The sequence below is a fragment of the Labrys sedimenti genome, assembly GCF_034424805.1.
GTDB lineage: Bacteria > Pseudomonadota > Alphaproteobacteria > Rhizobiales > Labraceae > Labrys > Labrys sedimenti.
Genome location: NZ_JAXOUF010000010.1, coordinates 57,672 through 114,588, shown reverse-complemented (window position 1 = coordinate 114,588; position 56,917 = coordinate 57,672). Strand labels below are relative to the sequence as shown.

At 64.7% G+C, this 56,917-nt stretch carries 49 protein-coding genes and 1 riboswitch (2 of these 50 only partly in view); of the genes, 29 read left to right on the top strand and 20 right to left on the bottom strand.

Annotated elements, in window-relative coordinates:
• Positions 1-582, top strand: partial view of an SDR family NAD(P)-dependent oxidoreductase gene (locus tag U1R88_RS24180; protein WP_322433551.1) — the 3' portion only. It extends 207 nt beyond the left edge of the window; only the last 582 of its 789 coding nucleotides appear in the window; its start codon lies beyond the left edge, outside the window; it ends in the stop codon at positions 580-582.
• A 135-nt stretch (positions 583-717) separates the two neighbouring features.
• A complete protein-coding gene (locus tag U1R88_RS24175) occupies positions 718-1,671 on the top strand; it encodes an acetyl-CoA carboxylase carboxyltransferase subunit alpha (protein ID WP_322433550.1) in 954 nt (317 codons plus the stop codon).
• A gap of 123 nt (positions 1,672-1,794) precedes the next feature.
• On the opposite strand, the gene U1R88_RS24170 is transcribed toward U1R88_RS24175, so the two are convergent.
• The 4 genes from U1R88_RS24170 to U1R88_RS24155 form a co-directional block, all read right to left on the bottom strand.
• The gene (locus U1R88_RS24170) at positions 1,795-3,087 is read right to left on the bottom strand and encodes an ABC transporter permease (protein WP_322433549.1); all 1,293 of its coding nucleotides are present in this window, start codon (positions 3,085-3,087) and stop codon (positions 1,795-1,797) included.
• On the bottom strand, positions 3,084-3,773 hold the full coding sequence (locus U1R88_RS24165) for an ABC transporter ATP-binding protein (RefSeq protein WP_322433644.1): 690 nt from the start codon (positions 3,771-3,773) through the stop codon (positions 3,084-3,086). The genes U1R88_RS24170 and U1R88_RS24165 overlap by 4 nt, the downstream gene beginning before the upstream one ends.
• Positions 3,774-3,777: 4 nt before the next feature.
• Complete coding sequence (locus U1R88_RS24160; RefSeq protein WP_322433548.1) at positions 3,778-4,227, bottom strand: hypothetical protein; 450 nt, start codon at positions 4,225-4,227, stop codon at positions 3,778-3,780.
• A 161-nt stretch (positions 4,228-4,388) separates the two neighbouring features.
• Entirely contained in the window at positions 4,389-6,161 is a 1,773-nt protein-coding gene (locus tag U1R88_RS24155; RefSeq protein ID WP_322433547.1) for an alkaline phosphatase, read from the bottom strand.
• Between the two features lie 504 nt (positions 6,162-6,665).
• Between U1R88_RS24155 and U1R88_RS24150 the strand changes: the two genes are divergently transcribed.
• Together U1R88_RS24150 and U1R88_RS24145 are read left to right on the top strand one after the other, a co-directional pair.
• The gene (locus U1R88_RS24150) at positions 6,666-8,210 is read left to right on the top strand and encodes a L,D-transpeptidase family protein (RefSeq protein ID WP_322433546.1); all 1,545 of its coding nucleotides are present in this window, start codon (positions 6,666-6,668) and stop codon (positions 8,208-8,210) included.
• 190 nt (positions 8,211-8,400) lie between these two features.
• Positions 8,401-9,171: a methyltransferase domain-containing protein gene (locus U1R88_RS24145; protein WP_322433545.1), complete on the top strand. Its 771-nt coding sequence runs from the start codon at positions 8,401-8,403 to the stop codon at positions 9,169-9,171.
• 141 nt (positions 9,172-9,312) lie between these two features.
• On the opposite strand, the gene metW is transcribed toward U1R88_RS24145, so the two are convergent.
• The gene (gene metW / locus U1R88_RS24140; protein ID WP_322433643.1) at positions 9,313-9,948 is read right to left on the bottom strand and encodes a methionine biosynthesis protein MetW; all 636 of its coding nucleotides are present in this window, start codon (positions 9,946-9,948) and stop codon (positions 9,313-9,315) included.
• A gap of 29 nt (positions 9,949-9,977) precedes the next feature.
• A complete protein-coding gene (gene metX, locus U1R88_RS24135) occupies positions 9,978-11,165 on the bottom strand; it encodes a homoserine O-acetyltransferase MetX (RefSeq protein WP_322433544.1) in 1,188 nt (395 codons plus the stop codon).
• Between the two features lie 230 nt (positions 11,166-11,395).
• Here metX and U1R88_RS24130 point away from each other — a divergent pair, with 230 nt between their 5' ends.
• Both U1R88_RS24130 and U1R88_RS24125 read left to right on the top strand, forming a co-directional pair.
• Positions 11,396-12,370: an SPFH domain-containing protein gene (locus tag U1R88_RS24130; RefSeq protein WP_068284168.1), complete on the top strand. Its 975-nt coding sequence runs from the start codon at positions 11,396-11,398 to the stop codon at positions 12,368-12,370.
• Between the two features lie 13 nt (positions 12,371-12,383).
• Positions 12,384-12,839 carry an NfeD family protein gene (locus U1R88_RS24125; protein WP_322433543.1) on the top strand — a complete coding sequence of 152 codons (456 nt, stop codon included), beginning with the start codon at positions 12,384-12,386 and terminating at the stop codon, positions 12,837-12,839.
• Positions 12,840-12,925: 86 nt separating this feature from the next.
• Here U1R88_RS24125 and gluQRS read toward each other — a convergent pair whose 3' ends face one another.
• On the bottom strand, positions 12,926-13,828 hold the full coding sequence (gluQRS, locus tag U1R88_RS24120) for a tRNA glutamyl-Q(34) synthetase GluQRS (protein WP_322433542.1): 903 nt from the start codon (positions 13,826-13,828) through the stop codon (positions 12,926-12,928).
• On the opposite strand from gluQRS, the gene U1R88_RS24115 reads away from it, so the two are divergent.
• The 4 genes from U1R88_RS24115 (at position 13,827) to U1R88_RS24100 (ending at position 16,907) form a co-directional block, all read left to right on the top strand.
• Positions 13,827-14,471, top strand: a complete 645-nt coding sequence (locus tag U1R88_RS24115) for a DNA-3-methyladenine glycosylase family protein (protein WP_322433541.1) — start codon at positions 13,827-13,829, stop codon at positions 14,469-14,471. The genes gluQRS and U1R88_RS24115 overlap by 2 nt on opposite strands.
• Positions 14,472-14,538: 67 nt before the next feature.
• Positions 14,539-15,210, top strand: a complete 672-nt coding sequence (locus U1R88_RS24110; protein WP_322433540.1) for an alpha/beta hydrolase — start codon at positions 14,539-14,541, stop codon at positions 15,208-15,210.
• Positions 15,211-15,224: 14 nt separating this feature from the next.
• A complete protein-coding gene (locus U1R88_RS24105) occupies positions 15,225-16,388 on the top strand; it encodes an extracellular solute-binding protein (RefSeq protein ID WP_322433539.1) in 1,164 nt (387 codons plus the stop codon).
• A gap of 54 nt (positions 16,389-16,442) precedes the next feature.
• The gene (locus U1R88_RS24100; RefSeq protein WP_322433538.1) at positions 16,443-16,907 is read left to right on the top strand and encodes a GNAT family N-acetyltransferase; all 465 of its coding nucleotides are present in this window, start codon (positions 16,443-16,445) and stop codon (positions 16,905-16,907) included.
• Positions 16,908-16,950: 43 nt separating this feature from the next.
• Here the strand turns inward: U1R88_RS24100 and U1R88_RS24095 are convergent, their stop codons facing one another.
• From U1R88_RS24095 to U1R88_RS24080, 4 genes are all read right to left on the bottom strand, one after another.
• Positions 16,951-17,256, bottom strand: coding sequence for a 4a-hydroxytetrahydrobiopterin dehydratase (locus U1R88_RS24095; RefSeq protein ID WP_068284152.1), 306 nt, complete (start codon positions 17,254-17,256; stop codon positions 16,951-16,953).
• A 68-nt stretch (positions 17,257-17,324) separates the two neighbouring features.
• The gene (gene thpR, locus U1R88_RS24090) at positions 17,325-17,882 is read right to left on the bottom strand and encodes an RNA 2',3'-cyclic phosphodiesterase (RefSeq protein ID WP_322433537.1); all 558 of its coding nucleotides are present in this window, start codon (positions 17,880-17,882) and stop codon (positions 17,325-17,327) included.
• Positions 17,883-18,033: 151 nt separating this feature from the next.
• Positions 18,034-19,080: an aldo/keto reductase gene (locus tag U1R88_RS24085; RefSeq protein ID WP_322433536.1), complete on the bottom strand. Its 1,047-nt coding sequence runs from the start codon at positions 19,078-19,080 to the stop codon at positions 18,034-18,036.
• Positions 19,081-19,161: 81 nt separating this feature from the next.
• A complete protein-coding gene (locus U1R88_RS24080; protein WP_322433535.1) occupies positions 19,162-19,935 on the bottom strand; it encodes an AraC family transcriptional regulator in 774 nt (257 codons plus the stop codon).
• A gap of 89 nt (positions 19,936-20,024) precedes the next feature.
• Here U1R88_RS24080 and U1R88_RS24075 point away from each other — a divergent pair, with 89 nt between their 5' ends.
• A complete protein-coding gene (locus tag U1R88_RS24075) occupies positions 20,025-20,957 on the top strand; it encodes a DMT family transporter (protein WP_322433534.1) in 933 nt (310 codons plus the stop codon).
• Between the two features lie 38 nt (positions 20,958-20,995).
• On the opposite strand, the gene U1R88_RS24070 is transcribed toward U1R88_RS24075, so the two are convergent.
• A complete protein-coding gene (locus U1R88_RS24070) occupies positions 20,996-22,297 on the bottom strand; it encodes a nicotinate phosphoribosyltransferase (protein ID WP_322433533.1) in 1,302 nt (433 codons plus the stop codon).
• A 278-nt stretch (positions 22,298-22,575) separates the two neighbouring features.
• Between U1R88_RS24070 and U1R88_RS24065 the strand changes: the two genes are divergently transcribed.
• From U1R88_RS24065 to U1R88_RS24035, 7 genes are all read left to right on the top strand, one after another.
• A complete protein-coding gene (locus U1R88_RS24065; protein WP_322433532.1) occupies positions 22,576-23,916 on the top strand; it encodes an aspartate aminotransferase family protein in 1,341 nt (446 codons plus the stop codon).
• Positions 23,917-23,919: 3 nt separating this feature from the next.
• Positions 23,920-24,831: a 3,5-dioxohexanoate:acetyl-CoA acetone transferase gene (gene kce, locus U1R88_RS24060; protein WP_322433531.1), complete on the top strand. Its 912-nt coding sequence runs from the start codon at positions 23,920-23,922 to the stop codon at positions 24,829-24,831.
• Positions 24,831-25,304, top strand: coding sequence for a GNAT family N-acetyltransferase (locus U1R88_RS24055; protein WP_068284131.1), 474 nt, complete (start codon positions 24,831-24,833; stop codon positions 25,302-25,304). The genes kce and U1R88_RS24055 overlap by 1 nt, the downstream gene beginning before the upstream one ends.
• A 2-nt stretch (positions 25,305-25,306) precedes the next feature.
• On the top strand, positions 25,307-25,783 hold the full coding sequence (locus U1R88_RS24050) for a GNAT family N-acetyltransferase (protein WP_322433530.1): 477 nt from the start codon (positions 25,307-25,309) through the stop codon (positions 25,781-25,783).
• A gap of 183 nt (positions 25,784-25,966) precedes the next feature.
• Positions 25,967-28,840, top strand: coding sequence for a DUF3772 domain-containing protein (locus U1R88_RS24045; protein WP_322433529.1), 2,874 nt, complete (start codon positions 25,967-25,969; stop codon positions 28,838-28,840).
• A 14-nt stretch (positions 28,841-28,854) separates the two neighbouring features.
• The gene (locus tag U1R88_RS24040) at positions 28,855-29,460 is read left to right on the top strand and encodes a CAP domain-containing protein (RefSeq protein WP_068284126.1); all 606 of its coding nucleotides are present in this window, start codon (positions 28,855-28,857) and stop codon (positions 29,458-29,460) included.
• A gap of 7 nt (positions 29,461-29,467) precedes the next feature.
• Entirely contained in the window at positions 29,468-31,087 is a 1,620-nt protein-coding gene (locus U1R88_RS24035; protein WP_322433528.1) for an AMP-binding protein, read from the top strand.
• Between the two features lie 152 nt (positions 31,088-31,239).
• Here the strand turns inward: U1R88_RS24035 and U1R88_RS24030 are convergent, their stop codons facing one another.
• Together U1R88_RS24030 and U1R88_RS24025 are read right to left on the bottom strand one after the other, a co-directional pair.
• Positions 31,240-32,016, bottom strand: coding sequence for a Bax inhibitor-1/YccA family protein (locus U1R88_RS24030; protein ID WP_068284120.1), 777 nt, complete (start codon positions 32,014-32,016; stop codon positions 31,240-31,242).
• A gap of 176 nt (positions 32,017-32,192) precedes the next feature.
• The gene (locus U1R88_RS24025) at positions 32,193-34,730 is read right to left on the bottom strand and encodes an ABC transporter permease (protein ID WP_322433527.1); all 2,538 of its coding nucleotides are present in this window, start codon (positions 34,728-34,730) and stop codon (positions 32,193-32,195) included.
• A 121-nt stretch (positions 34,731-34,851) separates the two neighbouring features.
• Between U1R88_RS24025 and U1R88_RS24020 the strand changes: the two genes are divergently transcribed.
• Together U1R88_RS24020 and U1R88_RS24015 are read left to right on the top strand one after the other, a co-directional pair.
• Positions 34,852-35,145 carry an ArsR/SmtB family transcription factor gene (locus tag U1R88_RS24020; RefSeq protein ID WP_068284116.1) on the top strand — a complete coding sequence of 98 codons (294 nt, stop codon included), beginning with the start codon at positions 34,852-34,854 and terminating at the stop codon, positions 35,143-35,145.
• Positions 35,146-35,290: 145 nt separating this feature from the next.
• On the top strand, positions 35,291-36,040 hold the full coding sequence (locus tag U1R88_RS24015) for an SDR family NAD(P)-dependent oxidoreductase (RefSeq protein WP_322433526.1): 750 nt from the start codon (positions 35,291-35,293) through the stop codon (positions 36,038-36,040).
• 47 nt (positions 36,041-36,087) lie between these two features.
• On the opposite strand, the gene U1R88_RS24010 is transcribed toward U1R88_RS24015, so the two are convergent.
• From U1R88_RS24010 to U1R88_RS23985, 6 genes are all read right to left on the bottom strand, one after another.
• A complete protein-coding gene (locus tag U1R88_RS24010; protein WP_322433525.1) occupies positions 36,088-37,263 on the bottom strand; it encodes a rhomboid family intramembrane serine protease in 1,176 nt (391 codons plus the stop codon).
• A complete protein-coding gene (gene cobT, locus U1R88_RS24005; RefSeq protein WP_322433524.1) occupies positions 37,260-39,149 on the bottom strand; it encodes a cobaltochelatase subunit CobT in 1,890 nt (629 codons plus the stop codon). Before cobT ends, U1R88_RS24010 begins: the two co-directional genes overlap by 4 nt.
• A 124-nt stretch (positions 39,150-39,273) precedes the next feature.
• Entirely contained in the window at positions 39,274-40,260 is a 987-nt protein-coding gene (cobS, locus tag U1R88_RS24000) for a cobaltochelatase subunit CobS (RefSeq protein WP_068284099.1), read from the bottom strand.
• A 325-nt stretch (positions 40,261-40,585) separates the two neighbouring features.
• The gene (locus U1R88_RS23995) at positions 40,586-41,182 is read right to left on the bottom strand and encodes a J domain-containing protein (protein WP_322433523.1); all 597 of its coding nucleotides are present in this window, start codon (positions 41,180-41,182) and stop codon (positions 40,586-40,588) included.
• A 445-nt stretch (positions 41,183-41,627) separates the two neighbouring features.
• Positions 41,628-42,392 carry a CbtA family protein gene (locus U1R88_RS23990; RefSeq protein WP_322433522.1) on the bottom strand — a complete coding sequence of 255 codons (765 nt, stop codon included), beginning with the start codon at positions 42,390-42,392 and terminating at the stop codon, positions 41,628-41,630.
• Positions 42,393-42,410: 18 nt separating this feature from the next.
• Positions 42,411-42,623, bottom strand: a complete 213-nt coding sequence (locus U1R88_RS23985) for a CbtB domain-containing protein (protein ID WP_068284091.1) — start codon at positions 42,621-42,623, stop codon at positions 42,411-42,413.
• Between the two features lie 33 nt (positions 42,624-42,656).
• Positions 42,657-42,787: riboswitch (cobalamin riboswitch) on the bottom strand.
• A gap of 50 nt (positions 42,788-42,837) precedes the next feature.
• On the opposite strand from U1R88_RS23985, the gene U1R88_RS23980 reads away from it, so the two are divergent.
• The 9 genes from U1R88_RS23980 to U1R88_RS23940 all read left to right on the top strand — a co-directional run.
• Positions 42,838-43,392, top strand: a complete 555-nt coding sequence (locus U1R88_RS23980) for a histidine phosphatase family protein (protein ID WP_322433521.1) — start codon at positions 42,838-42,840, stop codon at positions 43,390-43,392.
• A gap of 117 nt (positions 43,393-43,509) precedes the next feature.
• Entirely contained in the window at positions 43,510-44,826 is a 1,317-nt protein-coding gene (locus U1R88_RS23975) for a UDP-glucose dehydrogenase family protein (RefSeq protein ID WP_322433520.1), read from the top strand.
• 434 nt (positions 44,827-45,260) lie between these two features.
• Positions 45,261-46,427, top strand: coding sequence for an efflux RND transporter periplasmic adaptor subunit (locus tag U1R88_RS23970; protein ID WP_322433519.1), 1,167 nt, complete (start codon positions 45,261-45,263; stop codon positions 46,425-46,427).
• 15 nt (positions 46,428-46,442) lie between these two features.
• Positions 46,443-49,667, top strand: coding sequence for an efflux RND transporter permease subunit (locus U1R88_RS23965; protein WP_322433518.1), 3,225 nt, complete (start codon positions 46,443-46,445; stop codon positions 49,665-49,667).
• Between the two features lie 408 nt (positions 49,668-50,075).
• The gene (locus U1R88_RS23960; RefSeq protein WP_322433517.1) at positions 50,076-52,043 is read left to right on the top strand and encodes a BTAD domain-containing putative transcriptional regulator; all 1,968 of its coding nucleotides are present in this window, start codon (positions 50,076-50,078) and stop codon (positions 52,041-52,043) included.
• Between the two features lie 636 nt (positions 52,044-52,679).
• Entirely contained in the window at positions 52,680-54,518 is a 1,839-nt protein-coding gene (locus U1R88_RS23955) for an AfsR/SARP family transcriptional regulator (protein ID WP_322433516.1), read from the top strand.
• A 72-nt stretch (positions 54,519-54,590) separates the two neighbouring features.
• Positions 54,591-55,043 (top strand): hypothetical protein, encoded by a 453-nt coding sequence (locus U1R88_RS23950; RefSeq protein ID WP_068284078.1) that lies wholly within the window; start codon positions 54,591-54,593, stop codon positions 55,041-55,043.
• Between the two features lie 152 nt (positions 55,044-55,195).
• Positions 55,196-55,822: an FMN-binding negative transcriptional regulator gene (locus U1R88_RS23945; protein WP_322433515.1), complete on the top strand. Its 627-nt coding sequence runs from the start codon at positions 55,196-55,198 to the stop codon at positions 55,820-55,822.
• A gap of 30 nt (positions 55,823-55,852) precedes the next feature.
• Positions 55,853-56,917, top strand: partial view of a YcaO-like family protein gene (locus U1R88_RS23940; protein WP_322433514.1) — the 5' portion only. 114 nt of this gene lie beyond the right edge of the window; 1,065 of the gene's 1,179 nt are visible here — the first part of the coding sequence; its start codon is at positions 55,853-55,855; the stop codon falls past the right edge of the window.

Genomic DNA, 56,917 nt, shown 5'->3' with positions numbered 1-56,917 from the left:
GCCGTCAAGGCCGTGTTGCGTGACCAGGACCTCAGCGTGCGGCATCTGGTCAACAATGCCGGCTTCGGCCTGGCGGGCGACATGGCGGATCTGCCGGTATCCGGCCAGGTCGGCATGGTCGATCTCAATTGCCGCGCCTTGCTGGCGCTGACGCTCGCCTTCCTGCCCGAGATCCGCGAGAACGAGGGCGGCGTGCTCAATGTCGCCTCGGTTGCCGGCTTCACGCCCGGGCCTGGCCTTGCCGTCTATTATGCCAGCAAGGCCTTCGTGCTGTCGCTGACACGGGCGCTGGCTTTCGAGGAACGGGAGAGCGGCATCCGTGTCTGCGCTCTCTGCCCCGGTCCTGTGCCGACCCGCTTCGGCGCCCGGGCGGGGGTCGGCAAGTCGGGTGTCATCGCCATCACGCGCCCGCTTTCGGCAAAGGATGTTGCCCATATCGGACTCGCCGGCTATTTCGGACGTCGTACCGTGGTGGTGCCGGGCATGATCCCGAGGTTGATGGTTGCCATCCTGTCGGTCCTGCCGACGCGGATGGTGCTGCCGATCCTCGCTCGCGCCCAGCGGCAGAGGCGGCAGAAATAGTGCCTTTCGCCCGGGGAGCGCTTCGTCATGAAGCGGTGAACGGTCTGTGCGAAGGGGAGATATGCGAAACCCTTCCTTGACTTCCCTGGCGTGAGACGCCAGTTTCCGGCTCCTTTCGTCGTCATTTGGACACCCATGCGCAGCTATCTCGATTTTGAAAAACCAGTGGCCGAGCTCGAGGCCAAAGTCGAGGAACTGCGCGCGATGGGGGAGTCGGGTGACGCAGTGGCGATCGGGGACGAGATCCAGCGGCTGGAGGCCAAGGCGAACCAGGCGCTGCGCGACCTCTATGCCCAGCTCACGCCCTGGCAGAAGACCCTGGTGGCCCGCCACCCCGAGCGCCCGCATGCCAATGACTATATCGCGGCCCTGATCGAGGATTTCACGCCGCTTGCAGGCGACCGCAAGTTCGGCGACGACGAAGCCATCATCGGCGGTTTCGGACGCTTCCGTGGCGAGGCCGTCTGCATCCTCGGCCATGAAAAGGGCTCCGACACCGAAAGCCGCATCCGTCATAATTTCGGCATGGCACGGCCCGAAGGCTATCGCAAGGCCGTACGCCTGATGGAAATGGCCGATCGATTCGAATTGCCGGTGATTTCCTTCGTCGACACGGCCGGTGCCTATCCGGGCATCGATGCGGAAGAGCGCGGCCAGGCCGAGGCGATCGCCCGCTCGACCGATGCCTGCCTGGGGCTGGGCTCGCCCAGCGTCGCCGTGGTCATCGGCGAAGGCGGTTCGGGCGGTGCCATCGCGGTAGCGGCGGCGAGCCGGGTTCTGATGCTGGAGCACTCCATCTATTCGGTGATCTCGCCGGAAGGCGCGGCTTCCATCCTCTGGCGGGAAGCCAGCAAGGCACAGGATGCCGCCAACAACATGAAGATCACGGCACAGGATCTCCTGAAGTTCGGCGTGATCGATGCCATCATTCCCGAGCCGACCGGCGGTGCCCATCGCCTGCCCGAGAAGGCGATCGAGACCACGGGCGATTTCATCCAGAATTCGCTGCGCGATCTGTTCAACCAGTCCCGCGAAGCCCTGATCCGGGCGCGCCAGGACAAATATCTGATGATCGGCCGGAGCCTGTAGGGCGCGGGCGGCCATTCACGCGTCATTGCGAGCGTAGCGAAGCAATCCAGGGCCACGAATATCGGCTGTCGCTCCTGGATTGCTTCGCTACGCTCGCAATGACGTTGCCAAGGCGTTTCCGCCTCACCCCCTTAGCGCCGCTGCCGGCGATTGCCGGTAGGCCAGTAAGGCGGGGACCAGGCCGAGCAGGGCGGCAAAGCCGGCCAGCAGGGCAGCCAGGCCGAGATCGGCCCGCGTGAAGGCCACCGGCAGAACCATGCCGCTCCAGCTCGTCACCCAGCCCGATATGGTCAGGGCTCCGAGATAGCCGAGCGCGAAGCCGGCTCCGATGCCGAGCGCCAGCAGGACGAAGAGTTCGGACCAGACGATGCTAAGAACGGTCAGGCGCGGTGTGCCGAGCGCCCGGAGCGCGCCGATCTGGCGCCGGCGCTGGCCGACATGGATCACCGTCACGAAGATCAGGGCTGCCGCCACCAGGAACTGGGCGCCGGCCGCCACTGCCACCAGCACGGTGCGGGCGTCGCCGAGCGTGGCGTAGAGCCGCGTCAGCACCTCGGCCGGGAAGACGGCGAGTGCGCCCTCGCCGCGATAGGCCTGGCGCAACTTGTAGGCGTCGGCGATCGTGCGGGGCTTGACGAGCAGGGCCGGGACACCGGCGGCGGTGTTGGCAAAGCTCTCGTCGAGCGGAGCCGCCGCATCGATCGCGCCTTCATGCTCATGCTCCTCATGCCCGGCTTCGCCATGCTCGGCGCCATCGGGCTTGGGGCCCTCATGCTCGGCATGGGCATCGTGATCCGCCGTTTCCTCGGCATGGCCAAGCCCGTGCAGATGCCAGACGGCCTGGATCGGCACCAGGACTGCCTTGTCCCAGGCGGTATGGCTCGGCTTCAGGCGCCCCACCACGGTGTAGGCGAGTTCGGTATGGGCATGGCCCCCTTCCTCGGCCATGCCGTGCGAGGGCTTGATGCGGGTGCCGATGGGGATTCCGGAGGCAGCGCCGACCACCGCCTCGCCTTCGGCGGCGAAGGCTCTACCTTCGGCAAGGCCGTCGGACAGAGCGTTCACCAGGGCTGTCGTAGTGCCGACGATCGGCTTGCCCTGATAGGAATCGCCGAAGCCGATCGGGGCGACCCAGGCGACGTGCGGATCGGCGGCGAGTTTGCGCAGCGTCTCCGCCGGCATCAGCGGCAAGGGTGAAGGCTGCAGGAAGACGGAGGAGAGCACCAGCTGGGTCTCGCTGCCGGCGGCGCCGATGACGAGGTCGAATTTGTCGGCCGCACGGGCGCTGCCGAGGCGCATCGCCCGCTCCTGCAGCACCACGCCGACGCCGAGCGCAGTGGCCAGCGCCACCAGCAGCACCACGGCCAGCGCGCCAGGCCAGACGCGGCGCAGATCGGCGAGGATGAAGCGGATCATGCGGCCTGCGCCCTTATTTGCTCGTCCGATGCGATGCGGCCGGCGGCGAGCGTCAGCCGCCTTGCCAGCCGGCTGGTGAGTGCAGTGTCGTGTGAGACGACGATGAGCGTAGAGCCTTCCGCGCCGGCGAGCTCGATGAGGAGGTCGCCCACGACGGCGCCGCTCGCGGCGTCGAGGCTCGCGGTCGGCTCGTCCGCCACCAGCACGGCCGGCCGGCGCAGCAGCGCCCTGGCGAGGGCGACGCGCTGCATCTCGCCGCGGGACATGCCGTCGATCGCCTGATCCGGCCTGGACAGGCCGACCCGTTCAAGCAGGGAGCGGCCGCGTTCGATCGTACTCTTGCCGGCCCGCCCCGACAGGCGCAGCGGCAACAGCACGTTCTCCAGGGCCGACAGGCCTGGGAACAGATGGAAATCCTGCATGACCAGGCCGATATTGTGCCCGCGCCAGCGGTCCCTGGCACCCTCCGGCAGCCTGGCGATGTCGGTGTCGCCCCAGCATACCCGGCCTTGCCCGACGCGCTCGAGACCGGTGACGACGTTGACGAAGGTGCTTTTGCCGGAACCTGATGGGCCGGTCACGGCAAGCTGGCTACCCGCCGTGAGGGCGAGCCTTTCGATACGCAGCACCGGGGCGGCGAGGCCGGGAAAGGAGACGGCAATGTCTTCGAGGTCGAGCGCCAGCACCGGATCAGACCACCCAGTAGCGCGCATCGCGCAGGCGCAACCGGCTGAGAAAACCGGTCTCCGGATCTGTCCAGGACCCCATCTCCAGGCGTCCCGACACTTCTATCCGGGTGCCAGGCTGCACGAAGGTCTGCTTCTCGTCGAGATAGATCACCACGATATTGTCAGGCCAGTCCGAGTCGGAGGAGCAGAAGGGGCAGATCGACATCGGGATTTCGGTGAGTACGAAGAAGGTGGCTTCCGCCTTGAGGGGCGGGGCCATGAAGCCGCTCATCACCACGTCCTTGCCGTCGAGTTCCTTGACCTTGGCGGAGAATTCCAGGCCGAGCACGCTGATCTTGCCGTAAAGCTCGGGAAAGCCGAGCGCTGCCGGGGCAGCGAGGGCCGGCGGCGCCAGGAGAAGAGGCGAAAGCCCGAGCAAAGTGAGGATCTGGCGGCGGGGCAGGGTTGTCATGGCATATGTCTCACACCGGCGGGGGACAGCTCTGCTCCTGGGATCGCAGGCGTCTCGCCTGCTCTTGGAACCGGTGACCTCACGGGAAAGAGCAGGCCAGACGCCTGCGATCACAGGAAAGATGTCTTCCGGGCGGCGTGCCGCCCGGAGAAGGTCGTTACTTACTGCATCTGGGCCTTCTGGGCGCCGGAGGCGCCGAGCGCGAAGGCGTCAGCGAGGACGCGATAGACGTCGCTCTCTTCCAGATAGCCCTTGAAGCCTTCGGCGCCCGGGCCGGTGGCTTGCAGCACGATGTCGTCGACGGCGTGGGCGGTGCTGTCGTTGTTGCGCGGGATGTTGCCCTGGACGAAGACGGCGCCGGGCACGTCCTTGTAGGCGGGATTGGCGACATATTCCTTCTTCTCGTTCTGGATGGCCGGCTCATAGGGGCCGTCCAGCTTCGGGCTGAAGGTCTCGTAGTGATCGGGATAGTTCCCGTAGACGACGGCCAGGCGCTTGCTCGGGTCGATCTTGTCGGGATAGCCGTCGCCGTCCTTGTCCTCGTAATTGGTGAAGCCGGCATCGGCATAGATGCCGACCTTTTCGCGCATGTCGGTGCCGGGCTTGCTGTCGTCGACGGTGCCGATCACCGACATGGAGTGGGTGTGGTCGCCGGTGACGACGATCAGCGTGTCGGGATGGGTCTTGGCGAATTCGCGCGCCGCGCCGACGGCTTTGTCGAACTCGATGGTTTCATAGAGCGAGCGCTCGCCATCCTGCGCATGCGACATCTTGTCGATCGAGGCGGCTTCCACCATCAGGAAGAAGCCTTCCGGGTTCTTGGAAAGCTGGTCGAGGGCCGACTGGGTCATGTCGACCAGGCCGGGCTGGTTGGGGAACTTGCCCACCGTGCCCTTCTTGAGCAGGTTGCGGTCGAGCGCCACGTCCATGTTGCCGGTATGGAACAGGCCGAGAATCTTGCCGGTATTGGTGCCGGAAGCCGCGGCGAGGCTGTCCTTGTCGGTGGCCAGCGTGTAGCCGGCATCCTTGAAGAGCTGGATATAGTCCTTGTCGTCCTTGCGCTTAGAGCCGGTGGTCGATTTCGGCAGGAAATAGGCCGAGCCGCCGCCCAGGATGATTTCGGGCTTCACGTCGTAGAACATGCCGACGATCTCGGCCTTGTCGGCGCGCTTGCGGGTATGGGAAACCACGGCGGCCGGGGTCGCGTCCTCGATCTCGGCGGTGGAGACCACGCCGATCGACTTCTTCGACGTGCGACGCAACGCCTCGGCGATGGTCTCGACACGCGGATCGTCCAGGCTGGCGGGCGTGCGGTCGGCATAGACGCCGAGAGCGTTCACCGCCGTCTTGTGGCCGGTCATGTAGGCCGACATCGTGTTGGCACTGTCGGTGGCGATGGCGTCCGTCGACGAGGTTCCGATGAAGGCCATGTGGTCGAGGTCGTCCATGTTGAGGCGGCCATTGGCCTTGCCCTCGGTCATGCCCTTGGACATGATGCGCGCGCCGGTGCGGTTGGCGACCGTCAGGCCGTCGCCGAGCAGGAAGATGATGTTCTTGGCCTTGGGCACGGCAGCGGTGCCGAAGACGTCCCAGGTCACGCTACGGCTCTGCCCGTTGGCCGAGACCTCGACCTTGTAGCTGCCGGGCACGCTGAGGGTGAGACCGCGCAGCAGCACCGCCGAGCCGAGATCCTTGTCGTCCTTGCCCTTTTCGGAGGCGACGAACTCGACGTCCTTGCCGAACACACCCTTGTAGTCCTGCCCGTTGACGGTGACGCGCACATCTTCCGGCTTCACCGTGCCGGCGAACTCGGCCTTGAAGTCGAAGGGCGAGCCGGCCAGGATGGTCGCACGGTCGAGCGGATAGATGCCTGCGGCCTGGCTGGGACCGATCAGCATGGTGGTGACCGCAAGAGCGGCGAGGAGCGTGCGCATGGCAATCCTTTCGCGATGCGAGCAGACTTTGCACTCAGGCGTCTTGCGGTTTGGCGAAGGTGCCGCATTGGCAAAGACGCGTGGAAACAAAGAGCTGGAAGAGAGCGCGTTCCCCCTGAACGCGCTTTGCGTTAGGGATAGCCAGGGCGTGCGACAGGTCCATGACAGTCAGAAGGCTCAGGATCAGGCCGCTTCACACGCAGTATTAGAGGGTGGATCATTGGGACTCGGGGCGACGAAGACTCCATGTCGCATCCCACTGTCCTGCTCGATCCGGGATTTGTCGTCGCCGATGCTTGTCGAGCCGCGAGGAAGTCTATAGGGTCCCCGGCCAGTTTCCGGTGGAAGGCCTCTATCGGCAGGGCGTGGAATCAGGCATTGTGCCGTTAAGAGTCCGTTCACGCTGTTGCGTAACCACGATCGGCCCATGACTTGCGGCGAGTGGTCGTTGACTGTAAATGTCCCTTAGTCTGTATTACTGACTTTGCACGGGTTCACTGGTTCATGACCGCTCACTTCAAGTTGATGCGCAAGATTGCAATGGCCGTGCCGGTTCTTTTGCTGGCGGCTGCCTGTTCCAATCAGAATGGCGCAAGTGTTCGTTCGACTAGCCCGGTGCCGCAGGCCCTGATTGCCGAAATGCAGGCCAAGGGCATGGCGCGTTCCGCACCCATCCTGGTGCGCATCTACAAGAAAGAGTCCGAGCTCGAGCTCTGGAAGCAGACCTCGAGCGGACGTTATGCCCTGCTCAAGAGCTATCCGGTCTGCCGCTGGTCGGGGCAGCTCGGCCCGAAGAAGAGCGAGGGCGACCGTCAGGTGCCCGAAGGCTTCTATGCCGTGAGCATGAGCAGCCTCAATCCGAATTCGCAATACTACCTGTCGTTCGACATCGGCTATCCCAACAGCTTCGATCGCCAGCTCGGCCGGGCCGGCGGCAACATCATGGTGCACGGTTCCTGCTCGTCGCGCGGCTGCTTTGCCATGACCGACAAGCAGGTGGCCGAGATCTATGCCGTGGCGCGCGAGGCGCTGCAGGGCGGCCAGGCTTCGTTCCAGGTGCAGTCGCTGCCCTTCCGCATGACGCCCGAGAACATGGCCCGGAACCGCCGTAACCCCAATATCGGCTTCTGGCAGAACCTCAAGGAAGGCACCGATAATTTCGAGGTCACCAAGCAGACGGTCAAGGTCGATGTCTGCAAGGGCCGTTATGTCTTCAACGGCAATGGCGGTACCGATTGCGGCATCGCTCCCGCCAGCCAGAACGTGGCGGCCGCCGTCTACGAGAAGCGGCGCGGCGACGATGCCAAGGTGACTGCGCTGGTTGCCTCCGGCACCAAGGCCGTCAACTACATCTACCAGGATGGTGGTTCCAACCCGGTGTTCACCGCGCGTGCTGTCGACCAATCGGCGGTGCCCGGCAAGGACCGGCCCTTCAGCTATTCGCGCGTCGACGTGACCGAGGTCGCTCTCAACGACGCGGGCGCTCCGGCAACGGAAGCGGATGCGAATGCCGCTCATCGCGTGACCTATGCCGCGGCCGAAAGCCTGCTCTATTCGGAAGCTGCCGTGGCGCGCAAGCCGATCAAGGGCACTGCGGACCCGAAGGCTGTCGCCAAGCGCCAGGAAGCCGTCTATGCCCGGCTGATGGGCAGCAAGTTCCCGGCTCCAATGCCGCAGAAGCCGGTGGCGGTGGCCGCGGCGCCGGTCTCCTCCAGTGCCCCGGCAAGCCAGCTGGTGGCCTCGGCGGCACCGGACGGTCAGCCCTTCTATGCGCGCTGGCTGGGCTTCGCGCCGACCGAACAGCCGGCTTCCCCGGTGACGGCGATCAAGGTCGACCCGATCCAGACCGGCACGGTGCCTGACACCAAGCCCAAGCAGGGCAAGGCAAAGACGCTGACGCCGGGCAAGCCGATGATGTCCGCGACTGCGTTGCCGGCCGCCCAGATGGCCGAGCTGCCGCCCGCGATCGCCAACCCGCCGACCGAGCAGCCTTTCTACAAGCGTTGGCTGGGTCTTGGCGGTGAGCAGGGCGCCACGGCGACCAACTGACCCGATCTTTCTTGATCGATTGATCCGTGAGCCCTTTCCCGGCATGGGAGAGGGCTCATTCATTGGGGGTGACGAGAGCCGAGGGCTAATCGTCATGCCCATATCCAGGCTTCGGCCTCACCTCGGGTGACAGGCAGTCTCCAACCGTTGCAAAATCAATCTCGCCGCCACCGTTTGGACCCTTGATGCCATGTCGCTCGATGTCGTCGATCTCCGCGACTTCTACTCGACCAATCTGGGCATCGTGGCCGGCCGCCTGATTGCCACCAAGATCCGAGCCCGCTGGAACGATCTTCGCGGCCAGCGCGTTGCCGGCATCGGCTTTGCCGCACCCTATCTCACCATGTTTCGCGACGAGGCCGAGCGCGTCGTCTCCTTCAATCCGGCGACGCAGGGCGTGCTGGAATGGCCTGAAAACGGCCCGCTCGCCGCCGCCCTGGTCGAGGAGACCGAATTGCCGCTGGCGGATGGCTGCCTCGACCGGGTGCTGGCCATCCATCTGCTCGAGGAGGCCGATTCCGCCCTCGATACACTGCGCGAGATCTGGCGGGTGCTGGCGCCCGGCGGCACGGTGATGCTGGTGGCCCCCAACCGGCGCGGGGTCTGGGCACGCTCCGATGCCACGCCCTTCGGCAATGGCCGGCCCTTCTCGCGCCCGCAATTGACCCGCCTGCTGCGCGACGCGCTGTTCTCGCCGGTGAACTGGACGGAAGCGCTCTATCTGCCGCCGATGTTCCATGGCTGGGCGCTGCGTTCAGCGCCCGCCTATGAGCGTTTTGCCGCCCGCTTCGCCTCTCCCTTTGCCGGCGTGCACATCGTGGAGGCCTCCAAGCAGGTGTTCCGCCCGATTACCGTGCGCGCCAAGCGGGCCGTGTCGCCGAAATTCACGCCGGTGCTGCTGCCGAGCCCGGCGGCCGGGCGGGTCGCCGGCGGTCGTGAGCTTGCCACTTTTCGAAAATGAATCAGAAATACTGTCATCCCCGGCGAGCGTAGCGAGGGAAGGGGGCCAGGAGTTAAGGGGCTCGATTTATGGCCCCTGGATCCCCTTCCCTCGGCCTTCGGCCTCGCCGGGGATGACAGGGGAGCGTCCTCAGACAGCATCTCAGCGCCGCCGTAGCAGGAATACCGCCTGTTCCCCGAACAGGTTCCAGAACCACCATGGTGCCCTGACTTGAACCGGCTGGCCGGAGAGCGTCAGCGCCTCGGCCCGTTCGATCACCGCATCGAGGGCGCGTGCCATCTCGACGAAGTCCCGGATCGAGCAGAAATGGATGTTGGGCGTATCGTACCACGCATAGGGCAGGTTGTCGGTCACCGGCATGCGGCCGCGGAACATGATCTGGCTGCGGATGCGCCAATGTCCGAAATTCGGGAAGGAGACGATGGCGCGCCTGCCGATGCGCAGCATGTCCTCCACCACCTGGCGCGGATTGCGGGTTGCCTGCAGGGTCTGCGACAGGATCACATAGTCGAAGCTGTCGTCGGGATAGTCGGAGAGGTCGGAATCGGCATCGCCCTGGATCACGGCGAGACCGCGCCCGACGGCGGCGTTGACGCCGAGCTGGCTGATCTCGATGCCGCGGCCATCGACGCCGCGCGTCGCCTCAAGCAGGGACAGCAATTCGCCGTCGCCGCAGCCGACATCGAGCACGCGGGCACCGGGGATCACCATGTCGCGGATCTGCAGGAAATCGAGGCGGCTGCCCGGCGCGGCCGTGGCGCTGCGCTGGGCCGTCATCGTCCTGGTGTCGCGCGGGCGGAACCCGTTCATGCCACGCCTCGCTCGCGGGCGGCGGCGCCGACGAAGCCGCGCACCATGTCGAACAGCTCGGGAATGTCGAGCAGGAAGGCATCGTGGCCCTTGTCGGTCTCGATCTCGACGAAGGAGACGCGCGCGCCGGCGGCGTTGAGCGCATGCATGATCTGGCGCGAGGCGCTGGTGGGGAAGAGCCAGTCTGAGGTGAAGGATGCCACGCAAAAGCGGGTATGCGTGCCCTTGAAGGCTGAGGCGAGGGAGCCGCCATGCTCGGCGGCGAGGTCGAAATAATCCATCGCGCGGGTGACATAGAGATAGGAATTGGCGTCGAAACGCTCGACGAAGCTCAGTCCCTGGTAGCGCAGATAGCTTTCGATCTGGAAATCGGCGTCGAAGGTGAAGGTGCGCGCCGCGCGGTCCTGCAGGTTGCGGCCGAATTTGCGCTGCAGCGCGTCCTCGGAGAGATAGGTGATGTGGGCCGCCATGCGGGCGACACCGAGGCCCTTGGCCGGGCGGGTGCCTGCCTCGAGATAATGGCCGCCGCGCCAATCGGGATCGGCCATGATCGCCTGCCGGCCGACCTCGTTGAAGGCGATGTTCTGGGCAGTGTGGCGGGCGGCGCTGGCGATGCACAGCGCCGAGAAGACGCGGTCGGGATAGGCGACTGCCCATTGCAGCACCAGCATGCCGCCCATCGAGCCGCCAAGCACGGCGAACAGGCTCTCGATGCCGAGATGGTCGAGTAGCATGGCCTGTGCCCGCACCATGTCGGCGATGGTCACCACCGGAAAGTCGAGGCCATAGGGCTGGCCGGTTGCCGGATTGGTCGAGGCCGGACCGGAAGAGCCCATGCAACTGCCGATCACATTGGGGCAGATCACGAAGAAACGCTCGGTGTCGATCGGCTTGCCCGGCCCGACCAGGGTGTCCCACCAGCCGGCACGCCCGGTCACCGGGTGGATACTGGCGACATGCTGGTCGCCGGTGAGCGCGTGGCAGACCAGCACGGCGTTGGATCTGGCTGAATTGAGCGTGCCCGCCGTGGTATAGGCGATGCGCAGCGGCGCGAAATCGATGCCGCTGTCGAGGCGAAGCGGCCGTTCCGGGCCGAAATCGACGAGCAGGCTGTCATCGGGCTGGTCTGCCTGCTTGCGGGCCAGTTCCGGGAAGCTCGCCCGTAGCTGCTCACCTTCCGACATGCGTCTGCATTTCCCCCGTCGCCCAAGGTCGCTCGACAAGTTCGTTCGATTTGCCGAACGTTTCGTTCGATACATCCTAATATCACGCGCCGAAGCAAGTGCAATGGCATTGCGGATGGCGGCGCTCGTGCGTTTTCGCATCTTCCGGTTGCACGAGTTCGCGAGAGCGCTTTGCAGCACTCGTGGTCATCGTTAGACATGGTGAGATCTGGTCCGACCTGGAAAACGCCATGCCCGATATTCCGCTCACCGCAACGACAGCCGTCATCGTCTTGGCCATTGTCCTGCTGTTCTTCCTGATGAAGATGGTGAAGACCGTACCGCAAGGATATAACTACACGGTCGAGCGTTTTCGCCGTTACGCCTATACCATCCAGCCCGGCCTCAACATCGTGCCACCGATTTTCCATCGCATCGGTGTGCGCATGAACATGATGGAGCAGGTGCTGGATGTCCCGACCCAGGAAATCATCACCCGCGACAACGCTTCGGTGGCGGTGGACGGCGTCGCCTTCTTCCAGGTGATCGATGCCGCCAGGGCTGCCTACGAGGTCGCCAATCTCAACAGCGCCATCCTCAACCTGCTGATGACCAATATTCGCACGGTGATGGGCTCGATGGATCTCGACCAGCTGCTTTCCCATCGCGACGAGATCAACAATCGCCTCCTGACTGTGGTCGACGCGGCGGCGACCAGCTGGGGCATCAAGGTCACCCGCATCGAGATCAAGGATATCGTGCCGCCGGCCGACCTGATCGCCTCGATGGGACGCCAGATGAAGGCCGAGCGGGAGAAGCGGGCGGTCATCCTCGAGGCCGAGGGCCAGCAGCGCGCGGAGATCCTGCGGGCCGATGGCCGCAAGCAGGCCCAGGTGCTGGAGGCCGAGGGGCGCAAGGAAGCCGCCTTCCGTGATGCCGAGGCGCGAGAGCGCGCGGCCCAGGCCGAAGCCGCGGCGACGCAGGTGGTCTCCGAGGCCCTGTCACACGGCAATGTCGCCGCGCTCAACTACTTCATCGCCGACAAATATGTGAAGGCCATGCAGGCGATGGCGACGGCACCGAACCAGAAAGTGATGGTACTGCCGATGGAGGCGACGGCCTTGATCGGTTCGCTCGCGGGCATCGGCGAGATCGCCAAGGCCACTTTCGGGGACGCAGCCTTGCCGGCCAAGCGCTCTGGCGTGCCGCGTACCGGCCAGGATTGAGACGGAGCCGTCCATGACCGAACTTGCGTCCATCAATGTCTGGGGATGGTTCGTGCTGGCTGCCGTGCTGATCGGCCTGGAGGTGTTCCTGCCCGGAGCCTTCATGATCTGGCTCGGTCTCGCCGCCGCGGCTGTTGGTGTGATCAGCCTCTTCCTGCCATTGAGCTGGCCGCTGGCCCTGCTGCTGTTCGCAGCTCTCGGCGTGGTCTTCGCCTGGATCGGCCGGCATTTCGCCCGCCGGGCCGATGCATCCGACAAGGAACAGCCTTTCCTCAATCGCCGGGCCGATGCACTCGTCGGCCAGAGTTTCACCCTGGCCGAGCCGATCATCAACGGCGAGGGGCGGATCCGGGTCGGCGACACGGTGTGGCAGGTCCGGGGAGCTGACGCAGGCACCGGTGCACGCATCAGGGTGGTGCGCGTCGAGGGCGGATGGCTGGCCGTGGAAGAAGTGGCGAGGCAGGCGTGAGGACGGAATCGGGGTAGATTTTGGTGCGGTATAATCCGCGCTCAAATCAGCGCCCGTCGATCACGCGCTCCGCCTACCCCGCGCCCTCAGCCCATCACCGCCATCCCCTTGATGTCCGCCGGCGTCACTCCATCCGCCCTGAGAGCCCGCAGGCTGGTGGAACGGGCGGACTTCGACAGTTTCTCGCCGTCGGGGCCGAGAAGCAGGCCATGATGACGGTAGATCGGCTCGGGCTGGCCGAGCAGGGCCTGCAGCAGGCGGTGCAGGCCGGTGGCCTGGTAGAGATCCCGGCCGCGCACGACATGCGTGATGCCCTGCAGGGCATCATCGACCACCACGGCCAGGTGATAGCTCGCCGGAAATTCCTTGCGTGCCAGCACGACGTCGCCCCAGCGTTCCGGAGCGGCAGGAATCGCCTCGGAGCCCGCGCCTCGGGGCGCTGCCTGCTCCCGCCAGACCAGGACAGGCGCCAGCGCCGCAGCCTTTGCCAAGGCCGCCGACATGTCGAGCCGGAGGGCGAAGGGTTCGGCCGGATCTCTCCTCGCTGGATCGTCCGTGGCGGCGAGCGCGGCGCGCGGATAAAGCGGCGTCCCGTCAGGATCGCGTGGGTGGCTGGGCAGACGGACGGCCGCGGCAATCTCCGCCCGCGAGGCGTAGGAACGGTAGAGCAGCCCCATGGCGGCGAGACGATCGAGCGCCTGGCGATAATCGGAGAAGTGTTCGGACTGGCGCCTCGGCGATGGTTCGAAGGGCAGGTCCAGCCAGGCGAGATCCTCCAGCAGGGCGGCGACGAATTCCGGGCGGCAGCGCGTAGTGTCGATGTCCTCGATGCGCAGCAGCAGACGCCCGCCGGTCGCTTCGGCCCAGCGCTCGTTCTCGAAGGCCGAAAGCGCATGGCCGAGATGGAGGTGGCCGGTCGGGCTGGGGGCGAAGCGCAGGACGGGACGGATCGATTGATTTGTCACGCTCGTGGTGTAACACACGGGCATGACCGTGATCATCCGCTCGCGCACCGAAATCCTCGCCGGAGTCGAGGCCTTGCGTGCGCTCGATCCCAGGCTGGCTGCCATCCATGACCTGTGCGGTGAGCCGCCCTTGCGCCGCAGCGAGGGCGGTCTGGAGGGACTCGCCTGGATCATCGTGTCCCAGCAGGTCTCCGTCGCCAGCGCCCGGGCGATCTGGGCACGCACCAAGGCGGTGTTCGATCCCTTCACGCCCGAGAGGCTGGTCGGCGCTCCCGAGGCGGATTTTCGTGCCGGTGGCCTGTCCATGCCGAAGATCCGTACCCTCAGGGCTGTCGGCCAGGCAATGCTGGAGGGGCTCGATCTCGATGCCCTGGCGGCGCTCAGCGCCGATGCGGCCCGCCTCGAACTCACCAGGGTCAAGGGCATCGGTCCCTGGACGGCCGACATCTATCTGATGTTCTGCCTCGGCCATGGCGATGCCTTCGCCTCGGGCGATCTTGCCTTGCAGGAAGCGGCGCGCATGCTGCTCGAGCTCGAAAAACGCCCGGATGCGGCAGAGCTTGCCGGCATCGCCGAAGCCTGGCGCCCCTGGCGCAGTGTTGCCGCTCGCCTGCTCTTTGCCTATTACGCCAGGATGAAGAACCGGGCGGGCGTTGCCTTGGAGTAGACGGCGCGACGTATTTTCGTCACGCAAGGGTGTTCAGTGGATCCAAGAGTTACGTGAGGAGAGCAGAATGACGACACTCGACGGGCCCCGCCTGCCTGCCAAATCCGGAAAAGCCCGCCAGCTCGTCGTGTTCCTGCATGGCTACGGCGCCGACGGCAATGATCTGATCGATATCGGCCGGGCCTGGCAGGAACTCCTGCCCGATACCGCCTTCGTATCGCCCCACGCGCCCGAGCCCTGCGCGGGAAGCCCCTTCGGGCGCCAATGGTTCCCCTTGACCTTCCAGATCCCCAATGAGCGCTGGCATGGCGTGGAGAAGGCACGCCCGGTGCTCGATGCCTTCCTGGACGAGGAGCTGAAGCGCGAAGGACTGGAGGAGGCCGCTCTCGCCCTGGTCGGCTTCAGCCAGGGCACCATGATGGCCCTGCATGTCGGACTTCGCCGCCCCAAGGCGATGGGGGCGATCGTCGGCTATTCCGGTGTTCTCGTCTGTCCGGACGGGCAACTGCCCACGGTGATGACGCCGGAAATCACGGCGAGGCCGCCCGTCCTGCTGATGCATGGCGACCAGGACCAGGTCATTCCTCCCTTCGCGCTCCAGTTCTCGCAGGAAGGGCTCAAATCCCTCTCCGTCCCGGTCGAGGCCCATATGAGCCGCGGGCTCGGCCATGGCATCGACAATCAGGGCCTGCGGCTTGGCGGCACCTTCCTGGCGCAGGCACTGGCACGGGCGGAGTAGAGGGAAGGACCGGCTTGACGACATTGCCGCAACCGGAGCGTTTTGCCTTTCCCCGCAAGGGGTGGAGGGACATTTCGAGGCCCGATCGACGCACCTTCCTGCGCGGGGTGGCGGCGCTCGGCCTAGGCACGCTGGCTTCGCCGGCCATAGTCAGCCGAGCTCTCTCCTCCTCCGGGGAACTGAATTATCTGGGCTGGTCGGGTTATGATTTCAGCGCCCTGTTCCGCACCTTCACCGAAAAGACCGGCATCACCGTCAATTTCGTCGAGCAGCCCGACCAGGAGGCGATGCTGGCGCAGGCGCGCATCGCCGCCCAGGGTGTGGGCGCCGACATCGTGGAGCCTTCGATCGACCGCCTGCCGGAATGGCTGCAGGCGGACCTGCTGCAGCCCTGGGACGATGGCAATGTCGGCCTCGATCTCTATGAAAAAGCCTTCCTGACCGGCTCGGCCATGCATAAGGGCCGGCGCTACCTCCTGCCGGTGGTCTGGGGGGCGGAGGCGCTGGCCTATGCGCGCCAGGCGGCACCGCAGGCCCATGGCACCGCCTCCCTTGCCGTGCTCTTCGATGACAGATACCGCGGCAAGGTTGCGATCAGACCATCGACGGGCCTGGCGGCGATGGGCCGGGTGCTGGAAGCCGAGGGCAAACTGCCGAAGCCTTGGCTCGACGGCTACAGGGACGAAGCCACCATGCGCCAGCTCTGGGACCTGGCATTGGCGGAGGCGACCAGGCGCAAGGCGATGATCGGCCAGTTCTGGAGCAGCGAGAACGATGCGCTCACGGCCTTCCGCGGCAAGGGGTGCACGCTGGGGCTGACCTGGGACACCACGGCGCAGGTGCTGGCTGGCGACAATATCGGCTTCGTGGCACCCAAGGAGGGCGCCTTCGGCTGGCTGCAGGGCTATGGCCTGCTCAAGAATGCCCGCAATGCCGAACAGGCGCATGAATGGGCTCGCTTCATCGTGACGCCGGAGGCGTCGGCCGCCTATGCCACGGCTTTCTCCGCCAATCCGGTGGCGCGGGGGGCCTTCGACCGGCTCGATCCCAAGCTGCGGGATTTCCTTGGGGCGGCCTATCCCGACGATGCCCTGTCGAAGATCTGGTGGTGGCCGGCCCAGCCGCCCTGGTTCGTCGCATTGCGCAGCGAATACGCTCAGAAATGGCAGGCGGCGTAAGAGGTGGCCGAGCTGCTGCTTGGAATGGCGCAAGCAGCATCATAATGTAAGGCTATGCCACTCGATTGTGATATCCGTCACGCCGGCCCGGATGACGCGCCGGCGATCAGTGAAGTCATACTGGCCGCTCTTCGTGAAACCAACGCGCGCGATTATACGCCCGAAATCATTGCTCGCGTCGGAGAGAACTTCACGCCCCCGCGGGTGGTAGAACTGATCCGGACTCGCAAAGTCCTCGTTGCTCTTGCCGGCCAGCGTGTCATCGGCACTGCGAGCCTGGAGGGAGAGTGGGTTCGCACAGTGTTTGTCGCCCCCGATGCTCAGGGCAACGGCGTCGGGCGACGCCTCATGACCGAGATCGAAGATCTGGCGCGGCACGCAGGTCTTGCGATATTGCGGGTCCCCTCAACCGTGACGGCTGAGCGGTTCTACAGCAAGCTGGGATTTACCGCCGTGCGAGACAGTTATCACGATGATGAACGCACGATCATCATGGAACGGCACTTGGTCTCGCTGTGAATTCAGACTCAAGCTGGCGATCCGTCGTTGGGCGTCGCCGGTATTACACCCCCACCGTTGCGGCGATCTTGTCCATGCTCCTGGCGAGCTTGAGGTCGAGCTCTGTCAGCCCGTCGACGTCATGGGTGGAGAGGGTGACGTCGACGGTCTTGTAGACATTCGACCATTCGGGGTGATGGTTGAGCTTTTCGGCGGTGAGGGCGGCCCGTGCCATGAAGCCGAAGGCTTCGCTGAAATTGCGGAAGACGAAAACGCGGCGGATCGCATCCCGGCCCGGCGTCGGTGCCCAGTTCGAGAGTTCGGCCAAGGCGGATCGGCGTTCGTCCTCGTTCAGTTTCGCCTGGGGCATGCCAGCCTCCTTCGATGCGTTTGAGCTGTGGCGGTGAGGACGCCGCTGCGCAGGCGGCAAGGACGACGTCAGCGCAGCGCGGCTTCTTCGCGGTGCTGCAATTCATAGGCCTCTTCGACGATATAGGGGCCGCCGCCGACCGAATCGCGCGAGGAGTAGAGCACGAAGCGCTCGGCGGTGAAGCTGAGACGGCCTCCGCCCCTTAGGGCAAGCCAGTCGGCGGTGAGGCGTGCCGTGGCTTCGCTGCGTAGCCGCGCCAGGGTGATGTGCGGCGTATACTGCCGGTTCTCGATCGGCACGCCGAGGCGGCGGAGCAGGCGTTCCTGCACGGCCTGCAATTCCATCAGGGCCGGGTTGGGCAGCACCCTGGCATAGACCGATTTCGGCCTGCTGCCGCCGAAGGCATCCAGCCCGTCGACGACGATGTCGACAATGGGGCGGCGAATGCCGTCGAGGGCTTCGGCGACATCGCGCGCCAGTCCGTCATCGATGTCGCCGATGAAGGACAGGGTGATGTGATAGTTCTCGACGTCGATCCAGCGGGCGCCGGGCAGGCCACCGCGGAGCGTCGACAACTTCATGCCGATGAGGGGAGGAACTTCCAGAGCGGTAAACAGACGCGGCATGGCACGAACGCCGTATAGTTATCGTCGGAGATTCAATCCTAGAGAGTTTTACCGCCGAGGGGAAAGCGCAAACCGTCGCGCACCCTCGGCATCCTGTTTTTTTCTGCGGAAAACGAACCAAGCCAGCGCTGGCGGCTGGCCCGCCGCATCTTCACGGTGCCGGGTTCATGTGCAGCTGGTGAATGGCGTCGATACGCGCCTCGAGTTCAGCCGGAATGGCGATGTCGATCGAGCCGATGGCGGTTTTGAGCTGTGCCATGGTGGTCGCCCCGATGATGGTGGCGGTGGTGAAGGGCCTGGTGTTGACGAAGGCCAGCGCCATCTGGGCCGGATCGAGGCCATGCTCGCGGGCGAGGTCGAGATAGGCGTTGAAAGCGGTGTCGGAGCCGGGCTTCTCATAGCGCTGCAGCCGGTTGAACAGGGCCTTGCGCGAACCGGCCGGCAGGGCGCCGTCGCGGTATTTTCCGGTCAGGTAGCCCTGGGCCAAAGCGGAATAGGCGAGCAGCCCGAGCTGCTCGCGCATAGCGACCTCGGCCAGCGCAGTTTCGAAGGTGCGATTGACCAGCGAATAGGCGTTCTGGATCGAGTGCATGCGCGCCAGGCCGCGCGTCTCGCTTTCGGTGAGAAAGCGCATCGCACCCCAGGCGCTTTCGTTGGAAAGGCCGATCCAGCGAACCTTGCCGGCCTTCACGAAGCCGTCGAGCACGTCGAGCTGTTCGGCGATCGACGTGGTCTCATCGCTGGGGCTGGTGCGAAAGGCCGTGGGGTTGGAGCCCCAGGGCATCGAGCGCTCGGGCCAGTGGAGCTGGTAGAGGTCGATATGGTCGGTCTGGAGGCGCTTGAGGCTCTTGTCGAGCGCCTCGGTCATCTGGGCGCGGTTGAGCCGTGTCGGCTCCTGGGCGTCGCGCAGCCAGACCGAGGTGCCAGCGCCGGCGACCTTGCTGGCAAGGATCACCTTGTCGCGGCTGCCGCGTGCCTTGAACCAGTTACCGATGATGCGTTCGGTCGAGCCGGCAGTCTCCGCCCGTGGGGGAACCGCATACATTTCGGCGGTGTCGAAGAAATTGACGCCCTGCTCGAGGGCATAATCCATCTGGGCGAAGCCATCGGCCTCGCTGTTCTGCTCGCCCCAGGTCATGGTGCCCAGGCAAATCACGGAAACGTCCTGGCCGGTGCGGCCGAGCTTATGAAATTTCATGAAAGGAATCCGGAAAAGGGAGGACGCCTGTTTGAAGCAAGGAAGGCGGCGTTGGCAAGCCCCGCGGCTCTCGGGAATGCCTCACCGATAGAACTCGCTGGGGGGCATGCCGAAATGCCGCCGGAACATCGCCGTGAAGGCGCTCTGGCTGGCATAGCCGCTGTCATAGGCGACATCGATGATGCGGGCACCGGCAGCCAGGCGCTCCAGGGCGAAGAGCAGCCGGGCCTGCTGGCGCCATTGGCCGAAGGTGAGCCCCGTCTGGCTGGCGAACAGCCGGTGCACCGTCTTGGCGGTGATACCGAGGCGCGCCGCCCAGTCCTGCGCCGTTTCCTCGTTTTCGGGATGGGCGATCAGATGTCGGCAGACGGTGCGCAGGCGGACATCCCTCGGCATCGGCAGATGAAGCGGCAGGACATCGAGAAGTCTGAGCTCGTCGAGCAGCAGCTGCACCAGCCTCTCATCACGGCCGCTGGCGGGATGATCGAGCGGAATGGCGACTGCCGCAACGATCAGCTCGCGCAGCAGGGGCGAGACGGCGATCACGCAATTGTCGCTGGGCAGGGCTGCGGAGACCGTGGGATCGATGAAAACGGTGCGGATCTTGACCTCGCCGCACATGTGCACTTCGTGCTCCAGGCCGCCAACCAGCCAGACGGCCCGGTTGGGCGGCACCACCCAGCTGCCGGCCTGCGAGCGCACGATCATCACGCCCTGGATGGCATAAAGCAGCTGCGCGCGCGGATGGGCATGCCAGCCGGTGTCGGAGCCGTCGGGATAGTCGATCTCCATCGCCACGACGGCACGTTCGGTGTCGTGGAAAGCGAGGTGGCGGGTGGTGTGGTCGTCCAGCATGTCCCAATCACGATAGTCGATGTTAGATTAGCGTGAGACGGACGCGGTGAAAAGAGGCAGTTTCCGCCCCTCCATTCCACGGGTGCGCCATGTCTTCCAAACCCCCTTCCTCCAAACCCTTCGCCTTGCTCTATCCCTTCTTTGCCATCGTCCTGTGGGCCGGCAACGTCATCGTCTCGAGGCTGTCGGCCCATGCGATCGGGCCGCAGGCCATCACCTTCTATCGCCTCGTCCTGGCGATCGGCCTGATGACCCTCTTCGTCGGCCTGCCGGCCTGGCGCAACCGTGCCGTCCTGTGGCGTCATCTCGGCGAGTTCGCCGTGCTCGGCTTCCTGGCCATGTGCCTGTTCCAGAGCCTGTCCTACCTCGCCGCCGGGTCGACCACGGCGACCAACATGGCGGTGTTCACCGCATTGTCGCCTTTGCTGACGGTGGCCCTGAGCGCGGTGATGCTGGGCGAGCGGCCGACGATCGGCATGGTCGGCGGCGGCATCCTCTCGATCGTCGGCATCGTCTATCTCGTCAGCGCCGGCGATCTCGGCAGCCTTGCCCGGGATGGCGTGCATCCCGGCGACGCCCTGATGCTGCTGGCGGGCTTCGTCTATGCCCTCTATTCGGTGCTGCTCAAGCGCTGGAACCTGCCGGTCTCGGGCTGGCAGTCGACCTACATGCAGGCTCTGTGCTCTCTGGCGGTGATGTTCCCGGCCTTGCTGGCGACGCCGGCGCCACTGCGGGCGCTGAACACGGAAACCCTGCCGCTGATCGCCTATGCCGGCTGTGCCGCCTCGGTGGTGCTGCCGGTGCTGTGGATCCGTGGCGTCGAGCAGCTCGGCCCCAGCCGCTGCGCCATCTTCCTCAACCTCCTGCCGGTGTTCACGGCACTCGCCGCCATCGTCATGCTGGGCGAGCCGATCCGCTCCTACCACGTCATCGGAGGTGGGCTGGTGCTGGCCGGCGTGATTGCGGCGCAGATGCTGAAACGGCCGTTGGGGCGGCCGGTGGCGGTCGAACTGTCGGAGTGACGCAGACCCTAAGGGTCATGTTCCGTGCAGGCCGTGGGTTATACGCTCACCGCCTGCACCCCCCGCCCTTCCTCACCGAATACCTTGAGATAGCGATCGATCGCCTCCTTGCCGCCGGTAGCCTTGGCGAGGTTGTCCGAAAGCTTCACCGCCGGCTTGCCGTTGACCGAGGTGATCTTGCACACCAGCGAGATCGGATCGAGCAGCGGGATGGGGTGCGAGCCGCAGCCGCGGAAGTCGTTGGTGAGATTGGTGCCCCAGCCATAGGAGGGGCGCATGCGGCCGTTGAAGTTCCTGTGGGCGGTCTCGATGGAATCGATGTCGAGGCCGTCGGAGAAGATGATCAGCTTCTTGGCCGGGTCACGGCCCCGCGCCCTGTACCAGGCGATGATCTCCTCGCCGGCCTGCTGGATCGGTTTGGAATCGGGGCGCATGCCGGTCCAGTCGGCCACCCAGTCCGGGGCACGTTCCAGGAAGGCGGCAGTGCCGAAGGTGTCGGGCAACACGATCAGGAGATTGCCGTCATAGAAATCGCGCCACATCTCCAGCACCTTGTAGGGCGATTCGCGCAGGCAACCGTCCTCCTCGCACAACGCCGCATAGACCATGGGCAGCTCATGGGCGTTGGTGCCGATCGATTCCAGGTCGTTGTTCATGGCGAGCAGCACGTTGGAGGTGCCGACGAAGGCGTTGCCCAACCCCTCCTTCATCGCCTCCACGCACCAGCTCTGCCACAGGAAGGAATGGCGCCGCCTGGTGCCGAAATCGGAGATCTTCAGGTTTTCCAGCTTCTTCAGCCGCTCGATCTTGTCCCACAGCTTGGCTTTGGCGCGGGCATAGAGGATGTCGAGTTCGAAGCGGCCCATGGAACGGGTGGCGGCCCTGGATTTCAGCTCGTTGATGATGGCGAGCGCCGGAACCTCCCACATGGTGGCCTGGCTCCAGGGCGCGTCGAATTCGAGCACATAATCGCCGTTCTCGATGCGCAGATCGTAGTCCGGCAGGCTGAAATCGGCGAGCCAGTCGAGGAATTCGGGCCGGAAGATCTGCTGCTTGCCGTAGAAGGTGTTGCCGCGCAGCCAGATCAGCTCGCGCTTGCCGAAGCGCAGCGTGCGGGCGTGGTCGAGCTGGTCGCGCAATTCCTTCTCGTCGATCACATCGGCCAGGTTGATCGACTTGGTGCGGTTGATCACGGTGAAGGTGGTGCGCACATTCTCATGCCGGGCATGGATGGGCTGCAGCATCAGGAGCTTGTAGAAGTCCGTGTCCAGGAGGCTGCGGACGATCGGATCGAGCTTCCAGGTCCGATCATACACCCTCTTGGCAATATCGATATTCATGAAAAGTGCCCCAAGCCGCCTTTGCCGGCGAAAGAGCGGACCATGCGTGGAATATGGCGCAAGATCAAGTAGCGCCGAAGCGCCGTCCTGTCGGGGGATGGACAATGTTAGCGATCGATCGCTGACTGACTGGCCGGCGTGCGGCTTTGCCACGCTTGACGCTTGCCGATCCCCCCTTCCATATGTCCGGCAAAGTGTCGTGCCGAAAGCCCGTCGTGGTGTTTCAGCGCGAGCCAAGGCGTCGTGAGAGGCGCTCGATCTTGGGAATGGAGACGGAGATGGCGGGCGACGTCGCGGAATCGACTTCGGTGGCGGGGGCGGGCTTGCCGAAGATCGCCTGGGGCAAGGGCCTCGTGCTTACCGATGTCGACGGCAAGCACTATCTCGATGGCTCGGGCGGGCCGGCGGTCTATTGCCTCGGCCATGGCAATGAAGAGGTCAACCAGGCCATCAAGGACCAGCTCGACCGCATCGCCCATGGCTATCGCTACAATTTCACCTCCGATCCCCTGGAGGAATTGACCGAGCGCGTCGGCCGGCTCTGCGGCGGCACGCTCAAGCAGATGGTGTTCGTCTCCGGCGGATCGGAGGCGGTGGAATCGGCCCTGAAGCTCGCTCTGCAATATTTCGCGGCCCGCGGCGAGATGAGCCGGCGGCGCTTCATTTCGCGCGAGCGCTCCTGGCATGGCAACACGCTGGGCGCCTTGGCGCTCTCGGGTTTTCGCGAACGCCGCCTCTCCTTCGAGGGCGCGCTCGTCGACGTGCCGCTGATATCGCCCGCCAATGTCTACCGGCCGCCGGCCGGTGTGGCGCCGGAAGATGTCGGTGCGGCCTGTGCGCAGGAACTCGAAGACAAGATCCTGGAGTTGGGCCCCGACAAGGTCGCCGCCTTCGTGTTCGAGCCGGTGGTTGGCGCTGCCGGCGGCGTGGTACCGGCACCGCCGGGCTATGCCAGGAAGGTGCGCGAGATCTGCGACCGCCATGGCGTCCTGATGATTGCCGACGAGGTGATGTGCGGGGCTGGGCGCTGCGGCACCTGGCGTGCGCTCGAGCATGACGGCGTCTTCCCCGACATCATGACGGTGGCCAAGGGCTTGGGCGGGGGCTATCTGCCGCTCGGGGCTGCCGTCTATTCCGACAGGGTGGCCGAGCCGATCAATGCCGTCGACGGCGGGCCGCAGACCGGCCACACCTTCACCGGCCATACCGCGGCCTGCGCCGCCGGCGTTGCCGTGCAGCGCATCGTCGAGCGCGACGGGCTGGTGCAGCGCGTCGCGGTGAAGGGCGAGGAATTCAAGCGCACCTTGGCCGATGCCCTCCATGGCATTCCCTATGTCGGCGACATCAGGGGCCGGGGCTTCTTCACCGGCATCGAGATCGTCGCCGACCAGGACAGCAAGGAGCCCTTCCCGGCCGAGAAGGCGCTGTTCCTCAAGATCCGCGCGCGGGCCTTTGCCAATGGGCTGATCTGCTACCCTTCCGGCGGCAATGTGGACGGCATCAAGGGCGATACCGTGATCCTGGCGCCGCCCTACAACGCCACCGACGCTGAACTCGGCGAGATTGCCGGGCGCTTTGCGACGTCGCTGCGCCAGGCCCTCAAGGACATCGGAGCATAGGCCATGACCAATAAAGTCATCATTTCCTGCGCGATCACCGGCTCGATCCACACCCCCTCCATGTCGCCCCATCTGCCGGTGACGCCGGACGAGATCGCCGCCTCCGCCATCGGGGCGGCGGAGGCCGGGGCTGCCGTACTGCATCTGCATGCGCGCGATCCCAAGACGGGGGCGCCGACGCCCGACGTCACCGTCTTCGAGCAGTTCGTGCCCCGCATCCGGCGGGCGACGAACGCCATCGTCAACATTACCACCGGCGGCTCGGCCCGGATGAGCATCGAGGAGCGCCTGAAGGGGCCCGCGAGCCTTCAACCCGAAATGTGCTCGCTCAATCTCGGAACCATGAATTTCGGCCTCTACCCGATGCTGGACCGGCCGCGCGAGTGGAAGCATGACTGGGAGGTTCCCTTCCTGGAGGCGACACGCGGCGGCATGTTCAAGAACACGCTGGCCGATATCGAGCACATCCTCACCACGATGGGTCCGCTCGGCACGCGCTTCGAATTCGAGTGCTACGATGTCGGCCACCTCTATACGCTGGCTCATTTCCTCGACCGCAAGCTGGTGACGCCGCCGCTCTTCGTGCAGACCGTGCTCGGCATCCTCGGTGGCATCGGCGCCAATCCCGACAGTGTGGTCGACATGCGCCGCACGGCCGACAAGCTGTTCGGCAAGGACTATGAGTGGTCGATGCTGGCGGCTGGCCGCAACCAGATGGCGCTCGGTACCATGGCGGCGGTGATGGGCGGCCATGTCCGCGTCGGGCTGGAAGACAATCTGTGGATCGGCAAGGGCCAGCTCGCCACCTCCAATGCCCAACAGGTCACCAAGATCCGCACCATCCTCGAGGAACTGGGCCTCGCCATCGCCACGCCGGACGAGGCGCGCGCCATCATCGGCATCCGGCCGCGCTAATGCTGATCCGCCCTGCCGCGCCGGAGGATTGCGATGCCGTCGCTGCGATGGTGGGCGAGCTTGCGGCCTTGTTCGGTGTCAAGGTCGGCACGACGGGCGACATTCTGCGTGCCGAGGCTTTCAGTGCCACTCCGAGCATCGGCATCGTCGTTGCGGAGCCGCCGGAAGGGGGCCTCGCGGGCTATCTGGTGCACCAGGACAGTTTTTCGACCTGGCGCGGCGCCAATGGTGTCTTCGTGGTCGACCTCTATGTCGCGCCACAGCGGCGTAACGAACATATCGGCATCCAGCTCCTGGCGGAGGCGGCCCGCCGTGGCCGCGAGCGCGGTGCGCGCTTCATGCGGCTCGACCTCGATGCCGGCAACGAAGCGGGTCTGCGCTTCTATCGGCGGCACGGCTTCCGCACGCTCGACCATGATCGCTTCCTGGTGCTGGACGAGCCGGGTTTCATCGATCTGATCGAAAAGAATTGAATGTGAGCACCATCAAGATTTCCGACCTGCGTGACCAACCCCATTTCCTCGAGGCGGTCGCCGACCGCGTCTGGCGGGCCTGGTGGCAGGAACGGGGCGAGAGCCTCGAGACCGTGGCGGGCCTGTTCGCAGAAAACCTGACGACCATGGAAGTGTTGCCGGCCTGTCTGGTGGCTCACCGGGGCGACGACTTCGTCGGCACGGCCTCGCTGATCGCCAGCGATCTGGAAGAACGACCGGCCCTGACACCCTGGGTCGCCGCGGTGTGGATCGAGCCGGAATTGCGTCGCCGGAGGCATGGTGCCGCCATCGTGGCGGCTGCGGCGGAATTGGCCTTCAGCCGTGGTTTCGCCCAGGCCTATCTCTGCGCCGAGAGCGACAAGCGTGCCTTCTACGCGGGGTTGAGATGGCGCCATCTCGAAAAGGATGTCGGCCCATACGGCCTCGATATCTTCGAGTTGAGGGCGCCGGTGGGGTGACTTTGATGCCTAAAACGGTTTCTACGCCATAATGCCGCCCGCAAATTCTTCCATCAGGCGGCAACAGCCTCTAGAGCAAGGCCGGCCCAGCGGAAACGCTCCTTTGCTCTGGTCCCCCGTTTCGATACGTGTTTGCGCTTCTTGGTAATTCCACCGAAGCGCAAAACACTCTAGTTTCGCGCCATGTTTCGTTCGCTTTCCCGCCTTCTGCTGCTCTGCAGCCTGCTTTTCACGCTCCTGGCTGCGCCCATGGCGGCGAGGGCGCAGGACGACCTGGCCCTGACCGGTTTCCAGACGGGGTTGAGTCTCGACAAGAAGTCTCTCGACGACATCGCGACCCAGCTCGCCACCATTACCGACAATGGCGAGGAGGCGCAGAAATCCCTGCAGGACCTGCGCGAGACGGTCAGCAGGAGGCGTGCCGATCTCGTTGCCTTGCTGGGCAGCATCATCCCGGCCCGCGACAAGGCCAAGGCAGCACTGGACGCTTTCCCCCCGCAGCCCAAGCCGGTCGACCCGCCCGAGGCCAAAGCCACGACCGACGCTCGCAAGGCGGCTTCCGACCTGCTCGCCAAGCTGAACGATCTCGCCACCGAGACGCAAAAGCAGATCTCGCGCGCTGACCAGATCGTCAACACCATCACAGTCCGCCCCTTCAACAATGCGCTAGCCAAGGAGCAAAAGTCGCTCGACGGGGTGGAAGCGGCTCTGACCAGTCTCCCCGCCGATCAGGAGAACGCATCGAAGATCTTGGATGAGCTGCGCGGTACGGTTGATACGGCCATTCTCAATCTGTCTGATCTGCAGACCAAGGTCACGCCCAAGCGGGACGAGTCCGCGGACAGGCTGAAGAAACTGGGAGAGCCCGATCCGTCCGAAAGTGCGGACATCGCCGAGACGCGCGGTACGCAAAAGGATCTGCAAAGCCTGCTCACCGGCGCTCTCAAGGTGGCGGGAGACCAGGCTGCACGAGCGACGAGCCTTTCCAACACCATCACCGAGCGGCAGCGCGAGCAGCTCACGGGCCGCCTGCTCAAGAGCGGCAACAGCCCTTTCTCCGGTGAATTCTGGATTCCGGTGCTGCAAAACCTGCCCAGGGCCGGGGAGCTGGCACAGAACGCGTTGTCGGATCACAGCAGCTATCTGGTGTCGAAGGTCAATTCCACCAGCATCGCCATCTTCCTGCTGACCATCGCCATCGGTTACGCCGTCACACAGTTCCTGCGCCTGCGCATCCAGCGCTGGCGCGCGCGCCTGCCACGCAGCAAGCGGGCCTCGCGGCGCTACGTCGCTTCGCTCGACGCGGTGCTCGGCATCGTCCACATCATGCTCGGCGTGCCGGTCGGGATCACCGTGACGATGCTGGCCTTCGGTTTTTCCGGGCTCTTGCCGGAGAAGGTGCTTGCCGATTACGGCTCGAGCCTGATCGCTGCCTCCTCGATCGGCTTCGGCCTGTGGGCCCTGGCGCAGGCTGTGCTGGCTGAGGGCCACGCCGAATTGCGCCTGCTGCCCCTGAGCGACTGGGCCGTCCGCCGCATCGGACGGCGCATGGGCTGGCTCGCCGTGGCGCTGGGCCTGTCCGTCCTCCTGAATGGCGTCATCGAGCATCTGCACGCCGATCCCTCCCTCAGCGTGGCGCGCGAGACGATTTCGGCCATCCTCTATCTCGCCATCATCGTCTCCCTGCTCATCCGCCTGCGCAGCGCCCCGCCGACGGTGGTGGACGGCCGTACACTGGCGCCCGACGAGGATCTGACCGGGCTCGACATACTCAGGCCGATCGGGTGGCTCTCCGTGCTGGTGATGGCCGTATGCCTTGCTCTCGGCTACAGCACGCTCGCCGTGGCGGCGGCGGTCTTTCCGCTGCTCGTCCTGTGCGTGGTGGCGGCAAGCTATCTGCTCACCACCCTGGTCGATTCGGCTTTGACCGAACGGCTGATCTCGGACGTCGACCGCCGCCGTGCGGTGGCGAGCACCATCGGCGTCACCGCCAAGCAGGTCACCTTCGGGGCGACCCTGCTCTCCGGTGTTCTGCGCTTCCTGATCATCGCCTTTGCCGTCGGCAGCCTCGGCCTGCCCTTCGGACTCTATTCGACCGACATGGCCCCGGCGATCCAGCGCGCCTATTTCGGCTTCAAGATCGGCGAGCTGACGATCTCGCCCTCGTCGATCATCAGCGGCGTGATGCTGTTCATCATCATCTGGGCGGTGATGCGCCTGATCCGGGGCTGGCTCGGCAACACGCTCTTGCCGCGCACCTCCCTCGATTCGGGCGTGCAGAACTCGATCGCCACCATCATCGGCTATCTCGGCTTCATCCTCGCCATTTCGGCCGGCCTGTCCGAGATCGGCGTGAGCTGGCAGAATATCGGCATCGTCGCCGGTGGTCTGTCGGTCGGTCTGGGTCTTGGCTTGCAGGGCATCGCCGGCAATTTCGTCTCCGGCCTGATCCTGCTGGCCGAAAGACCGATCCGGGTCGGCGACATCATCGCCGCCGCCGGCGAGGAGGGCTATGTCCGCCGCATCTCCGTGCGCTCGACCACGCTGGAGACCTATGATCGCGCCACGCTGATCATCCCCAATTCGACCCTGATCACCGGTTCGGTGAAGAACTGGGTCTATGGCAATACCTGGAGCCGGCTGCGCATTGCCCTGACCGTGCTCTATGACAGTGACATCGACGCGGTGAAGGCGGCCATGCTGGCCGCGCCGGAGGACGATCCTCGTATCCTACCGACCCCGCGGCCCCAGGTCTACATGACCTCGATGGATGCCGGGCTGGAATTCGAACTCATCGTGATGGTCGCCAGCATGGAGACGCAGGTTGCCGTCAAGAGCGACCTGCTCGCCCGTATCTTCAAGAATTTCAAGGCCAAGGGTATCCGCCTGCAGGGTCAGGGCGCCGCGGCGCCCCCGCAGCGGGTGATCCTGTTCGAGCCCGAATTGCAGGCGGCGATGACCGCCAAACTTCAGGGCGACAAGCCCGAGGCGGAGGCTCCTGCCGCGGAGCCTGCCGCCGCCAAGCCTTCAACCCCGCCGGCTGCGGCGGGATCCTGACCGTGGAGAACTCGATGTCGCGCATGAGGGTGGCTGCGGCCGCTTTTCTTGTCTTGGGTGTTACCTTTGGATTGGGCGGCTGCGCCCTCACGCAAAAGCCCGAAGCCGTTTCCTATCAACGCCGGCCCGTATCCTTCAATCCGGCCCAGGCCCGGGACTGGCTGACCCAGTACCGCCAGAGCAAGGGCCTCACCGCGGTGGCGCTCGATTCGCGCCTGACGTCCTTCGCCCAGAACCAGGCCAATGCCATGGCTTCGGCCAACCAGCTCTCCCATTCGATCGGCGGCAGCTTCTCCTCCCGCGTCAAATCGGCCGGGCTCGACGATTCCAAGATCGGCGAGAATGTCTCCTACGGCACCTACACCGATCTCGACGCCATGAAGCAGTGGAAGAACTCGCCCGAGCATGACGAGAATCTGCTGATGCCGGGCGCCACCCGCTTTGGTATCGCCATTGCCAGGGCCGGTGAGCGGGTCTATTGGGCCATGGCGGTGGCTGGTGAACCCAGCCGGCCGGAGGAGGCGCAGGCCTTCGGGGCCGGTCCGGTGGTGCGCGTGGTACGCCGGCCTACGCGCGTGAAAAGCTCCGGAGGCCTCTTCGGCGGCCTGTTCGGGGGGTGAGTGCGGCATGAACGAGCTGGACAAGCAAGACTACGACATCGCCGCGCGCGATTTTCGCTGGGAGCTGCCGGCTCGCTACAATATCGGGGTGGATGTCTGCGACGTCTGGGCCCGGCGCGAACCGGACCGGCTCGCCATCCTGCGCCGGCTTCCCGGCGGCGGCAGCGAGCGCATCAGCTATGGCGCCTTGCGCGAGGCCTCCGACCGCTTCGCTTTGGCGCTGAAACGTCTGGGTATCCGCAAGGGCGACCGCGTCGCGATCCTGCTGCCGCAATCGCCGGCGGTGGTGATCGCCCACCTCGCCGTCGCCAAGCTCGGTGCCATCTCCCTGCCGCTCGCCGTGTTGTTCGGCCCGGATGCACTGAGCTTCCGCCTGCGCGATTCCGGGGCCAAGGCCGTGCTGCTCGACGAAAGCGGGCTCGCCAAGCTCGGGGAGATCGAGGCCAGGCTGCCCGACCTGGAGACGGTGATCAGCGTCGACGGCGCCGGCGGAGGGGCGCTCGACTTCCATCGTCTGATCGCCGGAGCCAAGGGGGAGCTGGCGCCGATCGCCTCGACGCCCGACGATCCGGCCACGATGATCTACACCTCCGGTACCACCGGCCAACCCAAGGGTGCCGTGCATGGCCATCGCGTGGTGCTCGGTCATATTCCCGGCCTGCGCTTCGCCCATCCAGGGTTGGGCCAGCCCGACGACGTGATGTGGACGCCGGCCGATTGGGCCTGGGCGGGCGGCCTGCTCAACGTGCTGCTGCCCAGCCTGGCGCTGGGCGTGCCGGTGGTGGCAGGCCTCCATGCCAAGTTCTCGGTGGACGAGGTGCTGGGACTGCTGTGGGACTTCAAGATCCGCAACGCCTTCCTGCCGCCCACGGCCTTGCGCATGCTGCAGGCGGCGCATCAGCCCGGCCAGGTCTACCGTACCCATCTGCGCTCGATCATGTCGGCCGGTGAGACGCTGGGGCCGGGCACCTATGCCTGGGCCGAAGCGGCCTTCGGCTTTCCGGTGAACGAACTCTACGGCCAGACCGAATGCAATCTCGTGCTCGGCTCCTGCCACGAACTCGGGGTTTCCAGGCCCGGCGCCATCGGCAAGGCCGTACCCGGCCATCGCGTGGCGGTGGTCGACGAAGAGGGGCAGGAAAGCCCCGTTGAGGAGATCGGCGAGATTGCGGTGCGCGCGCCCGATCCGGTGATGTTCCTGGGCTATTGGGGCAACGCCACCGCCACCACCGCGAAATTCCGCGACGGCTGGCTGATGACCGGCGACAAGGCGCGCCGCGACATCGATGGCTATGTGCATTTCGTCGGCCGTGGCGACGACATCATCACCTCGGCCGGCTATCGCATCGGTCCCGGCGAGATCGAGGACTGCCTGATGCGCCATGCCGCCGTCGCGATGGCGGCGGTCGTCGGCATGCCCGACACCTTGCGGACCGAGATCGTCAAGGCCTTCGTGGTGCTCAAGCCGGGCTTCACGGCATCGGACGCCATGACCGCCGACCTGCAGCTCTTTGTGCGCGAACGCCTGTCCGCCCACGAATATCCGCGCGTGATCGCCTATGTCGACGCCCTGCCGCTGACCTCATCCGGCAAGATCATCCGCCGGGCCCTGCGCGAGCTCGACTGAGGCTTTCATGGAGCGCGGACATCCTGTCCGCTCCTCCTCCCCAAGCTCGCTTCGGCCGAGAGATAGAGCGGACAAGATGTCCGGGCTTCTAAAAAACAAAACCGGCCGGGGAAACCCCGGCCGGCGCGATCCGTCAAGAAGCTCTTCAGGGATCAGCGGCGGTCGCCGAGCAGGCGCAGCAGCATGATGAAGAGGTTGATGAAGTCGAGATAGAGCGTCAGTGCGCCATGGACGGCGAGCTTCTCGCCCTCGTCGCGGCTGAAGCTGTGCGCATTCTCCACATAGAGCGACTTCAGCATCTGGGTGTCGTAGGCGGTCAGGCCTGCGAAGATGCCGACGCCGGCGACGCTGATCATGAAGGTCAGCATGCCCGAGGGGAAGAACAGGTTGACCAGGCTGGCGAGCAGCAAGCCGACCAGGCCCATCATCAGGAAGGCGCCGAAGGCCGAGAGGTTACGCTTGGTGGTGTAGCCGTAGAGGCTCAGGGCACCGAAGCTGGCGGCCGAGATGAAGAAGACGCGAGCGATCGAGCCATGCGTGTAGACGAGGAAGATCGTCGACAGCGACAGGCCCATGAGTGCCGAAAACACGTAGAACAGAACGCGCGTGGTTTGAACCGAGCGACCTTCCGTCCCCATGTTCATCCAGAACACCATGCCAAGGGGGGCGAATGCGACGACCCACTTGAAGGGGGAGTTGAACAGGAACATGCCGAACGAGTTCAGCTCGACGATCTTGCCCGCTTCGTTGACCACGATCCCCGAAGCCATGTAGGCGCCGAGCGCCACCAGGCCGGTGATGGCCACACCCAAGGTCATGTGATTGTAGACCGCGAGCATGAATGCGCGCAGGCCCTGATCGATCGCCGGTGCTCCGGCGCGGACGTCGGAGACGGTGCCGGCCGAGAAACGAGGATCATTGAAAGCCATGTGTCTCTCCAGATGCGGCACATGCCGCAGAAAGCTTACTCTTATGTAGTGCTTTCCATTGAAACAGTTAAGTGAATTGCTTGCAATGTTGCCGGCATGCCACCATGGGGTGGTCGATCTTCATCGCCTGAACTTCGGCTGAAACGCGTGTCATTCCAAGCGCCTGGCATCCGGGTCTACAGGCTTCGCAGATGCGAGGCCGGTTTCTGGCGCAGGATGCGCCAGGTACCCGCAAGGCCGAACAGGATGGTCAGCGCCAGGGCGCCGAAGGCGGCCCCGAAAGCCGGCCCGGCCAGGAAGGTGAAGCTGAAATTCATCAGATAGGTGACGATCAGCCAGGCGCAGGCAGTGCCGGCGACCACGCCGAACAGGGCGGTGGCGAGGCCCAGCAGCCCGTATTCGAGGATGAAGGCGAAGAGGATGCGCCCGCGCGTGGCGCCCAGCACCTTGAGGATGACGGCGTCGTAGAGCCGGCTGCTCTGCCCGGCTGCCAGCGCGCCCGCCAGCACCAGGATCGAGGCGACGAGGGCGATGGCGGCGGCGGCCCGGATCGCCATGGCGAGTTGGCCGGCGAGATCGGCGAAGCTCTGCAGCGCATCCTTGATGCGCACGGCGGTCACCATCGGGAAGGCGTCGGCCACCTGCTTGAGCAGGCCGAGTTCGACGGCATCGTCGGCCCCATGCGGGAAGGTGAGGGTGGCGATGTCCGTCACCGGCGCGCCCTTGAAGGTGTTCGGCGAATAGACCAGCACGAAATTGATGCCGAAATTCTGCCATTCGAGCTTGCGCAGGGCTCCGACCTTGGCGGTGATGTTGCGGCCGAGTACGTTGACGGTGATGGCGTCGCCGACCTTGAGGCCGAGACCATGTGCGACCTCCTGCTCCAGGGAGACCAAGGGCGGGCCGGTATAATCGGGACCCCACCACTGGCCCTCGACCACGCGTGAGCCGGCCGGCACCGCGTCGGTGAAGGTGACCCCGCGATCCCCGCTCAGTACCCAGGCGATGTTCGGGGGGGGCTTGATCTTATCCGCCGGTACGTCCTTCACGCTGACGATGCGGCCGCGCAGCATCGGTACGCGCTCGCTGGTCGCCTGCGGGGCGGCCTGCTTGAGGAAGGCGTCGAAGCGGGGCGCGTCGGCGCGGCGAATGTCGACGAAGAAGAAACTCGGCGCCTTGTCGGGAATGGCGGCGGAAAGCTGGTGGCGGATATTGCCGTCGACCAGCGTCAGGGCCACCAGCAGGCAGAGCCCCAGGCCGAGCGAGAGCACCACCGAGGGTGTGGCGGCGCCGGGACGGTGGATATTGGTAACGGCCAGACGCAGCGGCGTGGAGTGCGGGCGGGGCAGCCGGCGGGCGAGCGCCATCAGCAGGCTTGCCACCACGCGCAGGAGGATGAAGGCGCCGAGCGCGGAGCCGACATAGACCAGGGCCACCTTGTGGTCGGCGGCGAAGAACACCGCCAGGGCGACCAGGGCGGCGACGGCCAGGCCGGCAAGGGTGAGCACGATGGGGGCCGGCCAGCGCCGTGTCGGGGCGATGGCATCGCGGAACAGGGCCGATACGGAGATGTCCCGAGCCCGCCCCAGCGGCAGCAGAGAGAAGGCGAGGGTGGTCAGCAGGCCGTAGAGGGCAGCGAGCGCGAGCCCTGCCGGATTGAGCACCGGCGTGATCGGCAGCGGCAGATAGTCGGCAAAGCCATAGGCCAGGATGAAGGGCAGGGCGGCGCCAGCGACAAGACCGATGACAATGCCGAGAGTGGCCAGCAGCAGGGTCTGGGTGAGATAGATGCCGGTGACGAGGTTGGCCCCGGCTCCCAGCGTCTTCAGCGTGGCGATGCTGTCGCGCTGGCGTTCGACGAAGGCGCGCACGGCATTGGCCACACCGACGCCGCCGACGAGCAGGGCCGTCAGCCCGACCAGCGTGATGAACATGGTGAAGCGCTCGATGCCACGCCGAAGCTCCGGGGAGGCGTCGTCGCGGGTGCGGACCTCCCAGCCGGCCTGGGGAAAGGTCTCGTTCGCCTTCTGGCGAACGGCATCCGGCGAAACATTCGGCGGCAGTACCAGGCGATAGCGCCAGCGGATCAGTGAGCCCGGCTGGATCAGCCCGCTCTCGCGCAGCGCGTCCAGGGTGATCATCAGGCGGGGCCCGAAGGAAATGCCGCCGGCGATCTTGTCCGGCTCGCCGACGAGGCGATCTACCAGGCTAACCGTCAGATTGCCGATGGTGACGGCGGCGCCGGGTTGCAGGCCGAGCCGGGCGAACAGGGCGGCGTCGGCTGCCGCATCGGCCCGGCTGCCCTGGCCGCCGATGGTGGCGGACAGGGCCTGGCCCTTGCCGAACTCCACCGTGCCGAGCAGGGGATAGGCCTGGTCGACCGCCTTGATTTCGACCAGGGCGGTCTGGCCGTCCGATGTGCGCGCCATCGCCCTTGTGCTCGCGGCGACCGAGAGCTGGCCCTGCTGTCCGATGAAGGCGAGCTCCTCGGGATTGGCTTCGCGCCCCACCAGCGTGAACTCGATGTCTCCGCCATTGATCACCCGACCCTGGCTGCGCAGCCCGTCCGACAGGGCGCTGGAGATGGCGTCGACCCCGGCGATCGCCATCACGCCGAGAGCGAGGCAGGCCAGGAAAATACCGAAACCGCGGATGCCGGCGCGCAATTCGCGCAGGGCAAAGCGCAGGGGGAGGGGAAGAGAAGCGAGGGACATCGATGATGTTGAGCGGATGGACAAGGCCGAATCAAGGCAAAGTGGGGGTGCGCTCCGCTTACCGCAAGCCGCGCACCACGATATTGCGCGGGCCCGTGGCAGACATGATATAGGCTCCATCATGACGATGACCGCGCCAGTTTCGCTGACGGAGCGCCAATGTACCCTGATCGCCAGGGCGCTGGCCGAGCCGCGGCGCTTTCAGATCCTCAAGGAAATCGCTGCGCAAGGCGGCTCGATGGCCTGCGCCTGCATGCAGCAGAAGCATGAGGTCACGCCGGCGACCTTGTCCCATCACATGAAGGAGCTCGAGAATGCCGGGCTCATCGAGATCGTGCGCGAGGGCAAGTTCGCTACACTCGTGCTCCAGCGCGAGACGCTGGATGCCTATCTGCGCGAACTGGCCAGCCTGTAGGGCAGGATGAGGGGCGGCACCGTCGAACGTCCATAAGCACCTTCCTCCTTCAGCCTGCTCGTAAAATTTTCCATCGCTCGCTCTTGTTTCGTTTCGATGATTATCTAACTATCGAATCATTGTCACTCGAACCAAGAGATATTCGATGAGCAGATTGGCAGGTAAGGTCGCCGTGGTTACCGGTGCCTCTAAGGGCATCGGCGCGGGTATTGCGAAAAGCCTGGCGGCCGAAGGCGCCGCCGTCGTGGTGAATTATGCCTCGAGCCGGGATGGAGCCGAGAAGGTCGTCGCCGAGATCACCGCCAAGGGCGGCAAGGCGATCGCCGTCAAGGGCGACGTCTCCAAGGCGGAAGAGGTGAAGGCCATCTTCGTCGAGGCCGAGAAGGCCTATGGCCGGCTCGACGTCCTGGTGAACAATGCCGGCGTCTATGCCTTCGCACCGCTCGAAGAGGTGACGGAAGCCGAGTTCCATCGCCAGTTCAACACCAATGTGCTCGGGCTGCTGCTGGCCAGCCAGGAGGCGGAGAAGCATTTCGGCCCCGAGGGCGGCAGCATCATCAATATCGGCTCGGTTGCGACCGACGTGAATTTCCCGGCCACATCGGTCTACACCGCCACCAAGGGGGCGGTGACCTCGATCACCCGGGTGCTGGCCAAGGAACTCGGCCCCAGGAAGATCCGGGTGAATTCGATCAACCCCGGCATGGTGGAGACGGAGGGCGTGCACGCCGCCGGCTTCATCGGCGGCGACCTGGAAAGCCAGACCGTGGCCCAGACTCCGCTGGGACGCATCGGCCAGCCCGGGGACATCGCGCCCGTCGCGGTCTTCCTGGCCTCGGGCGAATCCGGCTGGCTGACCGGCGAGGTGCTGGCGGTCTCCGGTGGCGTCCGATAGACAGCGGGCTCAGGCGAGGGTGGGACGCCGGCCAGAGCGTTCCGCCCTCAATCTCCGCCTGTCAGCCGTTTCAGGCCCGCCTGGGTTTCGGGTTCGTTCGGGATCAGGCGCAGGGCAGCCTTGTAGTCCGCGATCGCCTCCTCGCGCCGGCCCAAGACTTCGTAGATATGGGCGCGGGTGTCGAGGATGGCGCCTTCGTCAGGCGCCGCCTTGACCGCGGCCTCGGCATCCGCCAGCCCCTCTTCGGCGCGGCCGAGCTTGAACAGGGACCAGGCCCGCAGGTTGAGCGTCACGGCGTCGTTGCGTCCGCCCTTGATTGCAAGGTCCACTTCCCGGAGAGCGCCCTCATAGTCGTCGCGCTGGGCCAGCACGAGGGCACGCAGCAGGCGGGCATCCGCATTGTTCGGGTCGACAGCAAGAACCGCGTCGGCTTGGTCCTGGAGGTCCTCGACGCTTTTCGTCGCGGCGTTCTGGTCATTCGTGCTGAACAGCCAGACCCGGGAGGTCGTGTTGCCAAGGCCGAAAGCCAGGGCGAGCAACGCCAGACTGGCAAGCGTGAAGGCAAGACGACGGGGTTCCTGGAAGGGACCGATACGACGGGTGATGAGCACGGCGGCGGCCAGGCCGCCGAGGAAGCCGCCGAAATGGCCTGCATTGCTGATGCCGGGATTGAGGAGCCCGTAGAGGAAGTTGAGGCCGGCCCAGAAGGCGGCATTGGTCATCAGGGCCCGGCCGAAGGCGTCGCCCCGCCGGGCGCCATACAATACGATGGCACCGAGCAGCCCGAAGATCGCCCCGGAAGCGCCGAGGGAAAACACCTCGCCCCACAGCACCGACGCGACGGCCCCGGCAATACCGCCGATGGCATAGATCACGAAGGCCCGCAGCCGCCCATAGGTCCGCTCCACCATCGGCATGACCTGAAACAGCGAGAACAGGTTCAACGCCAGATGCGGCAGGCTGCCATGCAGATAGGGCGCGGTGAACAAGGTCCACATCCGCCCCTGGGTGAAGGGAACCTGGCCGCCGATGCCGAGCGTGTAGAGGATCCCCTGCGAAGGCTGCCAGAGTATCCGCGCGAGATTCTCGGGCGAGCCGGCCAGCCAGGCCGTGAACAGCGCAGCCACCAAATAGAGGCTGGCGCAGACCGCCGCCAGGGGGTAGGCCAGGGGCATCGGCCCGAACAGGGCGCGATGCCACAGAGGCGGCTGCCGGGAGCTCACGCCGCGGCTCGGCGCGAGCCCGACGCCCCGGTTTCCTCGAAGAGTTCGGCGAGCTTGTCGGTCATGACGCCGCCGAGTTCCTCGGCATCGACGATGGTGACGGCGCGCTTGTAATAGCGCGTGACGTCATGGCCGATGCCGATGGCGATCAGCTCTACCGGCGAGCGCGTCTCGATATCCTCGATCACCCAGCGCAGGTGGCGCTCCAGGTAATTGCCGGTGTTGACCGACAGGGTCGAATCGTCGACCGGGGCACCGTCCGAGATCACCATCAGGATGCGCCGGCTTTCGAAGCGCCCGAGCAGGCGCTGATGCGCCCAGGCCAGCGCTTCGCCGTCGATATTCTCCTTGAGCAGCCCTTCGCGCATCATCAGACCGAGGCTCTTGCGAGCCCGGCGCCAGGGCGCGTCGGCCGATTTATAGATGATGTGCCGGAGGTCGTTGAGGCGGCCGGGGGACGCCGGTTTGCCGGCCTGCAGCCAGCTCTCGCGCGACTGGCCGCCTTTCCAGGCTCTCGTGGTGAAGCCCAGGATCTCCACGCGCACGCCGCAGCGTTCCAGCGTGCGGGCGAGAATGTCCGCGCAGGTCGCGGCCACCGTGATCGGGCGTCCGCGCATCGAGCCGGAATTGTCGATCAAGAGCGTCACCACCGTGTCGCGGAAATCGGTGTCGCGCTCGCGCATGAAGGAGAGCGCGGAAGTCGGGTCGATGATGACACGCGACAGGCGGGCCGGATCGAGCATGCCTTCCTCGAGATCGAAATCCCAGGAGCGGTTCTGTTGCGCCATCAGGCGGCGCTGCAGCCGGTTGGCCAGGCGCGCCACCACGCCCGACAGGCTGGAAAGCTGCTTGTCGAGATAGGCTCGCAGGCGATCGAGTTCCTCGGGGTCGCACAGATCCGCCGCTTCGACGATTTCGTCGAAGCGGGTGGTGAAGGCCTTGTAGTCGCTGGCGCGCCGCTCATTGTCGCGATGCTCGGGCGGCCGCCAGGGTTGGGCTGCCTCCTCGGCATCGCCCGTCTCGGTATCGTCCGGCAGGTCGGAGGAGGGCGATTCGGCGTCCTGTGTCTCGCCGTCCTGGGATTCCTCGTCCTCGCTCTCGGTCTCCTCGAGCTTCATGGATTCGGAATCGTCCTGGACCTCGCCCTGGTTCTCCTGGTTCTCGCCTTCCTGCTCGCTCTCGGCGTCGTTTTCGCGATCGTCGGAATCGTCGCTATCCGCCTGCGCTTCCTCGGACAGGCCCATATGGGTCAGGAGGTCGTTCATGGCGCGGGCGAAGGCGCGCTGGTTCTCGATCACGCTGTCGAGGCGGGCGAGGTCCTTGCCGGCCTTCTCTTCGATCAGCGGGCGCCACAGGTCTACCAGCTTGCGGGCCGGCTCGGGCGGGGCGAGGCCGGTCAGCTTCTCGCGCACCATCAAGGCGAGGGCATCCTCGACCGGCGCTTCCTCGCGGACACGGATGTCCTCATATTTGCCGCCGCGGAAATAACGGTCCTCGAGCATGGCGGTGAGGTTGTTGGCCACCCCGGCCATGCGGCGTGAACCGATCGACTCGCAGCGGGCCTGCTCGACGGCATCGAACACGCTGCGCGCCTGCTCGTTCTGCGGGGCGTGGCGGCGATGCACTGCCGGGTCATGGCAGGCGAGACGGAGCGCCATCGCATCGGCCTGGCCGCGCACGATCGCCGCGACATGGGCGTCGAGCTTGCGCGGCGGTTCGGCCAGGCGCGCCTTGTCGGCCATCAGCATCGGCTTTTCCGATGCGAAGGTCACTTCGAGATCCGGCTTGCGGGCGATGGCGCGCAGGGCCCCGGCCACCGAACGCTTGAAGGCGTCGTTGGGAACGTCCTTGGGCTTTTCGCCGGGCTTGCGGTTCGTCGTGGTCATGATGCCGTCAATCCTGGGAGCGCGGACGTTCTCGTCCGCTCTTCCTCTCTTACGAGCGTGGTGTTTCCAGGGGCGGATTGTCCAACACTCGCTTGAGTGTCATGGGGACGTCCGCGCTCCCGGATCACGTCAACGCGACGTTGACCGAGCTTTCGGCCAGCTCCGCGCCGAAGGCGCGCTGGTAGAACTCGGCCACGAGGCTGCGTTCGAGCTCGTCGCACTTGTTGAGGAAGGTAACGCGGAAGGCAAAGCCGATATCGTGGAAGATATTGGCGTTCTCGGCCCAGGTCAGCACCGTGCGCGGCGACATCACGGTGGAGAGGTCACCGTTCATGAAGGCGTTGCGGGTGAGATCGGCGACGCGCACCATCTTGTTGACGATGTCGCGGCCGTTCGGGCTCTTCTGATAGTGCTTGGCCTTGGCCAGCACGATGTCGACTTCCTTGTCATGCGGCAGATAGTTCAGCGTGGTGACGATCGACCAGCGGTCCATCTGGCCCTGGTTGATCTGCTGGGTGCCGTGATAGAGGCCAGAAGTGTCGCCCAGGCCCACCGTGTTGGTGGTGGCGAACAGGCGGAAGGCCGGATGAGGGCGGATCACGCGCTTCTGGTCGAGCAAGGTGAGCTTGCCGGAGATTTCCAGCACGCGCTGGATCACGAACATCACGTCGGGACGGCCGGCGTCATATTCGTCGAACACCAGGGCGATGTTGTTCTGCAGGGCCCAGGGCAGCATGCCGTCGCGGAACTCGGTGACCTGCTTGCCGTCCTTGAGGACGATCGCGTCCTTGCCGACGAGGTCGATACGCGAGACATGGCTGTCGAGATTGATGCGCACGCAGGGCCAGTTGAGACGGGCGGCGACCTGCTCGATATGCGTCGATTTGCCCGTGCCGTGATAGCCCGTGACCATCACGCGGCGATTATGGGCAAAGCCCGCCAGGATCGCCAGGGTCGTCGGCTTGTCGAAAAGATAATCGGGATCGAGGTCCGGGACGTGGTCGGAGGACTGGGAATAGGCCGGTACTTCGAGATCCGTATCGAAACCAAACAGCTTTTTGGCCGAAACCATGATGTCCGGCAGATTGGCCGGTGTCGTTGCGTCAGTCATTATGCCTTCCTTGGCTGGCGCCAGGGCGGCGCAGCCGACAATCCTCTTCTTATGCGTCGCTCAGGGTGCGTCGTCAGCTATGGTTTGGGCTAGACGGGAGCGATTTTGGCCGAGGAGAAGGAGGGTGAGGACGCAAGCCTTGCGGCTTGCTACGAAACCCGACGTACTCATCGGCCAAAAGCGCCCCGCCGCGAAGCGGTGAGGTGAAAAATGGTCGTCTGCAGCGTCGCTTCGCTTGCCAAGACAGAAGTCTTGGCAGCGCTTGCTCCTCCCATCCAACCATTTTTGACCTCATCTTGCTCCAAACCATAGCTGACGACGCACCTTAGCAGAGCCCGGCGCTACGCAGCGTATTATAGGCCTGGATGATCCCGCGCAATTTATCTTCGCTGGATCGATCCCCGCCATTGGCATCGGGATGGAGACGTTTGACCAGCGTCTTGTAGCGCGCCTTGATTTCGGGGCCGCTGGCGGTTTCCGGCAGATCGAGCGCGTCAAGGGCCTTGCGCTCCAGCAATTTCAGTCGCCGCCTCTCGGGTTCGGGCGTTCCTTGCGGGCGGCGGAAGCCGTGATCCTCGTCGAAGAAACCGAAGCCGTCATGGATCTCGGGGCCGGGTTGCGGCCCTTCGCCGCGCTTCTTGGACCAGGGATTGACCCCCATCGTCCAGGTCGGGCGATGGCCGGTGGCGGCATCGCGCTGATAGGCGCTGACCGAGTCGTCCGGCAGGCCGGCGAAATAATTGTAGGTCTTGTTGTAGTCGCGCACGTGTTCCAGGCAGAAATGCCAGAACTGGCCTTCGCGGTTGCGCCCCTTGGGCGCACGAAATTCGCCGGCGTTCCGGCAACCGGCATGTTCGCATAGCCGTACGCTCGCCGGCTGGACCTCTTCGGCCCTTGGGCGCACCCGGATGCGATCAAACAAGGGCGAGTCCAGATCCATAATGACACACTATGCGAGGGTGAACACAAATGGGCAAGCGCGAGCTTGGACGCAAGAGCGTTTTGTAAATCGAACGAAGCACATCAAATCGCAAAGACGCGTGAAACCAAACAGCGAGAGCGACAAGCGTTCATACCTGAACACGCTTTGCTCAGGGGTTAATCGAAGGCGGAATGCCGCTGCACAATCTGAAATATGGGGTCTGTCGACCCAAAAAAGAAAGAGGCCGCCCAATGGCGGCCCAAGTCTTAGGGAGGAAACGCCCAAGGAGGGCAGTGGAGGAGCGCAAAGGCGCATCCGCCACGTCCCTAAACTGATCCTCATCGGTTCATTTCGCAAGTGCGAAATGAAATAAATTTTGAAAACCGGCCTGAAATCGAGCCAGTGTTGTAAAAATGCGACGTTTGACGCGGTGCCCGGCTTCTTTTCAGCGGCGGGCGGGGGCTTGCAGCAATTTCTGTGCTGCAATGCCGAAGGCGATCCCGAGCGTCGCCCACAGCACGGCATGAATGCCGAGCGAGGCGATGCGGAACTTCCACAACACCGTGGCCGAAAAATCGGCCGGGATGTCGTTGACCGTCGGCAGGATCTGCATGGCCACGACCATCACCACCAGATAGGCTGCCGCCCCCACGAGGTTGGCGTTCCAGCGGCCGAGGCTGGCAGCGAGCCGGTTCGCGGTGCCGAGAGCCGCAGCCATCGTCACGAGGGACAGCAGGATCAAGCCGAAATAGAAGGCGGTGCGCAGGCCGATGGTGTCGGGATTGCCGACGGCCGGCGGGTTGGCAGGATATTTGATCTGTGGCACCACCATGATGGCGGCGAAGCCGACGAGGGCGATTAATCCGGCGGTTGCGCGCGGGCTGAGGCTGCCGATCCGGCCCTGCGCGAAGGCAAAGATCAGGGCGAAGATGCCGCCGAGCGCTGCGCCATAGACGACCATGCCGGTGACGAGGCCGTAGCTGGCCTGGACCGGCCGGCTGACCGGCTCTTCCTCATGATCGTGGGCCGCGGCCGCCTGCGCGGCGCCGGGCGTCGGGGCAGCCGTCGGAGCCGGCTCTGAGGCGTGGCTTTCCTCGAAAGCGATGGCGGCGTCGACCTGGGGCTCACCGAACACCCAGGCGAAGCCGGACGCAAACAGTCCGGCCAGGATGCCGATCAGCATCCCCCGGATCAAAAGCGATCTAACCATGTCGTGTGCCTATGCGCCCTAGTGGCAGGGGAAGCCGAGCAGATGGCGGGCGTCATGCACGAATTCGTGGATGTAGACGCCGGGAATCAGCGAGGTTGCGCCCTGTTCGGCGCCAACGAAATAGATGGCGAGCACAGCCAGGAGCACAGTGAAGAGCGCCCAGGGCAGGATCTCGCGGACCGGGATGGCGATCGGCTGCTGGGCGACGGGTGCCAGAGTTGCGGTGGTCATGAAAAGCTCCTTGGGATTACGCGTCCCGTTACGAGTCATGCTGCCTTGGAAGAGGTCTGACTTCCGGATTGACGCCGCAGCGCCGCCGTTCACAGTGGCGCGACCGTGCCGGAATTCCACCGGCTTCCCACCCTTGGCAAAGCTCTTCCATAAGAGCGCAAGTCACGGATATGTCAATATTCTGGAAGCGACTTTATCTTGGGGAATTGCCTTCATGACGCCACGCCTGATCCTGCTGTGCCATGGAGCGACGCCCGCACTGCGTGCGGCGGGGTTTCCACTCGACGAGGCGCTCGACGCGAGGGGGGAGAAGGCGGCTCGGGACCAGCAGGGACGTTTCGCCAAGGCGACCCGCGTCCTGAGCAGTCCGGCGCTCAGGGCCCGCCAGACGGCGCATGCCCTCGGCCTCGATCCTGAAATCGACGAGGTCCTGCGCGAATGCGACCATGGCCGCTGGGCGGGGCTTGGCCTGGAGGCGGTGGCCGCCGCCGAGCCCGAAGCGCTTGGGGCGTGGCTGACCGATCCGCAGGCCTGCCCGCATGGCGGTGAGAGCATTGCGGCCGTGATTGCACGGGTCGGTGCCTGGCTCGATGGCGGGCGGTTCGAGGGCTACACGCTGGCCGTTACCCATGCCTCGGTGCTGCGCGCGGCGATCGTTCATGTCCTCGGCAGCGAGCCTCGTTCCTTCTGGCGCATCGAGGCCGGCCCGCTGGCGAGCGCTGATCTCAGGCCTTCCGCCCGCGGCTGGTCGCTGCGGCTAGGGGCGTAGAGGCGTCTCGGCAAGGCCCTCCGGCAGAGCTGCTTTTCCTTTTTCGTCATTGGCATGTCGCCGGGCCTTTTGTAGACACGGCTCTGACGGGTTAGTCGCCCAAACAGGATTGATGTCATGCGCGTTGCAATGATCGGTACGGGTTATGTTGGCCTGGTGACGGGGGCTTGCCTCGCCGATTTCGGCCATGTCGTCACCTGCGTCGACAAGGATCCGGCCAAGATCGAGGGCTTGCTGGCCGGGCGCATGCCGATCTACGAGCCGGGCCTCGACGATCTGGTGGCGCGCAATGTGCGCGAGAAGCGCCTGTCCTTCACCACCGAGCTCGCCCCCGCCGTGCGCGATGCGGCCGTGGTGTTCCTGGCTGTCGGTACTCCCTCGCGCCGCGGCGACGGGCATGCGGACCTGTCTTATGTCTATGGCGCGGTGCGCGAGATCGCCGCGGCGGTCGAGGGCTTCACGGTGGTGGTGACCAAGTCGACCGTGCCGGTCGGCACTGGCGACGAGGTCGAGCGGCTGATCCGCGAGGTCAGGCCGGATGCCGATGTCAGCGTGGTGTCGAACCCCGAATTCCTGCGCGAAGGCGCGGCGATCGAGGATTTCAAGCGCCCGGACCGCATCGTGGTCGGCACTGAGGAGCAGCGCGCCCGCGAAGTGATGGGCGAGGTCTACCGCCCGCTCCATCTCAACCAGGGGCCGCTGCTGTTCACGGCCCGGCGCACCTCCGAACTGATCAAATATGCCGCCAACGCCTTCCTGGCGACCAAGGTCACCTTCATCAACGAGATCGCTGACCTGTGCGAGAAGGCTGGTGCCAACGTGCAGGAGGTGGCCCGCGGCATCGGTCTCGACAACCGCATCGGTTCCAAATTCCTGCATGCCGGGCCGGGCTTCGGCGGTTCGTGCTTTCCCAAGGATACGCTCGCGTTGCTGCGCACCGGCCAGGAGCATGGCGTGCCACTGCGCATCGTGGAGGCGGTGGTCGGGGTCAACGATGCCCGCAAGGCGGCGATGGCACGCCGCGTCATCGCGGCGTTGGACGGCAACATCGCCGGCAAGACGGTGGCCCTGCTCGGCCTTGCGTTCAAGCCGAACACCGATGACATGCGCGACAGCCCCTCGATTCCGATCGTGCTCGCCTTGCAGGACAAGGGCGCACGGGTGCGGGCCTATGATCCCCAGGCGATGGAGGAGGCCCGCAAGGTTCTGAGCGATGTCGACTATCGCTCCAGTGCCTATGACTGCCTCGATGGCGCCGATGTCGCAGTGATCGTCACTGAATGGGACGAGTTCCGGGCGCTCGACCTCGAGCGGGTCAAGAACCTGCTCACCCGCCCGGTGATCGTGGACCTGCGCAACATCTACCGGCTCGAAGACATGAAGCGGTACGGCTTCCGCTATGAGAGCATCGGGCGCGAGGGGACTGTGCCCTGAGCTGACGAAGCCCCGGATATTTGCGCGACCGGGCGCAGCCGCGGCTGGCTTGAGAAGGCTGGGGAGGGCTTCGCCTCGTTTGGGGCGGGCCAGCACGCCCGGCTTCGCACACAACCGAATGCAGCTCTACGGCTCTCAAGCGCAGGCGCGAGAAATCACAGGCCTGTTGCGGATTTGCATCAAGTCCCAACTCATGGTTGCAGGGCGCCGATCTTGATTGGATCAAAGCGCTAAGAATTATCATACTATAAGGCTTACACGGCGATTCGACCGCGATTCCGGCCGGTGGAGCGCTGAACAGGATCTCCGAACCTGCCCTGGCGGTGCAGGCTGGGAAATCCTGCAAAATTTTCAGACGCCAGTTCCAGTGCCCGCGACAAGGCCATTAGCCATGCGGGCGGCTTGGCTGAGGCGCTTTGCTTGCGAGGATGTTCATGTCGAGGTTGCGTCGCAAATTGAGTCGGCTGGCCGCCGGCGTGCTGGCATTGACGGCCGTCGAGGGGATGGGCACCGCGCTTGCCCAGCAGATGCCGGCCATGCCGGTTACGGTGGCCAATCCGGTCAAACGCAAGATCACTGAAGCGCTGGAATTCACCGGCCGTTTCCAGGCCTGGCCGCAGGTGAACATCACCTCGCGCGTCACCGGCTATCTAGACAAGTCGAGCTTCGTGGAAGGTTCCCTCGTCAAAGAGGGCGATGTGCTGTTCGCGATCGATCCGCGTCCGTTCCAGGCTGCGGTCGACCAGGCGGCCGCCCAGGTGAAGATCACGCAGACCAGGATCGACCTGACCCAGGCCAATCTGGCGCGCGCCGAGGCGCTGAAGAAGAGTGGCAACGTCACCGACGCGACCTATCAGGCCAACCTCCAGGCCTATCAGGAGGCGGCGGCCTCGATCGATTCGGCCAATGCGGCCCTGGCAACCGCCAAGCTCGACCTCAACTATGCCACCATCACCGCACCGATCTCGGGCAGGATTACCCGCCAGTTCGTCTCGCGCGGCAATCTGGTGGTGGCCAACTCGACCTCGCCGCTGGCGTCGATCGTCGCAGTCGATCCGATCTTTTTCTACTTCGATCTCGACGAAGCGAGCTACCTTGCCTATCAGCGCGCCTCCAAGGGCAAGCTGGATAGCGGCGGTAAGGATCCCACGCTGAAGGTCGAGATCGGCCTGTCGGACGAGAAGGGGTTCTCCCATAAGGGCACGCTCGACTATATCGCGCCCCAGGTCGACGCCCAGACCGGCACCGTTACGGCCCGCGCCAAGGTGGACAATCCCGATGGCTTCCTCACATCGGGCCTGTTCGGGCGCATCCGCATCACCATCGGCGAGCCCTACGAGGCGCTGGTCGTGCCGGATGTAGCGGTGAGCCAGTCGGCACAGGGGCGCACCGTCATCGTGGTCGGCGCCGACAAGATCGCCAATCCGCGCGTGGTGGAACTCGGCCCGAAATTCGGCAGCTTCCGCGTGATCAAGTCGGGCCTCAAGCCCGAGGACCAGGTGCTGATCAACGGCCAGATGCGCGCCCGCCCGGGCGGCGAGGTCGTGCCGCAACCCACCAAGCTGGACGTGCCGGAAACGCTCGTTCCCGACCCGAACTGATCGGGAGCGCAGCCCATGAAATTCGGCCATTTCTTCGTCGACCGCCCGATCTTTGCCGCCGTCGTCTCGATCGTCACGGTGGTGATCGGGCTCGTTTCCTATGTCGGCCTGCCGATCGCCCAGTTCCCGCAGATTGCCCCGCCGACGGTGGTGATCAACGCCACCTATCCCGGCGCCAATGCCCAGACCATCGCCGAGACGGTGGCGGCGCCGTTGGAGCAGTCGATCAACGGCGTGGAAGGGATGATCTATCAGACCTCCCAGGCCACCAATGACGGCTCGCTGCAGATCACCGTCACCTTCGCCACCGGCACCGATCTCGATATCGCCCAGGTGCAGGTGCAGAACCGCGTCTCCTCGGCGGAGCCGCGCCTGCCGGCCGAGGTGCGGGCTCTCGGCATCACGGTCAACAAGTCGTCTTCCGACTTCCTCTTGATCGTCACGCTCTATTCGCCGGATAATTCGCTGAACGACTATGGCATCTCCGACTATGCCATTCTCAACGTCAACGACATCCTGGCCCGCGTCGACGGTGTCGGCTCGACCTTCGCCTTCGGCCTGCGCGAACCCTCGCTGCGCGTCTGGCTCGATCCGAACCGGCTTGCCAGCTTCGATTTGACGGCGGGTGAGGTCGTCCAGGCCCTGCGCGAGCAAAACGTGCAGGTCTCCGGCGGCACGCTCGGTGCCCAACCCTCACCCAACAACACCACCAGCGAGATCACGGTCACCACCCAGGGCCGTTTCCAGGACGCCGAGCAGTTTCGGAACGTCATCATCAAGTCGACCCCGGATGGCCGCCTGCTCAAGCTGAGGGACGTCGCCCGCGTCGAGGTCGGCGCCAAACAGTACAGTTCCAACCTCTATCTCGACAGCCAGCCGACGGTGGGCATCGCCGTGCTGCAGCGTCCGGGCAGCAATGCGCTTGCGACCGCCGATCGCGTCAAGGCCAAGATGGACGATCTGGCCAAGGCCTTTCCGCCGGGGCTGAAATATTCCATCGTCTACAACCCCACCGAATTCGTCTCCGCCTCGATCGAAGCCGTCTACGAGACCTTCTTCGAGGCGATCGTGCTGGTGGTGATCGTCGTCTTCGTCTTTCTGCAATCCTGGCGCGCAGCGATCATCCCGATCATCGCCATTCCCGTCTCGATCATCGGCACCTTCGCGGTGATGGCGGGGCTCGGCTTCTCGCTCAACATGCTCACACTGTTCGGGCTGATCCTGGCGGTGGGCATCGTGGTCGACGACGCCATCGTGGTGGTGGAGAATGTCGAGCGCAACATCCATGACGGCATGACGCCCAACCGGGCCGCCCATGTCACCATGGACGAGGTCGGCCGCGCCGTGATCGCCATCGCCCTGGTGCTGTGCGCGGTGTTCGTGCCGACCGCCTTCATTCCGGGCATATCGGGGCTGTTCTACCAGCAGTTCGCGGTGACAATCGCGGCCGCCACGGTGATCTCGGCCTTCAACTCGCTGACCTTGTCGCCGGCGCTCGCCGCCCTGTTGCTCAAGCCGCATGACCCGGAGCATCGCAGCCGCTTCTTCCTGTTCCGTTGGCTCCGGGCAGCGGGCGACGGCTTTAACCGTGGCTTCGACAGGATGTCGCGCGGCTATGGCGGTTCAGTCGGCTTTGCCGCTCGCCACAAGCTGTTGTTCCTGGCCATTTATGGAGGCCTGCTCTACGCCACCTTCTATGTCTACACCAAGGTGCCGACGGGCTTCGTGCCGGAATCGGACCAGGGCTACGCCATCGTAGTGGTGCAGTTGCCCGACGGTGCGTCGCTGGAACGCACCGACGCCGTGGTGCGCAAGGCGCAGCAGATCGCGGCAGGCAGCCCGGGCGTTGCCCATGTCATCGGTGTCGCCGGCTTCTCGGGCGCGACCTTCACCGCCGCTTCGAATGCGGCCACCATCTTCGTGCCATTCAAGCCGTTCGACGAACGCCTGAAGGAGGGATTGTCGGCGCAGGCCATCGTGGGTGAATTGCAAAAGCGCGTCTTCGCCATCGAGGAGGGCTTCGTCTTCGTGATTCCGCCACCCACCATCCAGGGGCTCGGCACCGGCGCCGGCTTCAAGATGCAGGTGCAGGATCGCGGCGGCGTCGGGCCTGAGGCGCTGATGCAGGCCGCCAATGCCCTGATCGGCAAGGCCAATCAGACGCCGGGCCTCACCCAGGTCTACACCACGCTGTCCAACAATGGCCCGCAGCTCTTCGTCAATGTCGACCGCATCAAGGCGCGCATGCTCAACGTGCCGATCGGCAACATCTTCGAGGCGATGCAGGTCTATGTCGGCTCGGCCTATGTCAATGACTTCACGCGCCTGGGTCGTGCTTTTCAGGTGAATGCCCAAGCCGAAGGGCGCGACCGCCTCAACAAGGAGGATCTCGTCCGCCTCAAGGTGCGCAGCAGCACCGGTGCCCTGGTGCCGCTCGGCTCGCTGATCTCCTTCGAGGAACGCACCGGCCCCGACACGGTGATGCGCCACAATCTCTATCCGGCCGCCTATGTCAGCGGCTCGGGCCTGCCCGGCGTGTCCTCCACCACGGCGCTCGACCTGATGGAGAAGGCGGCGGCCGAGGTGCTGCCGCCGGGCGTGGGCTATGAATGGACCGAGATCGCCTTCCAGGAACGCTCGGTCGGCAACACGATCTATTTCGTGTTCGGCATCGCCGTGCTGTTCGTCTTCCTGTTCCTGGCCGCCCAGTATGAAAGTTGGTCGCTGCCGCTCGCCATCATCCTGATCGTGCCGCTTTCCATCCTGGCGGCGCTGCTAGGGGGCATGGCACGCGGCCTGCCGATCTTCGGCGGCTGGTGGTTCAAGGTGATGGACAACAACATCATGACGCAGATCTCCTTCGTCATGCTGATCGGCCTCGCCGCCAAGAACGCCATTCTGATCGTCGAGTTCGCGCGCCAGCGCGAGGACCACGGCGACACGCCCTGGCAGGCGGTGGTCGAGGCTTGCCGGTTGCGCCTGCGCCCGATCCTGATGACCTCCTTCGCCTTCATCCTCGGCGCAGTGCCGCTGATGATCGCCACCGGCCCTGGTTCGGAACTGCGCCAGGCCATCGGCACGGCCGTGGTTTTTGGCATGAGTGGCGTGACCTTCCTCGGTCTCTTCCTCACGCCGGTGTTCTACGTCACCATCCGCCTGATCGTGCGCAAGCTCTTCCGCGAGAAGCCCAAGCCTTCGACGGTGACGGCGGCGACGATGGGCGAGCCGGAAGGAAGCTGAGGCCGGCTGCGGTCCCAGGATTCAGCCCTTGGTGGCGGGCATGCCGGCCCGCCAAGGATGACACGCCAAACCGCTCTCGTTCTGGGGTACTATGATAGGGAATGGGGCGAGCAAAGAGGCTTTGCAGTCCCTTTGATTGACTCGTCACACAATGTTGACCATTCTCAACTGCGCAGCACGGTTCGGCGGCGTAGTCGCGGATCGTTCTGACGATACTCAGATGTACGTGGGCCCCGGCAGCTTTGTCGCGCTGAGGCAGTTCATCCGGCCTGGGTCTCGATGAGGAGAAGATCGGCACCGACGTCGTTACTGACGTGAGGCTGTGTGTGGCTTCATGCGTGTGATCTTCACCATCGAGACTCTCTAGCGTTGCACCTCTCAGGAGGTGCCGAGGTCGTGGTGGGTAAGATGGATGACAAGCCTTTCATAGCGCTTCGCCTGGTCGGTATTCCCCATCTCACGGTGGCGGGAGAGGGGGTGTTTCCCGCCAAGGGCTATGTCCTGGTCGCCATGCTGCTGCTGGCCGGCAGCCGACGCATGAGCCGCCAGGCCATCGCCGCCCTGCTTTGGGACGATGCGCCCGAGGAAAAGGCCCTCACCAATCTGCGCCAACTTCTCGTCCGCATCCATCGGACGTGGCCCTATGCCGATCCCCTGGTGGAGACCAGCGGGCCCCACTTGGCGGCTGGACCCGGCGCGGACCGTAGTGACCTTGCCGCGCTCCTGCGACTGGCGAAATCGGGCGTGCTGGCCGAGAGGGTGCAGGCCGCCCTGCTCGCCAAGGGCGATTTGCTCGACAGCATGGATTCGGGCGGTCCCGAATTGTCGCAATGGTTCCGCAGTGAACGCGAACGCTTCCGCCGCATCGTGCTCACCCTGGCCTCCGAGGTCCTGGTCGAGATGACCCGCTACGGTCGTGCGCCCGAACGAGAGATCGATCTCATCGGTGAGGTCATGCTCGCGCTCGAGCCGGAACGGGAGGAGAGCTACCGCGTCCTGATCGAAGCCTATGGCCGCAACGGCAACATTCCGGCGGTGAATCGGGTTCATGCCGGCCTGACCGACATGCTTCGTCGCGAATTCGGAACGGAGCCCCGGCCCCAGACTATAGCCACCGTGCGTCGCATTCTCGCCAGCGCGCCGCAGCCGCGGGTGCAGGTGAGCAGAGAAACGCGCAATGTGCCGGATGAACGCCCGCTTCAGACGAACCCTGCCGCGCCTCGCCTGCCTGGCTTGCCGCGAGTGGCGTTGTTTCCGCCGCGCCCGATACCCGGTCGCATGCTGGATCCCCTGCATCGGGCCCTGATCGAGGACGTTGCCAACGACCTGTCGCGCCACCGTACTTTCGCGGTTCTCGCACCGCATAGCAGTTTCCATGTCGCCGATGCGGGCGATGCCAGGCGCTTTGCCAGCCTGGGCTGTGCTTATTTGATCACCGGCTTCATGGTGCCGGGCAGCGAGCGCATGGCCCTGCGGCTGACACGGCAGCCGGATGAGGAAATCGTCTGGGCCGCCGAATATCTGGTTTCGCCCGAGCGGCTGGCGCTTTCCTTCCGGCTGATCACGCGGCAGATCGCCGCCACCCTTGCCAATGAGATCGAACGCGACCAGCTCGATCGCGCCCGCGCCGATCCCAAGCCGGCGGCCTATTGCCATTATCTCGAAGGACAGGCCCGCCTACACAGCTTCGACCTCGCCCGTCTGCGCCGGGCGCGGGCCGAGTTCAAGCTGGCTACCGAGGAAGACGGGGATTTCGCGCCCTCGCGCGCCCGCATTGCCCAGACCCTGCAACTCGAATGGCTGATGCTGGGGGGCACGGATCCATCCCTGCTCAACAAGGCCCGGGCGGAAGCGGATCTGGCGATGAAGATCGATCCTGGTCACGGCACGGGCCATTGGATGTCGGCCGTGGTGGCGCTCTATCAGCATGATTTCGACTACACCGCCGAAAAGTTCATGGAGGCGGAGGTCCTCAACCCGCATTCGGCCGATCTGCTGGTTCACCACGCCGATGCGCTTTCCCACCTTGGCGAGCCGGAACTGGGCTGGGAGCGCTTCCAGCGGGCCCTGGAACTCAACCCCTTCCCGCCGGATTATTATTGGTGGTCCGGTGCCACCATCGCCATCCGTCGCCGGCGCTTCGAGGAAGCAATCGAGCTGTGCGCCCGGATGGAGAACGACGAATCGGCCATCCGGGTGCTGGCCATGGGCCATGGCTTCGTCGGCGATACCGCGATGGCCCGTCACTATGGGCGGCGGGTCATGGACACCTATCCGGGCATGTCCGCCCTCGACCTTGCACGCCTGGCACCGGATCGCCGCCAGGAGGACGTCGAGTTCTGTGCCCAGGGCCTGCGCCTCGCCGGCCTTTCCTGAAGAAGAGGCGGCTGGCGCGGGGGAAACCAAGAAGAGTCCAGTCGGCCGCGCGGATACCCGAAGTTTCAAGCGATTGGCTTCCTTAAATGTATTGTCGGTGTGCGGTGCTCGATATTTTCCTGCGTCTGACTTTGTTCGGCTGCTTTATTTAAAGAATTGAATTATGATTTATTTTATAATTTCAAGCTTAATCATATAATTTAAGGTATAGGCGCAGAGATCATTCCTTGTCATCATTTTATAAATGAACTTCTTGATCGAGGGTGATGTGATATTCATGATTCCGTTTCTGTGTGACTCGGGCGTGAAGTCTGGTGAGGAATCAGATTGGACTTGTTGACTTCAATGTGTTTGACGAACAAGTAGTAGATGTGACGCATAGGTCGGGCATGGCCCGAAGGTTCTCATTCCGAATCACGAGATTTGTGATGGGAACGGCGGGGATCTGGCAAGTGGTGGTGGCATGCATGGGATGCCGGACCAGACTCCCCAGGCGAGGATAGTCGAATGGACGCTGAGGACGACATTGTTCTTCATTTGGTGGGCGTGCCGTATGTTGCCAAACCAATGGAGGGCGTGTTTCCGGGCAAGGGATATGTTCTCATTGCGATGCTGTTGCTTTCCGGCAGCCGGCGGATGAGCCGGCAGACTATTGCCGCGTTGCTGTGGGACGATGCTCCCGAAGAGAAGGCCCTCACCAATCTCCGGCAATTGCTGGCCCGCATCAACAGGTTCTGGCCGCTGGACGAGCCGCTGGTCGAGGTGGAAGGCTCCAATCTGATGGCCGGACCTGGAGCCGCCCGCAGCGACCTTGCCCAGATCATGGTGCGCCGCAAATCCCAGGTGCTGGCCGAGCGCGTGGCCGTCGTCAGGCTGGTGAAGGGGGACTTGCTCGACACGATCGACAGCGGCGGGCCCGATCTGTCGCAATGGTTCCGCAGCGAGCGCGAACGCTTTCGTCGCCAGGTTCTGGGGCTGGCGGGCGAGGTGCTCATGGAGATGACACAGTTCGCCCGTGCCAAGAAGAGCGACATCGATGAGATCGGCGAGCGCATGCTGGCGCTGGAACCGGAGCGGGAGGAGAGTTTCCGCGCACTGATGGAGGCCTATGGCCGGATCGGCGATATCGAGGAAGCCAACCGTGTCTTCGACGATCTGAAAAAGACCTTGCGCGATGAATTCGGCATCGAACCGAGGCCGGAAACGGTGGCCACGATGCGGCGTATCCTGGCGAACGCTCCCCGCCCTCGGCTGCAGGTCGTCGCGGAAGCCGAGGTGTCGGCGGCGATCGAGCAGGCTGTCCAACCTCCGGCTCTGCGCAATCTGGCGGGCCTGCCGCGCGTCTCCCTGTTCCCGCCGCAGCCGCGGCCGGGAGAGACCCTGCATCCCCTCTATCGCATGCTGATCGAGGACGTCGCCAACAGCCTGTCGCGTCACGCCACCTTTGCGGTGACGGCGCCGCATAGCAGTTTCGACGTGGCCGATACCGGGGATCGTGAAAGACTGGCCGCGCTGCGCTCGGGCTATCTCGTCACCGGCTTTCTGGTGCCCGGGAGCGAGAAGATGGCCCTGCGCCTGACCCGCAATCCCGGCGATGAGATCATCTGGGCGGCGGAATATCGGGTGGAACTGGAGGATCTGGTCGTTGCCTTCCGCATGATCTCGCATCGGATCGCGGTGACGCTGGCGAGCGAAATCGAGAGGGACCAGCTCGACCGCCTGCGGGCCGATCCCAAGCCGCTTGCCTATCGCCACTATCTGGAAGGGCACCTCCTGTTCAAGAATTGCGACCTGCCGCGCCTGCGGCGCGCGAGAGTGGAGTTTCAGAAAGCGGCGGCGATCGATATGGATTTCGCCGGCGCGAGGGGGGCGGTCTCCAATGCGCTGCAGCTGGAATGGCTCATGCTGGGAGCGAACGACCCTTCACTCCTGATGCAGGCCCGTCACGAAGCCGAGGCGGCAATCAACATCGATGCGGGCAACAGTGTCGGTCATTGGATGTCGGCGGTGATTGCGCTGCATCAGCGCGACTACGACAAGGCGGCGGAGCAATTCCTGGAAGCCGAGACGCTCAATCCCAATTCGGCCGACCTGTTGGAATCGCATGGCGACACCCTGGCGCATCTGGGCGATCCCGACGCGGGCTGGCAGAGGTTTCAGCGCGCCATCGAACTCAACCCCTTCCCGCCCGACCGCTATTGGTGGGGTGGGGCCACGATTGCCTATTTTCGCGAGGACTTCGACGGGGCGATCGACATGTGCGGCAAAATGGAGAACGATCAGTCCGTCCTGAGGATATTGGCAATATGCCATGGCAATCTCGGCAACAGGGAAATTGCCAGGAGCTATGGTGCGCGTTTGAAGGATATGTATCCCGGAATCACCGCGGCGGATGTTGTAAATCTTACGCCGGATAAGAAAGGAAACATGAAAGAGGTTATTGTGCGCGGGCTTAGGGTGGCTGGGATAAGTTAATTCGCAGGATGCTTCTTCTTAATTTCATAATAAGAAAACTTAAAACCGTAAATTTACTCAAGAGAGGGTGGCATGGCTGGAATAAGGCGAGATCGAGATCATATCTACATCATTGGCGACAGGGGCGTCGGCGTCTTCCTGATCAAGATGAGTCCCATCCGCATCGTTCGGATTCCCGACAAGGAGGTCCGTCGTTTTGGCAAGGAGAACAATTGCGATGGCTATGCGGCGGTCGCCGCCCTCTGCTGGCGGGTGATTGCCGACCACCGCGCTGCCAATGGTGAAGGCAAGCCGCTTGAGCCCGAGAATATCGTCGGCATCGCCTCGCTTGCCGAGGCCGGTGCGGAACTGAGCAATCTGGAGTTTTCGTTCGGCACGAACATGTCGGCTACGGCGATCGAAGCCGTCCGAGGCCGAAACCGTTCCCTGAAAATGGCGCTTTGCTATCTAACGCAGAGAACCGGCAACAATCTGCAGGATGCGGTGCTGCTCGATGACGGCAATGCCGACGATTTTGCCTGCTAGGGCATTTTTCAAGGACGTTGACGGACTTGTTGATCGAGGCAATGCGTCAAGATCGCGAGCTGGGGCAAAGTGCGATTTCGGATATCGTGCTTTGCTCCAAACGGTTCGGTTCTGTTTTGCGATGCCGAGTTCGTGGAAGTATGAGGTGAGGCTTGTATAACCCTCGATATTTCCGGGAAGAGCGCGTGGATGTACTCCACGCCTTGATGCGCGATCATCCGCTGGCGACGGTCGTCACCCATGAGCGGGGGCGCCTTCAGGCCAATCACATTCCCCTGTTCCTGGTGGCCGACAAGGGGCGCAAGGGCGTGTTGCGGGGGCATCTCAACCGCAACAATCATATGGCCGTCGATCACGACCCGGCCCTGGAGGTACTGGCGATCTTCCAGGGGCCGATGCACTACATCACGCCGAGCTGGTATGTCGACAAGGTGGAGGGCGGCAAGGCCGTGCCGACCTGGAACTATGTCACCGTCCATGTGCATGGCCGCTTGAGATCAACGGAGAATCCGCGCTGGCTGCGCGAGCACGTCACCGCCCTGACCAATCTGGTCGAGGCCGGACGGCCTCGGCCCTGGCAGGCCGAGAGTGCGCCGCCATCCTTCATGAAGGGGCAGATCAAGGGCATTATCGGCCTGGAGATCGCGATTACCAGCATCGAGGGCAAATGGAAGCTCAGCCAGAACCGGCCGGAGCCCTATCGCAGCAGCGTCATCGAAGGCTTGACGGTGGAGGGCGATGCGGTCATGGCGGACCTTATGACCAATGCCATCAAATAGCCGGCTCATCGATTGATGACCGCCCCAACCATGAAGCCAGCATCTGCTTTCCATCGTCCGCCTCTCGTGCCCTTCGGCATCACGCGGGTGGGCGACCTGACAGAGCTCGACATTGTCGGCATTCCCGTCTGGTTTGCCACCCGGCCCAATGCACGCTCCATCGCCGTGAGCCAGGGCAAGGGATTGACGCATGAGCAGGCGCGCATATCCGCCATCATGGAGGCGGTGGAAGGCGCCGTCGCCGAGCAGACCAAGGCTTTGATCGCCGAATTCGGCACGGCGGAGGAGATGCTGGCCCGCGGCCGGAGCCTGGTTCCGCTGGAAGAACTCGTGCGTTTCCGGGCCGAAGCCTATGACGAGGAGACCCCACGCGCCTGGGTGCGCGGCATTGCCCATGGCAGCGGGGAGCCGGTCTTCGCACCCTATGAACTCATCGGGCTCGACATGCGCGAGGAGTTTCCCTGGGATCGGGATGCCTTCCATATCAGCTCGGCGGGGCTTGCCGCCGGGCCGAGCTTCGAATTTGCCGCCCTGGCCGCTCTGCTGGAACTGGTGGAGCATGATGCGACCACCTTCTCCGATGCGTTCGGCCATCTCGAGGCCACGTCGCGCCAAATGCGCTGGCAAGCCGGCGCGCATGCAGGACTGGACGAGGCTGTCGCCAAGGTGCGCGCCGCCGGGCTGGAGCCGCGCTTCTTCGACAAGACCAATCGCCTCGGCCTGCCGGTGGTCAGCGCCGCGATCGTTCGGCCGGTGGTTGGCGAGGCGGGCGGCGGCGAGCGCTTTTCCGGGGGCGAGGCCTGCCGGCTCGATGCCGGAGCCGCTGCGCTGGCGGCCTTGCTGGAGGCGGTGCAATCGCGGCTCACCCATATTGGCGGGGCCCGCGACGATCTCGAGCCGGATTTCTACGAAACGCGGGGCGACACTCTGCCCGCTTCGGATCCGGGCGCGCCCGGTCTGGCCGAGTTCGCCGAGCGTCATCGCCAGCCGCCTCTACTGCGAGCGGAAGAGCGGACGCATGCCGCACAACTCGACATCGTCGCAGGCCAGCTCGCGGAGGCCGGCCATGCGGAGATCTTTCTTTTCGATCTTCCA

Bases quoted from the DNA above. Each gene is read 5' to 3' on its own strand.
- U1R88_RS24155 (WP_322433547.1), bottom strand. From the start codon at position 6,161: ATGCGCACGCTCCTCGCCGCTCTTGCGGTCACCACCATGCTGATCGGT.
- U1R88_RS23975 (WP_322433520.1), top strand. From the start codon at position 43,510: ATGCGCGTTGCAATGATCGGTACGGGTTATGTTGGCCTGGTGACGGGG.
- U1R88_RS24100 (WP_322433538.1), top strand. From the start codon at position 16,443: ATGCCACTCGATTGTGATATCCGTCACGCCGGCCCGGATGACGCGCCG.
- cobS (WP_068284099.1), bottom strand. From the start codon at position 40,260: ATGACTGACGCAACGACACCGGCCAATCTGCCGGACATCATGGTTTCG.
- U1R88_RS24025 (WP_322433527.1), bottom strand. From the start codon at position 34,730: ATGTCCCTCGCTTCTCTTCCCCTCCCCCTGCGCTTTGCCCTGCGCGAA.
- U1R88_RS23955 (WP_322433516.1), top strand. From the start codon at position 52,680: ATGAGCCGGCAGACTATTGCCGCGTTGCTGTGGGACGATGCTCCCGAA.
- thpR (WP_322433537.1), bottom strand. From the start codon at position 17,882: ATGCCGCGTCTGTTTACCGCTCTGGAAGTTCCTCCCCTCATCGGCATG.
- U1R88_RS24110 (WP_322433540.1), top strand. From the start codon at position 14,539: ATGACGACACTCGACGGGCCCCGCCTGCCTGCCAAATCCGGAAAAGCC.
- U1R88_RS24175 (WP_322433550.1), top strand. From the start codon at position 718: ATGCGCAGCTATCTCGATTTTGAAAAACCAGTGGCCGAGCTCGAGGCC.
- U1R88_RS24030 (WP_068284120.1), bottom strand. From the start codon at position 32,016: ATGGCTTTCAATGATCCTCGTTTCTCGGCCGGCACCGTCTCCGACGTC.
- U1R88_RS23985 (WP_068284091.1), bottom strand. From the start codon at position 42,623: ATGACCACCGCAACTCTGGCACCCGTCGCCCAGCAGCCGATCGCCATC.
- gluQRS (WP_322433542.1), bottom strand. From the start codon at position 13,828: ATGCCCGTGTGTTACACCACGAGCGTGACAAATCAATCGATCCGTCCC.
- U1R88_RS23970 (WP_322433519.1), top strand. From the start codon at position 45,261: ATGTCGAGGTTGCGTCGCAAATTGAGTCGGCTGGCCGCCGGCGTGCTG.
- U1R88_RS24035 (WP_322433528.1), top strand. From the start codon at position 29,468: ATGAACGAGCTGGACAAGCAAGACTACGACATCGCCGCGCGCGATTTT.
- U1R88_RS23950 (WP_068284078.1), top strand. From the start codon at position 54,591: ATGGCTGGAATAAGGCGAGATCGAGATCATATCTACATCATTGGCGAC.
- metW (WP_322433643.1), bottom strand. From the start codon at position 9,948: ATGACGGCCCAGCGCAGCGCCACGGCCGCGCCGGGCAGCCGCCTCGAT.
- cobT (WP_322433524.1), bottom strand. From the start codon at position 39,149: ATGACCACGACGAACCGCAAGCCCGGCGAAAAGCCCAAGGACGTTCCC.
- U1R88_RS24125 (WP_322433543.1), top strand. From the start codon at position 12,384: ATGACCGAACTTGCGTCCATCAATGTCTGGGGATGGTTCGTGCTGGCT.
- U1R88_RS24095 (WP_068284152.1), bottom strand. From the start codon at position 17,256: ATGCCCCAGGCGAAACTGAACGAGGACGAACGCCGATCCGCCTTGGCC.
- U1R88_RS24065 (WP_322433532.1), top strand. From the start codon at position 22,576: ATGGCGGGCGACGTCGCGGAATCGACTTCGGTGGCGGGGGCGGGCTTG.
- U1R88_RS24020 (WP_068284116.1), top strand. From the start codon at position 34,852: ATGACGATGACCGCGCCAGTTTCGCTGACGGAGCGCCAATGTACCCTG.
- U1R88_RS24115 (WP_322433541.1), top strand. From the start codon at position 13,827: ATGACCGTGATCATCCGCTCGCGCACCGAAATCCTCGCCGGAGTCGAG.
- U1R88_RS24080 (WP_322433535.1), bottom strand. From the start codon at position 19,935: ATGCTGGACGACCACACCACCCGCCACCTCGCTTTCCACGACACCGAA.
- U1R88_RS24070 (WP_322433533.1), bottom strand. From the start codon at position 22,297: ATGAATATCGATATTGCCAAGAGGGTGTATGATCGGACCTGGAAGCTC.
- U1R88_RS24150 (WP_322433546.1), top strand. From the start codon at position 6,666: ATGACCGCTCACTTCAAGTTGATGCGCAAGATTGCAATGGCCGTGCCG.
- U1R88_RS24085 (WP_322433536.1), bottom strand. From the start codon at position 19,080: ATGAAATTTCATAAGCTCGGCCGCACCGGCCAGGACGTTTCCGTGATT.
- U1R88_RS24075 (WP_322433534.1), top strand. From the start codon at position 20,025: ATGTCTTCCAAACCCCCTTCCTCCAAACCCTTCGCCTTGCTCTATCCC.
- U1R88_RS24055 (WP_068284131.1), top strand. From the start codon at position 24,831: ATGCTGATCCGCCCTGCCGCGCCGGAGGATTGCGATGCCGTCGCTGCG.
- U1R88_RS24170 (WP_322433549.1), bottom strand. From the start codon at position 3,087: ATGATCCGCTTCATCCTCGCCGATCTGCGCCGCGTCTGGCCTGGCGCG.
- U1R88_RS24130 (WP_068284168.1), top strand. From the start codon at position 11,396: ATGCCCGATATTCCGCTCACCGCAACGACAGCCGTCATCGTCTTGGCC.
- U1R88_RS23990 (WP_322433522.1), bottom strand. From the start codon at position 42,392: ATGGTTAGATCGCTTTTGATCCGGGGGATGCTGATCGGCATCCTGGCC.
- U1R88_RS24015 (WP_322433526.1), top strand. From the start codon at position 35,291: ATGAGCAGATTGGCAGGTAAGGTCGCCGTGGTTACCGGTGCCTCTAAG.
- U1R88_RS23980 (WP_322433521.1), top strand. From the start codon at position 42,838: ATGACGCCACGCCTGATCCTGCTGTGCCATGGAGCGACGCCCGCACTG.
- metX (WP_322433544.1), bottom strand. From the start codon at position 11,165: ATGTCGGAAGGTGAGCAGCTACGGGCGAGCTTCCCGGAACTGGCCCGC.
- U1R88_RS24160 (WP_322433548.1), bottom strand. From the start codon at position 4,227: ATGACAACCCTGCCCCGCCGCCAGATCCTCACTTTGCTCGGGCTTTCG.
- kce (WP_322433531.1), top strand. From the start codon at position 23,920: ATGACCAATAAAGTCATCATTTCCTGCGCGATCACCGGCTCGATCCAC.
- U1R88_RS23965 (WP_322433518.1), top strand. From the start codon at position 46,443: ATGAAATTCGGCCATTTCTTCGTCGACCGCCCGATCTTTGCCGCCGTC.
- U1R88_RS24145 (WP_322433545.1), top strand. From the start codon at position 8,401: ATGTCGCTCGATGTCGTCGATCTCCGCGACTTCTACTCGACCAATCTG.
- U1R88_RS24040 (WP_068284126.1), top strand. From the start codon at position 28,855: ATGTCGCGCATGAGGGTGGCTGCGGCCGCTTTTCTTGTCTTGGGTGTT.
- U1R88_RS24045 (WP_322433529.1), top strand. From the start codon at position 25,967: ATGTTTCGTTCGCTTTCCCGCCTTCTGCTGCTCTGCAGCCTGCTTTTC.
- U1R88_RS23960 (WP_322433517.1), top strand. From the start codon at position 50,076: ATGGATGACAAGCCTTTCATAGCGCTTCGCCTGGTCGGTATTCCCCAT.